General features: G+C 56.4%; 54 protein-coding genes and 1 tRNA gene (2 of these 55 only partly in view). 28 read left to right on the forward strand and 27 right to left on the reverse strand.

From position 1 onward, the window contains the following. Positions 1 to 256, forward strand: the end of a protein-coding gene (locus RB2501_RS06130; protein WP_015753895.1) for an NUDIX hydrolase. Its footprint begins 440 nt before the window's first position; 256 of the gene's 696 nt are visible here — the last part of the coding sequence; its start codon lies beyond the left edge, outside the window; it ends in the stop codon at positions 254 to 256. Between the two features lie 41 nt (positions 257 to 297). Here RB2501_RS06130 and RB2501_RS15760 read toward each other — a convergent pair whose 3' ends face one another. Then, positions 298 to 1,257: an amidohydrolase family protein gene (locus RB2501_RS15760; RefSeq protein ID WP_015753896.1), complete on the reverse strand. Its 960-nt coding sequence runs from the start codon at positions 1,255 to 1,257 to the stop codon at positions 298 to 300. A gap of 172 nt (positions 1,258 to 1,429) precedes the next feature. Between RB2501_RS15760 and RB2501_RS06140 the strand changes: the two genes are divergently transcribed. Next, positions 1,430 to 2,164, forward strand: a complete 735-nt coding sequence (locus tag RB2501_RS06140) for a slipin family protein (protein WP_041327029.1) — start codon at positions 1,430 to 1,432, stop codon at positions 2,162 to 2,164. Between the two features lie 63 nt (positions 2,165 to 2,227). Here RB2501_RS06140 and RB2501_RS06145 read toward each other — a convergent pair whose 3' ends face one another. After that, positions 2,228 to 3,115 (reverse strand): dienelactone hydrolase family protein, encoded by an 888-nt coding sequence (locus tag RB2501_RS06145; protein ID WP_015753898.1) that lies wholly within the window; start codon positions 3,113 to 3,115, stop codon positions 2,228 to 2,230. Between the two features lie 377 nt (positions 3,116 to 3,492). On the opposite strand from RB2501_RS06145, the gene RB2501_RS06150 reads away from it, so the two are divergent. Further along, positions 3,493 to 4,095, forward strand: a complete 603-nt coding sequence (locus RB2501_RS06150) for an HD domain-containing protein (RefSeq protein WP_015753899.1) — start codon at positions 3,493 to 3,495, stop codon at positions 4,093 to 4,095. 7 nt (positions 4,096 to 4,102) lie between these two features. Here RB2501_RS06150 and RB2501_RS06155 read toward each other — a convergent pair whose 3' ends face one another. After that, complete coding sequence (locus RB2501_RS06155) at positions 4,103 to 4,639, reverse strand: Pycsar system effector family protein (protein ID WP_015753900.1); 537 nt, start codon at positions 4,637 to 4,639, stop codon at positions 4,103 to 4,105. 209 nt (positions 4,640 to 4,848) lie between these two features. On the opposite strand from RB2501_RS06155, the gene RB2501_RS06160 reads away from it, so the two are divergent. Further along, complete coding sequence (locus RB2501_RS06160; RefSeq protein ID WP_015753901.1) at positions 4,849 to 6,420, forward strand: glycoside hydrolase family 32 protein; 1,572 nt, start codon at positions 4,849 to 4,851, stop codon at positions 6,418 to 6,420. 3 nt (positions 6,421 to 6,423) lie between these two features. On the opposite strand, the gene RB2501_RS06165 is transcribed toward RB2501_RS06160, so the two are convergent. Beyond that, complete coding sequence (locus RB2501_RS06165) at positions 6,424 to 7,089, reverse strand: WG repeat-containing protein (protein ID WP_148214297.1); 666 nt, start codon at positions 7,087 to 7,089, stop codon at positions 6,424 to 6,426. Between the two features lie 113 nt (positions 7,090 to 7,202). Here RB2501_RS06165 and RB2501_RS06170 point away from each other — a divergent pair, with 113 nt between their 5' ends. The 3 genes from RB2501_RS06170 (at position 7,203) to RB2501_RS06180 (ending at position 11,494) form a co-directional block, all read left to right on the forward strand. Continuing rightward, positions 7,203 to 8,057: a universal stress protein gene (locus RB2501_RS06170; protein WP_015753903.1), complete on the forward strand. Its 855-nt coding sequence runs from the start codon at positions 7,203 to 7,205 to the stop codon at positions 8,055 to 8,057. Between the two features lie 129 nt (positions 8,058 to 8,186). Beyond that, positions 8,187 to 10,283: a phosphate acetyltransferase gene (gene pta / locus RB2501_RS06175; protein WP_015753904.1), complete on the forward strand. Its 2,097-nt coding sequence runs from the start codon at positions 8,187 to 8,189 to the stop codon at positions 10,281 to 10,283. After that, positions 10,280 to 11,494: an acetate/propionate family kinase gene (locus RB2501_RS06180; protein ID WP_015753905.1), complete on the forward strand. Its 1,215-nt coding sequence runs from the start codon at positions 10,280 to 10,282 to the stop codon at positions 11,492 to 11,494. Before pta ends, RB2501_RS06180 begins: the two co-directional genes overlap by 4 nt. A gap of 255 nt (positions 11,495 to 11,749) precedes the next feature. On the opposite strand, the gene RB2501_RS06185 is transcribed toward RB2501_RS06180, so the two are convergent. From RB2501_RS06185 to gldJ, 4 genes are all read right to left on the reverse strand, one after another. Next, positions 11,750 to 11,824: transfer RNA gene (locus RB2501_RS06185), tRNA-Val, on the reverse strand. Between the two features lie 77 nt (positions 11,825 to 11,901). Beyond that, positions 11,902 to 12,411: a hypothetical protein gene (locus RB2501_RS06190; protein WP_148214298.1), complete on the reverse strand. Its 510-nt coding sequence runs from the start codon at positions 12,409 to 12,411 to the stop codon at positions 11,902 to 11,904. A gap of 93 nt (positions 12,412 to 12,504) precedes the next feature. Beyond that, the gene (locus RB2501_RS06195; protein WP_015753907.1) at positions 12,505 to 13,782 is read right to left on the reverse strand and encodes a UDP-N-acetylmuramoyl-tripeptide--D-alanyl-D-alanine ligase; all 1,278 of its coding nucleotides are present in this window, start codon (positions 13,780 to 13,782) and stop codon (positions 12,505 to 12,507) included. A 67-nt stretch (positions 13,783 to 13,849) separates the two neighbouring features. After that, a complete protein-coding gene (gene gldJ, locus RB2501_RS06200) occupies positions 13,850 to 15,511 on the reverse strand; it encodes a gliding motility lipoprotein GldJ (protein WP_015753908.1) in 1,662 nt (553 codons plus the stop codon). A 413-nt stretch (positions 15,512 to 15,924) separates the two neighbouring features. Here gldJ and porV point away from each other — a divergent pair, with 413 nt between their 5' ends. From porV to RB2501_RS06230, 6 genes are all read left to right on the forward strand, one after another. Next, complete coding sequence (gene porV, locus RB2501_RS06205) at positions 15,925 to 17,082, forward strand: type IX secretion system outer membrane channel protein PorV (protein ID WP_015753909.1); 1,158 nt, start codon at positions 15,925 to 15,927, stop codon at positions 17,080 to 17,082. A gap of 81 nt (positions 17,083 to 17,163) precedes the next feature. Continuing rightward, positions 17,164 to 17,649, forward strand: coding sequence for a cytidine deaminase (locus RB2501_RS06210; RefSeq protein ID WP_015753910.1), 486 nt, complete (start codon positions 17,164 to 17,166; stop codon positions 17,647 to 17,649). A 145-nt stretch (positions 17,650 to 17,794) separates the two neighbouring features. Continuing rightward, on the forward strand, positions 17,795 to 18,793 hold the full coding sequence (gene pdhA, locus RB2501_RS06215; RefSeq protein ID WP_041327555.1) for a pyruvate dehydrogenase (acetyl-transferring) E1 component subunit alpha: 999 nt from the start codon (positions 17,795 to 17,797) through the stop codon (positions 18,791 to 18,793). Positions 18,794 to 18,803: 10 nt separating this feature from the next. Then, positions 18,804 to 20,522: a pyruvate dehydrogenase complex dihydrolipoamide acetyltransferase gene (locus RB2501_RS06220; protein WP_015753912.1), complete on the forward strand. Its 1,719-nt coding sequence runs from the start codon at positions 18,804 to 18,806 to the stop codon at positions 20,520 to 20,522. Further along, positions 20,523 to 21,536: a M28 family metallopeptidase gene (locus RB2501_RS06225; RefSeq protein WP_015753913.1), complete on the forward strand. Its 1,014-nt coding sequence runs from the start codon at positions 20,523 to 20,525 to the stop codon at positions 21,534 to 21,536. Then, positions 21,518 to 22,198 (forward strand): SDR family NAD(P)-dependent oxidoreductase, encoded by a 681-nt coding sequence (locus RB2501_RS06230; protein ID WP_015753914.1) that lies wholly within the window; start codon positions 21,518 to 21,520, stop codon positions 22,196 to 22,198. The genes RB2501_RS06225 and RB2501_RS06230 overlap by 19 nt, the downstream gene beginning before the upstream one ends. Here the strand turns inward: RB2501_RS06230 and RB2501_RS06235 are convergent. Beyond that, positions 22,188 to 22,604: a hypothetical protein gene (locus tag RB2501_RS06235; protein WP_148214299.1), complete on the reverse strand. Its 417-nt coding sequence runs from the start codon at positions 22,602 to 22,604 to the stop codon at positions 22,188 to 22,190. The two genes, RB2501_RS06230 and RB2501_RS06235, sit on opposite strands and share 11 nt — an antisense overlap. Before the next feature lie 96 nt (positions 22,605 to 22,700). Here RB2501_RS06235 and RB2501_RS06240 point away from each other — a divergent pair, with 96 nt between their 5' ends. From RB2501_RS06240 to RB2501_RS06250, 3 genes are read left to right on the forward strand one after another with little or no spacing between them, the layout of a single operon-like run. Further along, the gene (locus tag RB2501_RS06240; RefSeq protein ID WP_015753916.1) at positions 22,701 to 23,306 is read left to right on the forward strand and encodes a SprT-like domain-containing protein; all 606 of its coding nucleotides are present in this window, start codon (positions 22,701 to 22,703) and stop codon (positions 23,304 to 23,306) included. Continuing rightward, complete coding sequence (locus tag RB2501_RS06245) at positions 23,307 to 24,395, forward strand: mannose-1-phosphate guanylyltransferase (RefSeq protein WP_015753917.1); 1,089 nt, start codon at positions 23,307 to 23,309, stop codon at positions 24,393 to 24,395. 5 nt (positions 24,396 to 24,400) lie between these two features. Next, positions 24,401 to 25,864 (forward strand): DUF389 domain-containing protein, encoded by a 1,464-nt coding sequence (locus tag RB2501_RS06250; RefSeq protein WP_015753918.1) that lies wholly within the window; start codon positions 24,401 to 24,403, stop codon positions 25,862 to 25,864. 78 nt (positions 25,865 to 25,942) lie between these two features. Here RB2501_RS06250 and RB2501_RS06255 read toward each other — a convergent pair whose 3' ends face one another. Together RB2501_RS06255 and RB2501_RS06260 are read right to left on the reverse strand one after the other, a co-directional pair. Then, a complete protein-coding gene (locus RB2501_RS06255; RefSeq protein WP_015753919.1) occupies positions 25,943 to 26,710 on the reverse strand; it encodes an ABC transporter ATP-binding protein in 768 nt (255 codons plus the stop codon). Continuing rightward, on the reverse strand, positions 26,710 to 27,447 hold the full coding sequence (locus tag RB2501_RS06260; protein WP_015753920.1) for an MlaE family ABC transporter permease: 738 nt from the start codon (positions 27,445 to 27,447) through the stop codon (positions 26,710 to 26,712). Before RB2501_RS06260 ends, RB2501_RS06255 begins: the two co-directional genes overlap by 1 nt. A gap of 111 nt (positions 27,448 to 27,558) precedes the next feature. On the opposite strand from RB2501_RS06260, the gene pafA reads away from it, so the two are divergent. Further along, the gene (pafA, locus tag RB2501_RS06265) at positions 27,559 to 29,244 is read left to right on the forward strand and encodes an alkaline phosphatase PafA (RefSeq protein ID WP_015753921.1); all 1,686 of its coding nucleotides are present in this window, start codon (positions 27,559 to 27,561) and stop codon (positions 29,242 to 29,244) included. On the opposite strand, the gene RB2501_RS06270 is transcribed toward pafA, so the two are convergent. From RB2501_RS06270 to gcvP, 3 genes are read right to left on the reverse strand one after another with little or no spacing between them, the layout of a single operon-like run. Next, the gene (locus tag RB2501_RS06270; RefSeq protein ID WP_148214300.1) at positions 29,236 to 30,102 is read right to left on the reverse strand and encodes a glycosyltransferase; all 867 of its coding nucleotides are present in this window, start codon (positions 30,100 to 30,102) and stop codon (positions 29,236 to 29,238) included. The genes pafA and RB2501_RS06270 overlap by 9 nt on opposite strands. An 11-nt stretch (positions 30,103 to 30,113) precedes the next feature. Next, positions 30,114 to 30,656: a class I SAM-dependent methyltransferase gene (locus tag RB2501_RS06275; protein ID WP_015753923.1), complete on the reverse strand. Its 543-nt coding sequence runs from the start codon at positions 30,654 to 30,656 to the stop codon at positions 30,114 to 30,116. 2 nt (positions 30,657 to 30,658) lie between these two features. Beyond that, a complete protein-coding gene (gene gcvP, locus RB2501_RS06280) occupies positions 30,659 to 33,508 on the reverse strand; it encodes an aminomethyl-transferring glycine dehydrogenase (protein WP_015753924.1) in 2,850 nt (949 codons plus the stop codon). A gap of 136 nt (positions 33,509 to 33,644) precedes the next feature. Here gcvP and RB2501_RS06285 point away from each other — a divergent pair, with 136 nt between their 5' ends. Further along, positions 33,645 to 34,475: a UbiA prenyltransferase family protein gene (locus RB2501_RS06285; RefSeq protein ID WP_015753925.1), complete on the forward strand. Its 831-nt coding sequence runs from the start codon at positions 33,645 to 33,647 to the stop codon at positions 34,473 to 34,475. Here the strand turns inward: RB2501_RS06285 and RB2501_RS06290 are convergent. Both RB2501_RS06290 and RB2501_RS06295 read right to left on the reverse strand, forming a co-directional pair. Then, positions 34,457 to 34,702, reverse strand: a complete 246-nt coding sequence (locus RB2501_RS06290; RefSeq protein WP_015753926.1) for a hypothetical protein — start codon at positions 34,700 to 34,702, stop codon at positions 34,457 to 34,459. The two genes, RB2501_RS06285 and RB2501_RS06290, sit on opposite strands and share 19 nt — an antisense overlap. Next, positions 34,699 to 35,265 (reverse strand): sigma-70 family RNA polymerase sigma factor, encoded by a 567-nt coding sequence (locus RB2501_RS06295; protein ID WP_015753927.1) that lies wholly within the window; start codon positions 35,263 to 35,265, stop codon positions 34,699 to 34,701. The genes RB2501_RS06290 and RB2501_RS06295 overlap by 4 nt, the downstream gene beginning before the upstream one ends. A 74-nt stretch (positions 35,266 to 35,339) precedes the next feature. On the opposite strand from RB2501_RS06295, the gene RB2501_RS06300 reads away from it, so the two are divergent. Beyond that, positions 35,340 to 35,696, forward strand: coding sequence for a rhodanese-like domain-containing protein (locus tag RB2501_RS06300; protein ID WP_041327030.1), 357 nt, complete (start codon positions 35,340 to 35,342; stop codon positions 35,694 to 35,696). A gap of 5 nt (positions 35,697 to 35,701) precedes the next feature. Here RB2501_RS06300 and RB2501_RS06305 read toward each other — a convergent pair whose 3' ends face one another. The 3 genes from RB2501_RS06305 to RB2501_RS06315 are packed head-to-tail and all read right to left on the reverse strand — an operon-like array spanning position 35,702 to position 39,462. Then, positions 35,702 to 37,732, reverse strand: a complete 2,031-nt coding sequence (locus RB2501_RS06305; protein WP_015753929.1) for a M3 family metallopeptidase — start codon at positions 37,730 to 37,732, stop codon at positions 35,702 to 35,704. 57 nt (positions 37,733 to 37,789) lie between these two features. Next, a complete protein-coding gene (gene purE / locus RB2501_RS06310) occupies positions 37,790 to 38,287 on the reverse strand; it encodes a 5-(carboxyamino)imidazole ribonucleotide mutase (RefSeq protein ID WP_015753930.1) in 498 nt (165 codons plus the stop codon). Continuing rightward, positions 38,284 to 39,462, reverse strand: a complete 1,179-nt coding sequence (locus RB2501_RS06315; RefSeq protein WP_015753931.1) for a 5-(carboxyamino)imidazole ribonucleotide synthase — start codon at positions 39,460 to 39,462, stop codon at positions 38,284 to 38,286. The genes purE and RB2501_RS06315 overlap by 4 nt, the downstream gene beginning before the upstream one ends. Positions 39,463 to 39,580: 118 nt before the next feature. Here RB2501_RS06315 and RB2501_RS15970 point away from each other — a divergent pair, with 118 nt between their 5' ends. The 3 genes from RB2501_RS15970 to RB2501_RS06330 all read left to right on the forward strand — a co-directional run bounded on the left by RB2501_RS15970 (position 39,581) and on the right by RB2501_RS06330 (position 42,402). Beyond that, a complete protein-coding gene (locus RB2501_RS15970) occupies positions 39,581 to 40,696 on the forward strand; it encodes an adenylate kinase (RefSeq protein WP_015753932.1) in 1,116 nt (371 codons plus the stop codon). Between the two features lie 48 nt (positions 40,697 to 40,744). After that, complete coding sequence (gene obgE, locus RB2501_RS06325) at positions 40,745 to 41,746, forward strand: GTPase ObgE (protein ID WP_015753933.1); 1,002 nt, start codon at positions 40,745 to 40,747, stop codon at positions 41,744 to 41,746. A 137-nt stretch (positions 41,747 to 41,883) separates the two neighbouring features. Continuing rightward, positions 41,884 to 42,402, forward strand: coding sequence for a DUF4136 domain-containing protein (locus RB2501_RS06330; RefSeq protein WP_015753934.1), 519 nt, complete (start codon positions 41,884 to 41,886; stop codon positions 42,400 to 42,402). A 61-nt stretch (positions 42,403 to 42,463) separates the two neighbouring features. Here the strand turns inward: RB2501_RS06330 and RB2501_RS06335 are convergent, their stop codons facing one another. Then, the gene (locus RB2501_RS06335) at positions 42,464 to 43,249 is read right to left on the reverse strand and encodes an SDR family oxidoreductase (RefSeq protein WP_015753935.1); all 786 of its coding nucleotides are present in this window, start codon (positions 43,247 to 43,249) and stop codon (positions 42,464 to 42,466) included. 10 nt (positions 43,250 to 43,259) lie between these two features. Beyond that, positions 43,260 to 43,577, reverse strand: coding sequence for a cupin domain-containing protein (locus RB2501_RS06340; RefSeq protein WP_015753936.1), 318 nt, complete (start codon positions 43,575 to 43,577; stop codon positions 43,260 to 43,262). Positions 43,578 to 43,724: 147 nt separating this feature from the next. On the opposite strand from RB2501_RS06340, the gene RB2501_RS06345 reads away from it, so the two are divergent. Beyond that, positions 43,725 to 45,080 (forward strand): UDP-N-acetylmuramate--L-alanine ligase, encoded by a 1,356-nt coding sequence (locus tag RB2501_RS06345; RefSeq protein ID WP_015753937.1) that lies wholly within the window; start codon positions 43,725 to 43,727, stop codon positions 45,078 to 45,080. A gap of 28 nt (positions 45,081 to 45,108) precedes the next feature. Here RB2501_RS06345 and RB2501_RS06350 read toward each other — a convergent pair whose 3' ends face one another. Continuing rightward, entirely contained in the window at positions 45,109 to 45,552 is a 444-nt protein-coding gene (locus tag RB2501_RS06350; RefSeq protein WP_015753938.1) for a DUF1569 domain-containing protein, read from the reverse strand. Positions 45,553 to 45,632: 80 nt separating this feature from the next. Between RB2501_RS06350 and radC the strand changes: the two genes are divergently transcribed. The 4 genes from radC to RB2501_RS06370 all read left to right on the forward strand — a co-directional run bounded on the left by radC (position 45,633) and on the right by RB2501_RS06370 (position 49,442). After that, positions 45,633 to 46,331: a RadC family protein gene (gene radC / locus RB2501_RS06355; RefSeq protein WP_041327562.1), complete on the forward strand. Its 699-nt coding sequence runs from the start codon at positions 45,633 to 45,635 to the stop codon at positions 46,329 to 46,331. 3 nt (positions 46,332 to 46,334) lie between these two features. Next, positions 46,335 to 47,636 carry a polysaccharide deacetylase family protein gene (locus tag RB2501_RS06360; protein ID WP_015753940.1) on the forward strand — a complete coding sequence of 434 codons (1,302 nt, stop codon included), beginning with the start codon at positions 46,335 to 46,337 and terminating at the stop codon, positions 47,634 to 47,636. Positions 47,637 to 47,689: 53 nt separating this feature from the next. Beyond that, complete coding sequence (locus RB2501_RS06365) at positions 47,690 to 48,379, forward strand: YjjG family noncanonical pyrimidine nucleotidase (RefSeq protein ID WP_015753941.1); 690 nt, start codon at positions 47,690 to 47,692, stop codon at positions 48,377 to 48,379. 115 nt (positions 48,380 to 48,494) lie between these two features. Continuing rightward, complete coding sequence (locus tag RB2501_RS06370; RefSeq protein WP_148214301.1) at positions 48,495 to 49,442, forward strand: hypothetical protein; 948 nt, start codon at positions 48,495 to 48,497, stop codon at positions 49,440 to 49,442. A gap of 74 nt (positions 49,443 to 49,516) precedes the next feature. Here RB2501_RS06370 and RB2501_RS06375 read toward each other — a convergent pair whose 3' ends face one another. Further along, positions 49,517 to 50,800 (reverse strand): replication-associated recombination protein A, encoded by a 1,284-nt coding sequence (locus RB2501_RS06375; RefSeq protein ID WP_015753943.1) that lies wholly within the window; start codon positions 50,798 to 50,800, stop codon positions 49,517 to 49,519. Between the two features lie 92 nt (positions 50,801 to 50,892). On the opposite strand from RB2501_RS06375, the gene RB2501_RS06380 reads away from it, so the two are divergent. After that, positions 50,893 to 51,867 carry a rhomboid family intramembrane serine protease gene (locus RB2501_RS06380; protein ID WP_015753944.1) on the forward strand — a complete coding sequence of 325 codons (975 nt, stop codon included), beginning with the start codon at positions 50,893 to 50,895 and terminating at the stop codon, positions 51,865 to 51,867. 107 nt (positions 51,868 to 51,974) lie between these two features. Here the strand turns inward: RB2501_RS06380 and rlmB are convergent, their stop codons facing one another. The 4 genes from rlmB to RB2501_RS06400 form a co-directional block, all read right to left on the reverse strand. Then, positions 51,975 to 52,709, reverse strand: a complete 735-nt coding sequence (gene rlmB, locus RB2501_RS06385; RefSeq protein WP_015753945.1) for a 23S rRNA (guanosine(2251)-2'-O)-methyltransferase RlmB — start codon at positions 52,707 to 52,709, stop codon at positions 51,975 to 51,977. Positions 52,710 to 52,772: 63 nt separating this feature from the next. Continuing rightward, positions 52,773 to 53,507 (reverse strand): hypothetical protein, encoded by a 735-nt coding sequence (locus tag RB2501_RS06390; RefSeq protein WP_148214302.1) that lies wholly within the window; start codon positions 53,505 to 53,507, stop codon positions 52,773 to 52,775. A gap of 207 nt (positions 53,508 to 53,714) precedes the next feature. Beyond that, positions 53,715 to 54,704, reverse strand: coding sequence for a hypothetical protein (locus RB2501_RS06395; protein WP_148214303.1), 990 nt, complete (start codon positions 54,702 to 54,704; stop codon positions 53,715 to 53,717). Between the two features lie 17 nt (positions 54,705 to 54,721). Further along, positions 54,722 to 56,278: the 3' portion of a SusD/RagB family nutrient-binding outer membrane lipoprotein gene (locus RB2501_RS06400; protein ID WP_015753948.1), read on the reverse strand. 90 nt of this gene lie beyond the right edge of the window; only the last 1,557 of its 1,647 coding nucleotides appear in the window; its start codon lies off the right edge, out of view — the gene reads right to left on this strand; the stop codon is at positions 54,722 to 54,724.

Raw genomic sequence — 56,278 nt, forward strand, 5'->3', positions numbered from 1 at the left:
GCTTACCATGCCCATCGGCTTTGAACTCCTGCCCGAGAAGTTTACCATGCGGCAGTTGCAGACGCTCTATGAGTCCATCCTGGATAAAAAGCTCGACAAACGGAATTTTGTCAACAAAATCAATTCCCTGGACATACTGATTAAATTGGACGAGAAGGATATGACGGTTGCCCGGAAAGGGGCTTACTTGTACACGTTTGACAAGGAAAAATACGATCGGAAAGTTGCCGAGGACGGGTTTAGCTTTAAGATCTGAATTGTTTTTGCCGGGGCCGCCTCCTGCCGGTCGCCCGGGTTTTACTTTCCATTTCCGCCTTCTTGTTTATGCGCCCGGACCTCCTCGGGGCTCAGACCCAGGAACTCGGCCGCATTGTTGTAAAAGATGTCCGCTTTTTGTTCCAGGCTCAGAAACCCGGCCGTATTGACATTCTCGATGGCCTGGTCAAAGGAGCCCTTGAAGGCCATCTGGTCTGTCCCGTACAGGATGCGCTTCCCGAACCCCGCATCCACCAGGGCTTTGAGATACGAGTGGAATTCGGCCCGGGGCAGGTTCCAACTGATCACCCCGATATCGACATAGAGCTGGGGATGGGCGTACATCAGGGCTTTCATATCCTCGAGATACGGCCAGCCGGCATGCATGATGTAGATTTTCAATTTCGGATGGGAAACCAGTACCCGTTCGATCTGCATCGGGTCGGCATTCGCCGCTCGAATCCCGGGGAAGCCCATGTACATGCCCCCGGGAGGACCTCCCGGGAAGATGTGGTACCCCACCGGGATCCCCAGGGATTCCGCCAGTTCAAAATACGGTTCCAATTCCGGGTCGTCGGCCTGGAGCCCATCGTAATAGGCAGTCATTTCGCCCATCACGTGCAATCGACCCGCCTCGTACATCCTCCTCAGGGTATCCGGCTCGGCGGTCCCCAACCCGATCAGGACACGGTCCGGGTCCTGGTCGTACCAGTCCGGGTGGTAATTGACCACGGCTTTGACGATTCGGTGTTCCTGCATTTTTTTAAATGTCCATTCCCTGTGCGCCTCAAGGTCCGGGGTAGTAGCGTAGGTTTTCCCGGTGATCGGATTTTGATAGGTAATCCCGAACATCCGGCTCGCCTGGCGGTAGGCGTGGACGTGCATATCGATAATAGGACCCGTGTAGGGCTCGCTCTGCGCATAGGCCGAAAACCCTGAAAACAGGAATACACAAGAGAGGATGGCTGTCTGTATGCAACCGGGGTTGCGGTTTTTTTTCATGGCAGGTCATTTTCTGGTAGTTCTCAAATCTAATGAAATCGTCCGTTACTCCCGTAAATCGGATACAAGTGCGTAAATTACAGATAAACAGGATGAAAGCCCGGGGAGTGAACGAAATGGAAGCTTGGCGCCGGCGCCGGGAGCCTGCTGTTAACCCTTAAAACCTATTGTTATGAACCCATTATTGTTTTTTGCAGTTTTGTTATTGGTTGTCGTCCTATCCGGGATTCGCATTGTCTATGAGTACAAGCGGGCCCTGAAATTCCGCTTTGGGAAATATGTAAAAACGCTTCAGCCCGGCTTTCGCTGGATCATCCCCCTGGTGGAAACCATCCAGAAGGTGGATATCCGGGTAATTACCATCAATATTGTTTCCCAGGAAGTCATGACCGAAGACAATGTCCCCTGCAGCATCGACGGGGTGGTATTCTTCCGGATCAGGGATCCTGAAAAGGCCGTACTGGAAGTAGAAGAGTACAATTTTGCTATTACCCAGTTGTCCCAGGCTGCCCTGCGGGATGTTTGCGGGAAGGTGGAACTCGATACGATCCTCTCAAAACGGGAGGAAATGGGAAATAATATCAAGATTACGGTGGAGCAGGAAACTGCCGGGTGGGGGATCGATATCCTCGATGTGAAGATTAAGGATATACAGTTACCCGAAAACATGCGGCGGATGATGGCCAACCAGGCCGAGGCGGAACGCTCACGCCGTGCCCGGGTGATTCTGGCACAGGCCGAGGAGCAGGCGGCCGGGACCTTGCTGGCCGCCGGCAAGATGATCGACCAATCCCCGTCGGCCATTAAATTGCGGCTCTACCAGACGCTTTCGAACATCGCGGCGGAAAAGAATTCGACCATCCTGTTCCCCTTTCCCGAAGAGGCAATCCACCGGAGTTCCAAATAGAGATAAGCCCCGGTTCCCCGGGGTGCCGATCCCCGGTTACCCGCTGGGTGTACGGGCCCCGGGTTACTTCAATTTTGAATTAAAGAAATTGATTGTCCGCTCCCAGGCCAGTTTGGCGGCTTCCGCGTCGTACCGCGGGGTGGTATCGTTGTGGAAACCGTGGTTGACTTCGGGATAGAAGTGGACGGCATAGTCTTTATCATGGGCCTGCAAGGCCGCTTCGTAAGCAGGCCATCCTGCGTTGACCCGCTCATCGAGCCCGGCGTATTGCAACATCAGGGGCGCCTGGATATCCGGGACGAATTCCGCATCCGGCTGGCCGCCGTAAAAGGGCACGGCGGCCCCGAGATCGGGCAGGCGAACGGCCATCATGTTGGAGATCCAGCCCCCGAAACAAAATCCCACGACTCCGACCTTCCCGGTGCTCTGTTCGTGCGACTTCAGATACCGGAAGCCCATGATAAAATCTTCCAGCATCTTATACCGGTCCCGTTGCCGTTGGAGGGCACGGCCGTCATCGTCATTTCCCGGGTAGCCGCCCAGAGGGGTCAGGGCATCGGGAGCCAGGGCGATATACCCCTCGAGCGCCGCCCGGCGGCAAACGTCTTCAATATGCGGGTTCAGCCCCCGGTTTTCATGGACCACAACAATTCCCGGGAGTTTGCCGGTGGCATCTGCAGGCCGGGCGAGGAGACCCCTGATGGTTCCGCCCCCCTCGGGCGACTCGTAGGTGATGTATTCCGTTTTCAGGCGGGCATCGTCCTGGGCAACCTGCAGCTTGTTCTTGTAATCCGGCATGATAAAACTAAGCAGGGACATGACCGTTATCCCCCCGACAGCATAGGTGGAGAGTTTGTCCATAAACTGCCGTCGGCTGAGCTGGTTGTGGGCATAGGCATCGTAGAGGTCAAAGACCTCCTGGCTGATATCTTCTTTTCGCAGATTTTTCATGGGATTCGTTTCGCGTTAATTCCTGACTAAAAGATACGCCTTAATTTTGACCGGACCCTGCGATTGTAGTTTTGGCGCCCTTTTACCCACTTCCAGTTGCCTGAATAACCTGTTGGCGATGGGTTCAATTGTTGTTTTTGAGTGAGTTGAGGCGCTTTTGATCCAGAAATTATGCAATTTAAATGTAAATCCGGCAGACATTTGGCAGTCCGGGGAATGGTCAGGTTCTGAAAGAAGCAGGAAAAGCGAAAGAAAGGGTTGGATTTTATTGTTTCGGTGGACAAAGTTGTGTACTTTTTAATTCACTTTAATAGGGATTTGCCAGGTAAAATGGCCAGATAAAATTTTATTTCCCGAACATCCCGAAGCCGCTATACATGGAACTGGTAAATCGTAGCGTATATCCCGACATCTGTCACCGCATCCTCGACGAACTTGACAAGAAACTCCCGGGTCACCTTACCTATCATTGTCTCGACCACACCATCGATGTTGCCAATGTATGCGACCATTATATTTCGTATTATTCAGTAGATGACCGTATATCCGAATTGATCCGGGTGGCGGCTGTTGCCCATGATTTCGGTTATATTTATGGGCCGGAGGATCACGAGGAACGGAGTATCCTTGAAGTGGGGCCGCTGCTCCGGAAGGGATACCTCAAAAAGGAAATCGATCTGATAGAAGGTATGATCCGCGCTACCAAAGTGCCACAGGATCCCAGCAACCTTTATGAAGAAATTCTCGCGGACGCGGACCTGGATTATTTGGGCCGGGACGACTACAATTCCCTGAGTGACGGGCTCTACAAGGAGTTTTTATATTTTGGCATAGTGAGCAGCGAGGCGGAGTGGATCAAACTTCAAATCCGATTTCTGGAAAATCACAACTACCATACGGACTGGGCAAACCGAAACCGGGTGGCCAACAAGCGGAAGGTTTTGGAAAAACTCAGGAAAAAGGCGTCTTCCGGCCTGTAGAAAGTACTCAATAAAGTATTGCCTCGGCTACGATGGTTACCACGCCCAATATCATCGGGATAAAACTGTAAACCAGGTTCCTCACCGATTTATTGACATCGCTGAATTTTTTGGTGGCAATAAGGGAATTCACGTAAATCTGTGCGCCTAATTGCCCGTAAAGGTTTTTTTCATCGTTCAGCAAGTCTGCAAAACGGTCTGAAAACGACGTTATATCCCCATAATGTGTAATGATGTCGTGAAAGAAGAACATGTTCTTGTCGAATTTTGTTTCAATCTGTGGCAAGAAACATCTGAAACTGTAAAAAATAGATCGGCAGACAAAAAAAGTAAAGCCAGCCAGGATGGCTATCAGGATGGCACTGGCGTTAAAACCCGTTTCCACGGATGTGGCGACTTCAAGGACCACCCCCAGCAGTAAGCCGTAGAAGGAAATAATAAGGCCGGCCTTGACTTCGGAGGTCCGGTTCAGCCCGTTTATGTATCCGATGGTTGCCCAGTAAACTTCGAGTTTGTCTTCTGGAAGCAGGCGGTCTGTCTTCATATGTTTGTCGGTCGGTTGCTGCCTAAAGTTAGCAATATTTGCCTTAGGCGTCATCAGTAGGAAATCGTCAGTGGAATACGCCCTGACATTCTAAAAAGGTCAACCAGCACGAATCCGGCAAATAGTGTATTTTTAAGTACATTTTACCGAATATGCCGCATTTTTTCTGTCGACACCTACGCTGCCTGTGGGGAGAATACCGTAATAGTATGGTATCCGGGAGCCGGATAGTTCCCCTGCTGTCACTCCTCGTATTAATAGCCTCCTGCGGAGGAGAACAAAAAGGGGTATCGCCCGGAAGCTCCTCCCCGACCAATGCCTATAACGAGCCCCACCGGCCGCAATTCCATTTTACCCCCCGGGAAGCCTGGATGAACGACCCGAACGGGATGTTCTACCTGGATGGGGAATACCACCTGAGTTATCAGTTTTACCCGGATAGCACGGTTTGGGGGCCGATGCACTGGGGGCACGCCGTCTCCACGGACCTGGTGCGCTGGAAGCACCTTCCCGTGGCGCTGGCTCCGGATTCCCTGGGCTATATCTTTTCCGGGAGCGCCGTGGTGGACCATAAAAACACCTCGGGGTTTGGGAACGGCTCCGAGCCGCCGGTCGTAGCCGTATATACCTACCACAACCCCATCCTTGAAGCGGCCGGGGGCGATGATTTCCAGTACCAGGGAATTGCCTACAGCCTGGACAAGGGCCGGACCTGGACAAAATATGCCGGGAATCCCGTACTGGCCAATGACACCGGCGTTCGCGACTTCCGGGACCCCAAGGTGTTTTGGCACGGGGAAAGCGAAAAGTGGATCATGGTCCTGGCCGTGTACGACCGGGTCAGGTTGTACGCTTCCTCCAATTTGAAAGAATGGGAATACCTGTCGGAATTCGGGATAGAGGGGGATACCCGCCTGTGGGAATGCCCGGATCTCTTTCGGCTCAGGGTGCCGGGTACCCGGGAGGCTAAATGGGTATTGCTCGTAAGCATCCAGCAGGAGGGGCCTTCCGGGGGGACAGGGACGTCTTACTTTGTCGGGGATTTCGACGGGACGGTGTTTACTGCTGACCCGGCGGGCCAGAAGTGGCTGGACCACGGAGCGGACAATTATGCCTTTGTCACCTGGGACAACGCCCCGACTGGTTGGGGCAGCCGGCTGGGGATCGGGTGGATGTCCAACTGGCAGTATGCCCAGCAAGTGCCGACGGTTGCGTGGCGATCCGCAATGACGGTACCCAGGATGCTGAGCCTGGCAGAGGACTCGGGGGAGCTTGTGTTGAGTGCATTGCCCGTCCCTGCCGTTACCGGGTTGCGCGGGGCCGAAGTGCAGTTGCCCATGGAATTGCGAGACAGCATACGGGTCGAAGGAGACTTCAGCCCGACCCAATGCGATATCTCCCTGCTGGTGGACCTGGAAAATACCACCGCCAGTTCATTCGGTCTGGTTTTGAAAAATGCCGGCGGTGACCGACTCACCGTTACCTTCGACCGATCTGAAGAAACCGTTACGGTAGATCGTACGGCCTCGGGGCCCCAGGGCTTTTCCGACGCGTTTTTTAAAGGGCCCCATAAAGCGACCGTGGACCTTTCCCAGGAGAGCCTGGACATCCGGGTCCTGCTGGATGCCGCGTCCATCGAAATTTTTGCCGATCGCGGCATCCTGAATTTCACCGATATCTTTTTTCCCGAATCCCCGTTTGACGAATTGTCGATCTGGGCCGAGGGAGGCACGCTAGTACTCTTTGACGGGACGGTCTATCCCATGGATTCCATCTGGTAGCCGTCAGAAGCCGTCTTCCAGCTCCACTTTGCGAATCTCCCAACGAGCGCGGTCCGACTTTACGGCGACCAGGCCGTTTTCGATTATGCGAGCTTGAATTTCAGGGGTTTGATACCTGCGCGCGTTCATCAGAATGTTTTGGCGTTCCTCAAGGGGCCAGACCATTTGCCCGGCTTTATTCAGCACAACTTCGGTGAACGTATGGTCGTAGATATTCAACTGGAAATTATTCTTGCCGCGGAAGGTTTTCTTGTAGTAGATTCCCACGGCATGGCCATTCTGAAACTCAGAGACATTCAGGAATTCGGGCTGTATGACCACTTGGCCCTCGGTATCGATAAACCCATAAAGCGGGATGCCGTCCTCCCCGGAAACCATTACCGGACACCGACCATTGCTGAAACGGGGGTAGGGGATACTGCCGACGCCCAAAGCCTCCGGATTCGGTTCCCGCTGCCATGCCAAATCGTCCCGAAAGTGGATGACGAGCAGTCCATTTTGGTCGATAAAGCCCCACTCAGATCCCTTCCTGACTGCTGCCAGGCCTTCGTGGAAACGGGTTACCTCGTCGAGGTCCCCGAGGGTGGGACGATTGATGTCCTGAATGGATTGGGCGCCGGCTAACAGGGGCAGCGCCGCGATGGCGAGTAACATTGCGAACTGTTTCATAATCATTGGGTTATTAGATAAAGATCCGGATAACATTCCGGAAGGGAAATGATCTTTATCATAGGTTGCCGGCGGGCTCGGAAATATCTTTACGGGAAGTAAATTCCGGTACGATGAAAAATATCCTGATACCCACTGACTTTTCGACAAATGCCTGGCGGGCTATTGAATATGCGCTGCTTTTTTTCAAGGATGAAACGTGCACCTTCTACCTCTTGCACGTCTATTCGCCTGCATTCTACCGCGTGGATTACATGACTGGCGGACCGGAAATGAGCGGTATCCCGGATGTAGGGGTGGATATATCCATACGCGGGCTGGAACAAACCCTGAAAGATATCAAAAAGGAGTACCAAAACCCGAGATACCGGTTTGAACTCGTGTCGTCTTTCAATACGCTTACCGACGAAATCCGGGAACTTTCCCAGCGCAAGCAGATGGACCTGATCGTAATGGGGACGCAGGGAGCCACCGGGGCCAGGCAGGTGTTTTTAGGTTCCAATACGGTCCACGTGATTCGCAAAACCCGGACGCCCCTGCTGGCCGTTCCCTCCCAGACAACCTACCGCCCCCCGCGGATGGCGCTCTTCCCGAGCGATTACCTGAGCCACTACAAAAGGGAAGACCTGAAACCGGCCCTGGACTTCATCCGGGCCCATGACTCGCGGGTGCTGATTTTGCATATCCTGGAAAAAGGCGGGCTCACAGATACGCAAAAAGATAACAAGCGCCACCTGGAACGCTGCATGGAGGAAATCGAGTACGAAATTGTCGAAGAACCCGCCGGGAAGCTCCCCGAAGCAATCCTCCAGTTCATAGCGGAGCACCCTATCGATCTGCTGGTGATGATGAACCGGGGCCATTCCTTTTTGGAGCGACTTCTCGTCCGCCAGAACATCGATCAGATTGGTTTCCATGTGAAAATTCCCTTCCTGGTAGCCCCGGACACCTGTGATCCGGCCGCGTGATTCCGATTTGCCCTCCCGGTGGGGGGCGCCTGCGGCGGGGAACCTCCCGGCCAAAAGAATTGGCCCTGGCATTTTCACGCCCCTGGCTTTAACCCTAAATTTGCAAATGACACTACCAGCCCTGAAATTATGAACAAAGGCATTTACGTGGCCACTATCGAGGCCAACAGCGGAAAATCCATCCTCTCCCTGGGGTTGATGCGGCTCTTGCTGGGGAAAATGGCACGGGTAGGGTATTTCCGCCCGATTATCGATGACTATCCCGACGGCAAACAGGACAACCATATAGCCACCATCCTGTCGCATTTCAACATTCCCCTCAATTATGAGGAAGCCTATGCATGCACGCGCAGCCAGGTGGTCCAAAAAACCAGCAGGAACCGGGAAGACGAGGTACTCGACACGATCATTCAGAAATACAAGGACCTGGAAAGCCGTTTTGACTTTATCCTCGTGGAGGGGACGGATTTTACGGGGGAGGGGGCCATCATCGAATGGGATTTCAACGTACTCCTGGCTAAAAACCTGGGGATCCCGACGGTCATCCTGTCTACGGGCGTGGGTAAAACCCTGGAGGAATTTGTCAATTCCCTGGCACTGGCCTGCGACTCCTTCCGCGATAAGGGAGTTGAGGTCCTCATGGTTGCGGCCAATAAAATCCAGCCGGAGAACCGGCAGCTCGTCCTGGATCAGATGCACTCCGACCTGCCGGAGGGGGTGTTGACGGCGGCCATACCTCTGAACCCGGTACTCGGCAACCCGAGTATGCGCGAAATAGCAGACGCCCTGGGCGGAGAGGTCCTGTTCGGAGCGCGGCACCTGGACAAACAGGTAGCGCATTTTGGGGTGGGGGCCATGCAACTCAGGAATTACCTGACGCACCTGGTGGAAGCCACCCTGGTAATTACCCCGGGGGACCGCGCCGATATCATCCTCGGGGCCCTGCAGGCCAACCTGTCGACGAACTACCCGTCCATTTCGGGGATCATCCTCACCGGCGGGCTTGTACCGGAGGAAACGATTATCCGCCTGATCGAAGGGTTGTCGGAAGTGGTGCCCATCGTTTCGGTCCAGGGGGGCACCTTTTCGGTCACCAACCGGATCGGGTCTATCCAGCCCCGGATTTACGCCGGGAATACCCTGAAAATCGAACAATCCCTCAAGGACTTTTCGGCCTATGTGCCAGAAGACGCATTGGCGGAGCGGTTGGTCACCTTCCGGGCTGAGGGCATCACCCCGCGGATGTTCCAGTACAACTTGCTCAAAAAAGCCCAGTCGGACGTAAAACACATCGTGTTGCCGGAGGGTGCGGACCAGCGGGTCCTCCGGGCTGCCGTGGAACTGGCCAGGTATCAGGCCGTCCGCCTCACCCTGCTGGGGCGGCCTGAAGAGATCCGGGAGAAGGCCCGGCAGCTCCAGCTGGAACTTCCCGGGGAGATCCAACTTCTGGACCCCCGGAATGCCCCGCAGTTTGAGGAGTATGCCAACACGCTGTATGAGCTGCGAAAGCACAAGAACATGGAACTGACCATGGCACAGGACCTGATGTCCGATGTGTCCTATTTCGGCACAATGATGGTCCATAAGGGACACGCCGACGGCATGGTGTCCGGGGCGGCCCATACCACCCAGCACACCATCCGTCCCGCCCTGCAGTTTATCAGGACACGACCCGGGGTGCACCTGGTTTCCTCCGTATTTTTTATGTGCCTCCCAGACCGGGTAACCGTTTTCGGCGACTGCGCCATCAACCCGAACCCGGACGCGGCGGAGCTCGCCGAAATCGCCATTTCCTCCGCGGATACCACAGCCTCCTTCGGGATTGAACCCCGGGTAGCCATGCTGTCCTATTCCTCGGGGAGTTCCGGCCAGGGCGCCGATGTGGACCGGGTGCGGGAAGCCACGCGCCTGGTGCGGGAACGCAGGCCCGACCTGAAGGTGGAGGGCCCGATCCAGTACGATGCCGCCGTAGACCTGAAAGTGGGACGCAGCAAACTGCCCGACTCCGAGGTTGCCGGGCGGGCAACGGTTTTTATATTTCCGGACCTGAACACCGGGAACAATACCTACAAGGCTGTGCAGCGGGAAACGGGCGCGCTGGCCATCGGCCCGGTCCTGCAGGGCCTGAACAAGCCGGTAAACGACCTGAGCCGCGGCTGTACCGAGGACGATATCTTCAATACTGTTGTCATTACCGCCATCCAGGCCCAGCAAATCCGAAAATGAAAAATCAAGCCGACATGAACCGCGTGATCCTCGTATTGAATTCCGGCAGTTCCTCCCTGAAGTTCCAGGTCCTGCGGATGCCCGGGGAAACCCGGATTTGCCAGGGGATGGTAGAACGAATCGGGGCAGGGGATGCCCGCTTAAAATTCGATTCGGGCAAAGCGAAATACGAGCGACAACTGGCCGTAACCGATCACAAGGAGGCCCTCAGGCATATTGTTTCGGCATTACTGGACCCGGACACCGGGGTGCTCCGGGATTCAAAGGATGTTGCTGCCGTCGGCCACCGTGTGGTCCATGGCGGGACGCGGTTTACCGGAACCACCCGGGTGGATGCAGCGGTTAAGGAAGCCATTGCCGACCTGTCCCGACTGGCCCCTTTGCACAACCCGGCCAACCTGGAAGGTATCCGGCAGGCCGAGTCGTTTTTTCCTGAAGCCATCCAGGTGGCCGTATTCGATACCGCCTTCCACCAGACCATCCCCATGAAGGCCCGGCGATATGCAATCCCGGAATCCCTGTACAGGGAACACGGGGTGCAGGTATACGGATTTCACGGCACGAGCCACAAGTACATCGCAGAGCAGTTAAGGCCGCATCTGCCCGAAGACGGAAAACTCGTTTGCCTGCACCTGGGAAGCGGGTGCAGCGCCACAGCCATCCGGGGAGGCATCAGCCTGGACCACAGCCTGGGGTTCACCCCCAGCAATGGATTGGTCATGGGTTCGCGAAGCGGGGATATCGACCACGGCGTTATTTTTTATATGGTGGAAAGCCTGGGGTATCCGCTCGAAGAAGTGAAACGCATCCTCAGCAGGGAAAGCGGGTTGAAGGGGCTTACCGGGAAAAGCGACTTGCGGGATATCGAGGCGGCGGCGGCAACCGGTGATCCGGATTGCCAGTTGGCGCTGGAAATGGCGGCGTACCGGATCCGGAAATATATCGGCGCGTACGCAGCTGCAATGAACGGCCTGGACGGAGTTGCCTTTACTGCCGGGATCGGGGAGCATTCCTCCCGTATGCGGGAGCTGGTTTGCCGGGATATGGAATTTCTCGGCATCCGGCTGGATGCCGATTGCAATGCCGCTCCCGGGCCGGGGTTACAGTCCATCCACGCGGAGGATTCCCGGGTGAAACTCTGGGTGGTGCCTACGGATGAGGAACTCGAAATTGCGCGGCAGACGTATCAGGTGCTGACGGGTTCGGCATAACCGGCCAGCCGGTGCGCTGGCCTTGTCTTGCTGGATTACTCGGCATTCGCCTCGTGATCCAGACCGTGAAACCACTCCTGCTGGATTACTCGCTTCACTCGTGATCCAGACCGTGCCCACTCCTGCAAATAGAAAACCCCCAATCCGCCAAGGCGGATTGAAGTCTTTTTTCGTCGTCTCCTTACAAAAGCGAGCTTTTGACGGAGCCGCCAAAAAAATACCCCGCAACTTTGTTGCGGGGTTTTCTGCTTGATGTGGGATATACTGGATTCGAACCAGTGACCTCTGCCCTGTCAAGGCAGCGCTCTAAACCAACTGAGCTAATATCCCAAAAGGCGGTGCAAGATCGTAAAAATATCGGAGAGCGTAAAGAGCAGGCGGAAAAATAATCCCGTACGCAGGGGAAGTCAGGATTCGGACAACTTGTTTTCAATAAAAGTGGAACACGGCCCGCACGTGCGGCTCAGATGCCGTCCGAGCGATTCGAAGCGGTTCTCCCTGAGCCCCGAAACCAGGACGTATTCCGACGGCATATACTGCAGAATCTGCGCAATCATCGGGCCGGATTGTGCCGTCAGCGTGTAGTTGATCCGGCAGTTACTGCAACGCAGTACGAGTAAATTGTCGCAGTGGTCCCAGAGTTCCAGGCGATGGCTGCCGCATTTGTTGCAGAAGCCCCGTTTTTCTTTCCACCGGTTGAGGCAATATTGTACGATCAGGTGCCCCCGGATGGCATCCGCGTGTGAGCGGAGCCATTTGCGCTTGTGGCGTTGCTGCCTGGGGATTTCCAAAAGGTGGTAGAGGCCTGTAAGGAATACCAGGGATCCGGAAACAGCGATCAGCAGGCTCGGACCTTCCTTGGTCAGGAAGGCGGTCAATAGTAAATAACCCATTGTGGTAGGGGGGAGAAACAACATAATGGGGGTATTTTATCGAGGTTGCGGAAGGTAATAAACCAAGCCGGGACAACCAAAACTGCAACCGGTTTAACAAAATTTTAAGAACTGCGGTCAGAGGAACTCCAGAACGCGTTCCAGGGCCATGCCCCGGGAGCCTTTGATCAGGACGGTGGCCGGCCCGGTTAACGGGTTGGCCTTTAATTCCCGGGAAAGGGCTGCAAAATCCGGAAACCGTGCGGCCGGCAGCGCAGTATCGTAAAAGTGCTGTCCCACCAGATAGAGTTTCTCCGGGTTTTTGGACAGTGCGAACCTCCCGACGGCTTCGTGTTCCGCAGCCGCCTCCGCACCCAGTTCAAACATGTCCCCCAGGATGGCAATTTTCCGGGGGCTATCCATTTCGGCGAGGTTTTCGAGTGCTGCCGCCATGCTCGTGGGATTTGCGTTGTAGGCGTCCAGGAGAATGCGCAGGTTGCCGCGTTCGATCAATTGCGACCGGTTGTTTGCCGGGATGTATGATTCCAGGGCTTCGGCAATCGCTTCAGCAGGTACCCCAAAGTGTTTACCGATACAGGCAGAAACTGCGCAATTCGAAAAGTTATATCTCCCCGTTAATTGGGTCTGCACCACCACGTCATCTACCTGCAATCGGACAGCCGGCCCGTCGGTCAGGTTTTTGATCTGCATATAGGCGGGGTTTCGGGTGCTAAAACCCACGCAATTTGCATACCCTGCCAGTTTTTCGAACTGCACCGGGTCGTCGGCGTTCATAAAAATGGTGGCGCCCCGTTCCATCAGGTTTTCATAGAGCTCGCTTTTTCCCCGGATGACGCCTTCCACCCCCCCGAATCCCTCCAGGTGGGCTTTTCCGAAATTCGTGATATATCCGAAATCGGGTTGTGCCATTTCACTGAGCAGGCGGATTTCCCCCTGGTGGTTTGCCCCCATTTCAACGATGGCCAATTCTGTCTCCGGCGCGATCCGGAGCAGGGTGAGGGGGACGCCGATGTGGTTGTTGAGGTTTCCCCGGGTAGCGAGTGTCCGATATTTCTTGCTCAGGACGGCGGCTATCAACTCCTTGGTCGTGGTCTTTCCATTACTCCCGGTAAGCCCGATGATCCGGGCCTTGCATTGAAGGCGATGGTGCATGGCCAGTTGTTGGAGGGCGGCGAGTGCATCCGGCACCCGGATGCAGCGGGGCTCGTCGGGAAAGTCCCCTTCGTCTACCACTGCGAGGGCCGCTCCCCGGGACAGGGCTTCTATCGCAAATTCATTCCCGTTGAAATTGGGTCCTTTCAGCGCAAAAAAAATGCCGTTTTCCGGGATGGTTCGGCTATCCGTACTGACCTTCGGGTGTTTCAGGAAGAACTCGTACAGGCTTTTCGTATCCATGGGGTAAAGATAAAAAGCCCCGGCGATTGGCCGGGGCTTTTGGAGTGCTTTTAAGTATTCCGGTTTATTAGCGGACTTTTTTGCCGCGTACGGTTTTGTTCTTGGTTTTGGATTTCGAACCCACCCGCGACATTGCACAGCGGAAGCCGATATAGTCGGTGGCCATATACTGGGGCAGGTAGCGGCGCTGGGCCGGGTCCAGCCAGTAGGCGCGATCCCTCCAGGATCCTCCCTTGTACACCCGAACCTCGTCGTTGATCAGGCTTGTCCGGTAATTGCTCTCATCGTACTGGCGCACGAGTTCCCCATCTTCATCCCTTTCCACTTTATGCTTCGGGGAATTGTACATGGCAGGCTTTTCCTCATCTTCCCCGTAGAAATCGGCGAAACGCGAGGAGCTCGGATCCCCGTCCCGGTAACCCCGGTTGTCCGATTTGGAAAAGTTGGTGCGGAGGTAGGTCTCCTGTTCGCCGACAGGTACCATTTTCACTTCCCCCGGAAGGTTGACAGCCACCACTTTGCCTGTTGGCAGCGTGTCGTAAACGATGCTGTCGCGCAGTACCTGGACTTTGCCATCCTCGCCGATAGCGGCCTTCATAAAGATGTTGCCCCGGAAATAGTTGAAATCGCTAATCTCGTCATCTACGATCGGACGGTAGACATCTGCTACCCACTCGGCTACGTTGCCGGCCATATCATAGAGACCCAGGTCGTTGGGTTTGTAGGACTTGACTTCTGCCGTGATATCGGCGCCATCGTCAGACCAACCGGCAATCCCGCCGTAGTCCCCTTTGCCCTGCTTGAAGTTGGCGAGCTGGTCGCCCCGGCCGACCCGCTGGCCGTTCCGGGTGTAGTCGCCATCCCAGGGATATTTTTTACGCCCGCGGTAATTGTTGTATTCCCGGGAACCCTGGAGCGCCTGGGCGGCATACTCCCATTCGGTTTCCGTAGGCAGGCGGTATTCCGGCATGATGATTCCGCTGCTGCGCTTGGCAAAGCTCGGTACGGAATCCTTTTGATTTTTCCCGGTGAGGGAATCGATTTGTCCGCCGTACACGGATCCCGGTCGGTTCAGGTAGGCCTCGGTGGAGAAGGTACCCCCGATTTCCCCGTTCATTGCCCGGTATTTCACGTCTTCGGCCAGGTAGCCCTCCCGCTCGAGCATCGCTTCGTTTACCCGGTCTGTACGCCATTCCGCAAACTGGACGGCCTGCACCCAGTTGACCCCCACCACGGGGTATTCCGCATAGGCGGGGTGGCGCAGGTAGTTGTTGGTCATCGTCTCATTGAAGCCCAGACGGTTCCTCCAGACAAGCGTGTCCGGCAAGGCACCCTCGTAGATGGCTGTGTATTGTGGGTTTTCGGGCGGATATACGCTTTTCAGGTAATCGAGATATTCCAGGTACATGACGTTGGTTACCTCGGTTTCGTCCATATAGAAAGACTGCACGTGCTGCGTAGTCGGCGTGTTGTTCCAATCGTGCATCACATCGTCCTGCAGTTTCCCCTTGGTGAAGGTTCCCCCTTCCACAAAGACCAGGCCCGGTGCGGTTTCCTGCTCCTTGAAGTCGGTATTGTACTGGAAGCCGCCTTCCTTGGCGTTGATCTTCCAGCCTGTGGCCCGGGAAGTATTCTTGGACCCTCCTCCGGAGTTCTTGCAACTCTGCAAGCTCAGGGAACCGGCGATAACGGCTGCCGACAGTAGTGCGCTGATTCGTGTTCGTTTCATCTGTATTTAGGACTTAAGTTCATATCTGGCCGAACGAAGCGGCCGGATGGTTGCTGACAATTCGTAAAAATTGATATCTCGGCTAATACAACGGGCAAAACCCTATTATATTTTACCAGTTGTTAAAATTTGCGGCCCGGGTGGCCAACGGCTCCGCGGTCCTGCACTCTTTCCAATGATAACGGGTAAAATGAGGTTCTAGTATGCTGTTGAATTTACTTTTTGGTTTGTGCGGGAACCGCTACATTGCAGGCCCCGGAGCGAGGTGCCGGGGTGTGGGTGCGCCGGGGAGTTCGGGATGCCCGCAAACCGATTCCGGGGCACGATTTTGTCGAATATCCCGTTTTAGAACAATACATCGTATAAATTTCAGTTATACACATTTTAGTAGCAAGTTTGCGAATTCTAATCGTATGAACAGTATAATGAAGAAAATCAGCCTATTGCTCCTCCTGGCAATCAGCGTAAAATCCATGGCCCAGGACGGGGAACGCGTCATCACCACAGCCGTACCATTTTTGACCATCGCTTCCGACGCCCGGGCGTCGGGGATGGGCGATGTGGGCGTGGCCACCAGCACGGATGCTTTTTCCCAGCAATGGAATCCGGCCAAATTTGCCTTTGCAGAACGGAAAATGGGTGTGGGCATCAGCTATACGCCCTACCTGGAGAGCATAATCACCGATATTGCACTTCTCAATGGTAGTTTCTACAACAAAATCAATGACCGGAGCGCATTTGCCGTTTCCATCCGCTATTTTACCCTGGGGGAAATTGAATTGCGGAATACCTTCCAGGAAAACGGCACCACGGTCAAACCAAACGAACTGGCTATTGACGGTTCCTATTCGCTGAAACTCAGCGAGACCTTTGCCATGGCTGTTGGCGGACGCTTTATCAACTCCAACCTGGAAATCCCCCAGCTGGACAATGCCGTCCAGGCCGGAAGCACCTTTGCGGTGGATGTGGCGGGGTATTACCGGGGTCCTGAAAAGGCCTATGACAGTTTTGACGGCCGCTGGCGCGCCGGGTTCAATATTTCCAACCTGGGGGGCAAGATCAAGTACGACGACGGAGGACAGGAAAACTTCCTGCCCACCAACCTCGGGCTCGGGGGTGGTTTCGATTTTATTTTCGACTTCGACAACGAGCTTTCACTTACGGCGGAAATCAACAAGCTCCTGGTTCCGACGCCCCAGGATTTTGACGGGGACGGGGACCTGGATGCAGACGACAATCAGGAATACCAGAGTATTGGATTCTTCGAAGGGGTATTCACCTCCCTGGGGGATGCACCGGACGGTTTCGGAGAAGAGCTCAAGGAAATGACCTGGGCCCTCGGCGCCGAGTACAAATACCGCGACCAGTTTATGCTGCGCGGGGGCTATTTCAACGAATCGGAGGAAAAAGGTTTCCGGAAGTTCTTCAGCCTGGGAGCCGGTTTCCGGTACAACAACGTACAGATTGACCTGTCCTACCTGTTTTCCACGGCACAGGTTCGCAACCCGCTGGAGAATACGCTGCGCTTTTCGCTCAGCTTCGCCCTGGGGGAAGAATTCTATAACGACTGATCGGTTCCAAACCGAAAATCCAACCTGCCCCACGGGCAGGTTTTTTTATGTCCGGCCCGTCCAATTCCGTATCTTTTGCCCATGCAGAAAAAACATATCGGTTTTGACCTGAACATCTACCCGGATCCCGCGGAACTTTCCGGGGATGACCGGGCTTTGCTGGCCGCTGCCCGGGAGGCGACCTCGGGCTCCTATTCCCCGTATTCCAAATTCCCCGTTGGGGCGGCGATTGAATTGGCGACCGGGGAGGTGGTTATCGGCAGCAATCAGGAGAATGCCTCTTATCCATCCGGGCTTTGCGCGGAGCGGGTGGCCGTTTTCCAGGCCGGTGCCCGGTTTCCGGGGACCCCGGTCCGGACCCTGGCCGTATATGTGGGGAACCCCGGGGGAAGCCTCCACAAGCCCGCGGCGCCCTGTGGGAATTGCAGGCAATCCCTGCTGGAGTACGAACACCGGCAGGAAGGCCCGATCCGAATCCTGTTGCAGGCCGGGGGAGGAGCCGTCTACGAATGCCCGTCCATCCGCGCTTTGCTACCCCTGGGATTCGACCCGGAATTCCTCTCCTGACCCCATCCGGAACCCGGTTATACGCAATCGGGATTCCCATTTTTTCATGAATGATTTAATATGTATTTTTGCTTCCCTACCCCGGGGGAATCGACGGCATGCCGGGATTTCCGAAGCACCGGGAAGCGAGATAAAACCAATCTGGATGAAAAAAGTTACCAAGGAAGTATATCTGAAGTGGTATGAGGATATGCTGTTCTGGCGGAAGTTTGAGGACAAGCTGGCCGCAGTATATATACAACAAAAGGTCCGCGGGTTTCTGCACCTTTACAATGGACAGGAAGCGGTGCTTGCCGGTTCCCTCCACGCCATGGACCTGGAAAAAGACCGGATGATTACGGCTTACAGGAACCACGTACAGCCCATTGGCCTGGGTGTCGATCCGAAACGCGTCATGGCCGAGTTGTACGGGAAGGTCACCGGCACCTCCAAGGGCATGGGGGGATCCATGCACATCTTCTCAAAAGAACACCGTTTCTATGGCGGACACGGCATCGTGGGCGGGCAGATCCCGCTGGGGGCCGGGCTCGCCTTTGCCGATAAGTATTTTGAGCGGGACGCCGTGACCCTTTGTTACATGGGGGACGGGGCGGTTCGCCAGGGAAGCCTGCACGAAACGTTCAACCTGGCCATGCTCTGGCAACTACCGGTAGTTTTTATCTGTGAAAACAATGGCTATGCCATGGGGACCTCTGTAGCACGGACGGCCCATTCCACGGAGATCTGGAAACTCGGGCTGGGGTATGAAATGCCCTGCGGCCCGGTAGACGGTATGGACCCGGTTACCGTAGCGGAAGAAGTTTACAAGGCCGTGGACCGCGCGCGTACCGGCGGCGGACCCACCTTCCTGGAAATGAAAACCTACCGCTATCGGGGGCATTCCATGTCCGATGCCCAGCATTACCGGACCAAGGAAGAAGTGGAGGAATACAAGAAAATCGACCCGATTACCCAGGTACTCGATGTGATCAAAGACAAGCGCTATGCCACGGACGAGGAAATTTCGGAAATCGACAAACGGGTGAAGCAGCGGGTGAAGGAGTGCGAGAAATTTGCGGAAGAATCCGATTTCCCGCCGGTGGAACAACTTTACGATACGGTATACGAACAGGAAGACTACCCGTTCCTGGCCCACAAATTATAAGATTCAGCAGATGGCAGAAATCATAAAAATGCCCCGACTCAGCGATACCATGGAGGAAGGAACCGTGGCGAAATGGCTGAAACAGGTTGGAGATAAGATCGAAGAAGGCGACATCCTTGCGGAAATCGAAACGGACAAAGCGACCATGGAATTCGAATCGTTCTATGAGGGTACGCTGCTCCATATCGGGATAGAAGAAGGGGACGGCGCTCCGGTGGATGCCCTCCTGGCTATAGTCGGGGAAGAAGGCGAAGACATATCGGGCCTGATCGACGGCGCAGGTTCGGGTGATGCCGGCGCCGGCGAGGACACAAAAGAAACTGTCGCGGAGGAGGCTGCAACCGGGGATGGCTCGGAGGATGCAGAAACTGCCTCCGGGGATGATGCCGGAGGGCAGGCCGAGGTCCCCGAGGGTGTGGAAATAATCCGCATGCCCCGCCTGAGCGATACGATGGAAGAAGGCACGGTTGCCTCCTGGATCAAGAAGAAAGGGGACGCGGTGGAAGAAGGAGATATCCTGGCCGAAATCGAAACGGATAAGGCCACCATGGAATTCGAGTCCTTCTATTCCGGGACCCTGTTGCATATCGGGATTGAAGAAGGCGAATCCGCCCCGGTAGATGCCGTACTTGCGGTGATCGGACCCGAGGGAACGGATGTTGAGGCTGTATTGTCTGCCGGTAGCGGATCCGGCAAACCGGCTGCCACGGAAGAGAAAGGGGCTGAGGCCAAAAAGGAAAGCTCCGAGGAAAAGGCAGCATCCACCGACGGTGCGGCTGCGGGCAGGGAAGAAGCCAGGTCCGGCGGGTCATCGTCTGGTGACGGTCGGATCTTCATTTCGCCCCTGGCCAGGAAAATGGCAGAGGAAAAGGGTATCGACCTGAGTGACGTGGAAGGCACCGGCGACAACGGGCGGATCGTCAAGCGGGATATTGAGAATTACACCCCGTCTGCCAAACCGGCGGCAAGTGTGGGGGAAGGCGCCGCAAAGGCTCCTGCCGAGCAGGCCGTTCCCGCATCTGCGGCCTCCATGGCCCCTGCCGGGGAGGAATCTGTGGAAGAGGTCAAGAACTCACAGATGCGCAAGGTCATTGCCAAACGCCTGAGCGAATCGAAATTTACCGCCCCCCACTACTACCTGACCATCGAGGTGGATATGAGCCAGGCCATGGCTTCCCGGGCGCGGATCAACGAATTGCCGGACACCAAGGTGTCCTTTAACGATATGGTCGTCAAGGCCTGTGCGATGGCACTGCGGAAACACCCCCAGGTCAACACCACCTGGAACGGGGATACCACAAAGTACAACGGCCACGTGCATATCGGAGTTGCAGTAGCGGTTGAAGAAGGACTGGTGGTGCCCGTCCTGAAATTCACCGACCAGATGAGCCTGACCGCCATCGGGGCATCCGTGAAGGACCTCGCCGGCCGCGCGCGCAACAAGAAACTCACCCCTGCGGAGATGGAGGGGAGTACCTTTACCGTCTCCAACCTGGGGATGTTTGGTATCCGGGAATTTACATCCATCATCAACCAGCCCAACTCGGCGATCCTGTCTGTAGGGGCCATTGTGGAGAAACCGGTGGTCCGGGACGGCCAGATCGTCGTCGGCCATACGATGACCATCACCCTGGCCTGCGACCACCGCACGGTGGACGGCGCCACAGGGGCGCAATTCCTGCAAACCCTGCGGGCTTACCTGGAGCATCCCGTAACGATGCTGGCCTAAATGGAATGCCCGCGAATTCCGGCGAACGGCCAACAGCTGCTGGCCGGGGCGCTTGCCGTACTCCTGCTGCTGGCGCTGGCTTCCTGCGGAGCCGGACGGAAAGTGGCATGCGGGCCGGAAAACTACCGCGAATTCAGCGATTCCGTTGCCATGCAACGTATTGTGGGATTCCTTGCTTCGGATGCCCTGGGGGGGCGGGATACCGGATCCGAAGGGTTGGAACAGGCGGCCACTTACCTGGAGGGCAGGCTCAAAGATTTTGGAATCCAGCCTTATTTTGACGCCTACCGGGACACCCTGACGAACATCGAAGACACCGGATACAATATTGTAGGCTATTTGCAGGGCTCGGAACCCGGGCTTTCCGGGGAATATGTGCTGATCGGGGCCCATTACGACCATATTGGCCGGGTAGCCCCCCGGGAAGGGGACAGCATTGCCAACGGGGCAAACGACAATGCCACGGGTACGGCCATGGTGTTGGAGCTGGCCCGATTTTTTGCCCGCTGTAAACCGCCGGCGCGCAGCCTGGTTTTTGCTTTTTTCTCCGCGGAGGAACGCGGCCTGATGGGAAGCGCCCACCTGGCGAAAAGGCTTAAGGCACAGGGCGCCGATTTATACGCCATGCTCAACTTTGAAATGACCGGCGTCCCCATGGCCGGGAAGGACTACCGGGTCTACCTCACCGGGTATGAAAGGAGTAACCTGGCAGAGGTGGCCAACGAGCTGGCCGGCTCCAAATTGGTGGGGTTGTTGCCCCAGGCCCAGGAGTTCAATTTGTTCCAGCGGTCGGATAACCTGCCGTTCTATCAGGAATTCCAGGTGCCGGCCCATACCTTCTCCACATTTGACTTTACGAACTTTGATTATTACCACCTTCCGGGCGATGAGCCGTCGGGCATGGACTTTGGCCATATGGCAGAGTTGCTGAACGATTTGATCCCCGTGGTAAAAGGTATTGCCGACTCTCCTCCCGCAACCCTGAAAATGTATCCATGGCCCGAATCGCAGTAACCGGAACAAGTCGCGGGATCGGGTATGAACTCGTAAAGTACTGGGCCGGCCAAGGGCACCAGGTCCTTGCGCTATCCCGCAATGAGGCCCCGGTGCTGGACCTCGGATTGCCGGGGGTTACGGCACTTCCCTTTGATATCACGGATGAAAAGGCCTGCGACCGGGTGCGCGACTGGATTGGGGAAAACTGGACCCGTGCGGACATCCTGGTCCACAATGCGGGCAGTCTGGTCAACAAGCCATTCGGGCAAACCGGTACCGCCGATTTCGAAATGGTATACCGGGTTAATGTTTTTGGCGTAGCGGCACTTACCCGGTCCCTGCTGCCGGTGCTGGAGCCCTCCGGGCACGTGCTGGCGATCAGTTCCATGGGGGGGATACAGGGCAGTGCAAAATTTCCCGGCCTGGCAGCCTACAGTTCCAGCAAGGGTGCGGTGATAACCCTCACCGAGTTGTTGGCCGAGGAGTACAAAGAAACCGGGCCCGCCTTCAATGCCCTGGCCCTGGGTGCCGTCCAGACCGAGATGCTCGAAGCGGCTTTTCCCGGATACCAGGCTCCGGTATCTGCCGCCGAAATGGCGAAGTATATCGGGGATTTTGCCCTGACGGGCCATCATTACTACAACGGGAAGGTGCTCCAGGTCAGCAAGACTACCCCGTAGGGTCGGCTACTTTGATGAATTTATACACGCAGGGCTCGATACACGGATAGTAAAAGATCAGGTTTCCCTCTTCCAACCGGCCCTGAATGCCGTTGACAACACTCTCACTACAGGCAATCAGGATTTCACTTACGGCAATGCGCGTGAAGGAACCCGTGAGGCGTTCTCCTTCTTCGAAGACCCGGCAGACGTGGAAATTGGCTTCGAAGGAATTATCCGAATTGAGGGTGATTTGGAAGCCGGCGTCGCTCGGTTCAAATTCTCCGCTGCCGTCCCCCGGGTCGAATAAGACCTCGGTGAGCAACCAGGTGCCTTCCAGTTGGTTGGGCGTTACCCGATCGTCCCGGTCATTCTGGCAAGCCAGGAGCAGCAGGGCTACAGGCAACAATAGTATCAGCTTTTTCATATCCATAAGATACGGGAATACCGGATGGGTTGGCCGGTAATACGGAAAATTTTTATAGCCTGCCTGCTGCCCCATTAAAATACTACATTTGTAGCCATGGACGACGTGTTGAAGCGATACCTGCCGGAACGAAGCGTGGCACCGTGTCTGGCCCTGATCCGCACCAACGGGGTGCACCTGAAAATCGTCAGCAGGAGGCACACGCGCCACGGCGACTACCGGCCGCTGCCAGGGGGGGGACACCAGATCACCGTAAACGCTTCCCAAAATCCCTATCGGTTCCTGTTGACCCTTATCCACGAGATTGCCCATTTAATTGCCTTTGAACGCTTCGGCAGGCAGATCAAACCCCATGGGTCTGAGTGGAAGGCCACCTTCCGGGACCTGATGCTGCCGTTCCTGCGGCCGGATATCTTCCCGGAACGCCTCCTGCCGTATCTCGCCCGTCACTTTAAAAACCCGAAGGCCAGCAGCAGTACGGATTCCGCCCTGGCCCTGGCCCTGAAATCCTACGACCCGGATGCGGAAGAGCAACAATATGTTTACCAATTGCCGGAAGGGGCCGTTTTCCGCCTCTATAACGGCAAGGTATTTCGCAAGGGGCCGAGACAAATTAAGCGATACCGTTGCATGGAGGTTGCCACCGGAAAATTGTATCTTTTCCAGCCGCATGCAGAAGTTGAATTAGTAAGCGAAGCCTGAATGAACTCATCCAACTATTACGCCGTACTGATGGCCGGGGGCGTCGGCTCCCGGTTCTGGCCGGTAAGTACCCGGCAATTCCCCAAACAATTCCACGATATGCTGGGTACCGGGCAATCCCTCCTGCAACGGACGTTTTCCCGACTTGCCAGGTTTATCCCGGAAGAGCAAATATTGATTCTGACCAACACCCGATACAACGACCTGGTATTGGAGCAATTGCCCGGACTCTCCCCGGAGCAGATCATCGGGGAGCCCGCCATGAGGAACACGGCGCCCTGTATCCTGTACGCCGCCATGAAAATCCGTAAAATGAACCCGGAGGCCCTGATGCTTGTGGCGCCCAGCGACCACTGGATTGAGGACGAAGCGGCATTTGAACGGGACGTAACCGCTTGCTTTTCTCAGTGTGCTGACCACCAGACGCTGTGTACCCTGGGTATTCAGCCCACTTTTCCAAATACCGGTTTTGGCTATATCGAATTCGATGCCGGGGGGAATGCCCCCAGGGAGCTGCGGGACGTGGTGCAGTTTCGGGAGAAACCGGATTACCAAACGGCAAAAGGGTTCCTGCAGCAGGGCAACTTCCTGTGGAACGCCGGGATATTTGCCTGGAGTGCAAAAGGGATCCTGGAAGCTTTCAGGCACTACCAACCGGGGCTTTTTGAGTTGTTTGAAAAGGGGTTGGAAAGCTTCAATACGGAGGGGGAATCAGAATTTATCGAACGCTATTACCCGACGGCGGAAAATATTTCCATCGACTACGCCATTATGGAGCGCTCGGATTCCGTAAAAGTGTTGCCGGCGAGTTTCGACTGGAACGATTTGGGGACCTGGGGCTCGCTTTACGATAAAATGGAAAAGGACCGGCAGGATAATGCGGTGGCACAGGGACGGGTGCTTTCCCGGGACAGTTCGGGCAATATGGTCCGCCTGCCCGGGGAGAAGGTGGCCGTGCTGGAAGGGTTGAAGGATTATATCGTTATCGATAAACCGGAAGTACTGATGATTATCCCCAGGGACCGGGAGCAGGAAATTAAACAATGGGTTGCCGAAGTGGGAGACACCTTCGGCGATGAATATATCTAGCATTCATGAAGGAAAATTTAAACCAGGATCACATTTCCCCCACCCAGGACCCGGACAGCGGGGAGGAGGTTAAGAAAGATTTTCAGGGGCTGGTGGGCAGCGTCCGCAAGTTCCTGACCGAATTGCTCAACATCCGGCGGAACACCGACCAGGACGCTGCCAGGGAGGCGATCGTGGCGGATATTTCCTTTAAGGGGCACACCGCCTGGATCCTGGTGTGTTCCATTTTTATCGCATCGGTGGGCCTGAATGCAAATTCCACCGCCGTGGTAATCGGGGCGATGCTTATTTCCCCGCTGATGGGCCCCATCCTCGGCATCGGGATGTCCCTTGCGATCAACGATATCGATACGCTCCGGCGTTCCCTGAAGAATTTTGCCGTCATGGTCGTGCTCAGCGTGTTGACGGCTTACCTGTTTTTTGAATTCTTCCCGCTCCGGGACGAGTCGTCCGAGTTGCTCGCGCGGACCGAGCCGGATATCCGGGATGTACTCATCGCGTTCTTCGGCGGTCTGGCCCTGGTGATTGCCCGGGCCAAGAAAGGGACCATTGCGAGCGTGATCTTCGGGGTCGCCATCGCCACAGCGCTGATGCCGCCCTTGTGTACCGTAGGGTTTGGCCTGGCCATCGGCAACTGGGACTACGCGGCAGGGGCCATGTACCTCTTTACGATCAACACGATATTTATCGCGTTGGCCACCTTCCTGATCCTGAAGATCCTCCGGTTCCCCATGGTGCGCTACGCCAATTCAAAGAAGCGCCGCTTTATTGCCCGGATGGCCTCCCTGATTGCGATCCTGGTCATGGTGCCGGCGGGGTATACCTTCTACAAGGTGTTCCAGGAGTCTCGGTTCCGCGGGCAGGCCCGGGAATTTATCAGCGAGACCATTGGCATCTACCAGTTCCCGGGCAATGGGCGCTATATGGAAAACCTCACCCAGATTGAATACCGGGAAGACGGTACTTCGGTGATTGAGCTGGTTTGCATGGGGGATGACGTGATCCCGGAAAATGTGATACAGACCTGGCGTGCCCGGAAGAACAGCTACGCAAAACTCGCCGATGCGGAACTCAAGATTGTCCAGGGCGGACGTGACGACGGGGAGGAAAAATTCCGCTATGTCAACGAGCTCTATGAAGCCAAAAAGGCGGAACTACTGAACAAGGATGAACGCATCCGGCTGCTCGAGGAGGAGCTCACCAGTATGCGGAGCCTGGCCGACGGCATGGTGCCCTTCGGGGAGATATCCGCCGAGGCCCGGGCCAGTTACGAAAACCTCGTCGGGTTGGGGTTTGCCTATACGCTGCAAACCGATTTCAACAAGACGGATACCATCCCGCTTTTTGAGGCCCGGTGGCGGGAAGATATTCCGCAGGCGGTGCGGCAGGAAGACCAGAGGCGCCTTTCCAACTGGCTCCGGACGCGGCTGAAAAACCAGAAGATCCAGGTGCGGGAGGCCGGGAGCTGAGACCCGGGTTTTGGTAGTTGTGGTCAGGTTGGTTGCGGCTGTGGCTGTGCCAGCTGTGGCTGTGCGGTCCGGGGCGTATTAGTTTTTACCCTCCAGATACATCTGGCGCACCTTCTTGAAGAGTTCCGAGGAATAGACAAAATTGGTGACGGCCTCATTGTCCGTGCGGAAGATTTCCTTTTTGGTCCCTTCCCATTCTTTGATCCCGTTTTTCAAAAAGATGATTTTTTCCCCGATTTCCATGACGGAATTCATGTCGTGGGTATTGATCACCGTGGTGATGTTGTATTCCTCGGTGATTTCCTGGATCAGGTTGTCGATAAGCATGGCCGTTTTCGGGTCGAGTCCGGAATTCGGCTCGTCGCAAAACAGGTACTTCGGGTTCATGACGATGGCGCGGGCGATGGCGACGCGTTTCTGCATTCCCCCGGAAATTTCCGCAGGGTACTTTTTGTGGGCATCCACCAGGTTCACCCGATGGAGCACGAAATCCACCCGCTCCTGCATTTCCGCCCGGGACTGTTTGGTAAACATATCCAGGGGGAACATCACATTCCCCTCCACTGTCATGGAGTCGAAAAGGGCGCTGCCCTGGAAGACCATCCCCATTTCCTGCCGCAGGTCCCGACGGACCTCCCGCGTCATTTCCGAATAGGCCTTGCCCTCGTACAGGATATTGCCCGCCGTCGGGGTTAGCAAGCCGAGGAGGCACTTCATGAATACGGTTTTCCCCGAGCCGCTTTGGCCGATAATCAGGTTGGTCTTCCCCTTCTCGAAGGTGGTGGAGATTCCCTTGAGGACTTCGGTGTCGCCGAACGACTTTCGCAGGTTTTCTACTTCTATCATCAGCCGAGCAGCAATTGTGTTAGGATATAATTCATGACGATGATCACCACGCTGGTCCACACAAAGGAGACCGTGGAGGCCTTGCCGACTTCCAGGGCGCCCCCCTTCATATAGAAGCCGTGGTAGGAAGGGACCGTGGCAATGATAAAGGCAAACACCACCGATTTGATAAACGAATACATCACGTGGAACGGGATGAAATCCAGTTGCAGGCCCTCGATAAAGTCGGCACTCGAACTGAAACCGCCGAACACCCCGGCTATCCAACCCCCCAGAATTCCCACATACATGGCAATTGCCACCACAAACGGGTAGAGCAACATGGCGATGATCTTCGGGAATACCAGGTAATTAAGCGCATTGACCCCCATGACTTCGAGGGCGTCGATCTGTTCCGTTACCCGCATGGTGCCGATGCTCGAGGTAATATACGAGCCCACTTTTCCGGCCATGATAATGGAGGTGAATGTGGGGGCGAACTCCAGGATCACCGATTGGCGGGTGGCAAAACCAATCAGGTTCTTGGGTATCAACGGGTTGCTGATATTCAAAGCGGTCTGTATCGCTACAACCCCCCCGATAAAGAAGGAAATAAAGATGATGATGCCCATGGACCCGTAGATCAGTTCATCGATTTCCTTGAGGATCAGGGATCGCATGATTGGCCACTTGGTGGGCTTTTTGAAAGTTTCGACAATCATGATTGCGTAACTCCCTATAGATGCCAGGTAGTTCATAGGTCGCGCCGGGCTTAGGTTCGTAAAAATAACAATATTCACATTGATTTAAATCCAGTTCCGGGGGATAAACAGGACGAATCCCTATTTTTGATACCAAAATCAACTCCCATGACGCGAAATCCGATCATAAGGCACTGGCTGACGACAATCGCCCTGCTGGCCCCCATTGTACTCCTCACCGCCCAGGTCTCTATCCGGGAACGACGCGGGGATTCCCGGGCCGAGGTGTTTGAGCGCCCCCCGAAACTCATTGTCGGCATCGTGGTAGACCAGATGCGCTTCGATTACCTGTCCCGGTTCTGGAACCACTACGGGGAAGGCGGTTTCAGGCGGCTGGCCGGCGATGGCTTCCTCTGCCGGAACCACCATTTCAACTATGCCCCTACCAGCACGGGCCCCGGCCATGCCTCTGTATATACGGGTACGACCCCCGCGGTCCATGGGATTATCGGCAATAGCTGGTTCGACAAAGTGACCGGGGAAAATGTCTACTGCGCCGGGGACGACCAGGTGGAATCCGTGGGGACCACCAGTGACGCCGGGAAGATGTCTCCCCACCGCCTGATGGTAACCACCATTACCGACCAGCTGAGGCTCCACCATCAAATGCGATCCAAGGTGATAGCCGTTGCCCTGAAAGACCGGGGCGCTGCCCTGCCGGGCGGCTTTACCGCGAACGCGGCCTATTGGTTTGAAGGGGGGGCTGCAGGTAACTGGATCAGCAGCTCGTATTATATGGAAACGCTGCCGGAATGGGTCCGCGCCTTCAATGCGTCGGACGCCGCTGAAAAGTATAAGCGGATTTGGGAACCGGCCAAACCCCTGAACACCTATGCCGAGAGCGGCCTGGACAACGTGGTGTACGAAAGTGCGTTTAACGGGCAGGCGGCCCCGGTTTTCCCCTACGACCTGCCGGCTCTCTGGGAGGACAACGGGCAATTCGGCCTCCTGCGGGTAACGCCCTTCGGCAACAGCCTCACCCTGGATTTTGCCCTGGCTGCCCTGGAGGCGGAAGGGCTCGGGGACGACCTGATCACCGACTTTTTAGCCATCAGCTTTTCGAGTACCGACTACGTGGGCCATAAATTCGGCGTGGATTCCAAGGAAGTCCAGGACACCTATATCCGGCTCGACCAGGACCTGGAACGGATGCTGGATGCCCTGGATAAAAAGGTGGGCGAAGGGGAGTATACGGTATTTCTGACCGCCGACCACGGGGCGGTGCAGGTACCGGCCTTCCTGGCCGACCAGCGGGTGCGTGCGGGATATCCCGACTCCGGTGAAATGCACCGGCGTTTCGGGGAATTCCTGCAATACACCTACGGCACCACGGACATTGTCCGCGCCACTTCGAATTCCCAGATATTCCTGGACCACGATGTGCTCCGCAACCTGGAATTGGAACCCGCCCAGGTACAGGCGCAGATGGCCGGGGAGCTCCTGGGATACGACGGGATCAACCGGGTCTATACGGCCACCCAGATGCAGGGTTCAACATACCAGGACGGAATTCCGGCCATCCTGCAACAGGGGTACAACCAGAAACGCTCCGGAGACTTGTTGCTGGTTTATGACCCGGGCTTTGCCGAGTATTCCCGGACGGGATCTACCCACGGCACAGTGCACAATTACGATACGCATATCCCGCTGATTTTCTATGGGCACGGCGTGCGGCCCGGCCAGTCGTTCCGCAGGACGGAAATCCCGGATATCGCGCCAACGTTGGCGGCCATGTTGGGGATTGCATTTCCAAATGGCACCACGGGGGAACCTATTGTGGAAATCCTACGATAGCTTCCGGCGAATTTCCCGCCAGCGCCAGTTGCGGGCAAATGCCCCTTCCTGACGGGTCAGTAACCTCCCGGAACCCGAAAAGAACGCGCGGAGGTACCCGGAGAGGTGCTGGAAAGGGAGGAGTGGATTCCGACGTTTCCAGGCCATTTTCAACGAAGAGAGCAGGCTGATGCCAACCCCGTAGCGGAGCTGATAGAGCGCCTGTCCCTGCAGCCTGGCATTTCTGGCTGAATAGGCAAAGCCGGTAGGCCGCATATGGATCACCTTCAACTCCGGCAGCGTGCGGACGCCAAACCCGTGGTAGCGGGCCAACAGGGCGTCGGCCATATCCCACCCAATGGAAGGCCGCAGCCCGCCAATGGTCCGGAAACAGGCTTTACTGTAGAGTTTCACGGGGCCGCGGACATGCCCGGGCCCGGCGATGGGCTCATAGACGGTTTTTCCGTTTCGTTCCACATAGAGGTGGCCCCCGCAGAGGCCCAGGCCCGGATGCGCTTCAAAGGCTTCCAGGACTTTTCGGAAGTAGTCGGGGGGAAGGAGGATATCCGCGTCGAATTTCCCGATGAAATCGTAGGGTTGTTCGGTCTGGCTGAGCCCGTACTCAAAACACTCCACAACTTTGGGCCCCGGTTGGTGGCCCGAACCGGAAGTCCGGCCGGCCAATCGGATCCAGTCGTGTGCCCGGGCAAACTCCCCGGCGATTTGGGCGGTGCGGTCCGTGCTGTTGTCATCTACGATGAGCAGCTCGTCCGGCTGCCGCTCCTGGCTGGCGAACGATTCCAAACAGGCGCGCAGGTACTTCCCCTCGTTGTGGGCGGGCATGATAATTACGAGCCGTTTGCTGTTTTCAGTTGCCAAATTCCGGAGGGTTAATTGCCGTCGGTGGGCGACAGGCCGGGGCGTTCCGCATAAACCAGGTAATACCTGGGGGTAAAACGCCTCAACAGTGGCCGGAAGCCGATTTTTTGAACCGGGTGGGCCCACTGGAGCCGGTCCTTGATAACCCACCCGGATTTTTCGAGCAACCAGTCAAACTGCCAGGCTTCGAATTCGTGGAAATGCCGGTCGCGGTCATCGGTTTTGGAGCGGTACGCACTGGCAAACCACAGCCTGAGCGGGACGCTGGCCAGGAGTTTGTCGCCCGGTATGGCCCGCAGGACGTTATAGGGGGCCACCAGGTGCTCGAGGATCTCAAAGGCAGTGACTACCCCGGCCCCGGTGTTTTTGATGGCTTCCAGGTCTTCGTCCAGGTCCTCTCCCTGCGTATTGCTGACGGTATATCCATGCTCCCGCATAATCTCCGCAAAGGGGTTATCCACCCCCAGATCCAGGATGGTCTCTTCCGGACGGATATGCTTCCGGAGGAATTCCAGGGTGAGTCTGTAGCGTTTTTCGGGATAATGGGTGTACATGGCTATTCGACAGTTTCGGCATACGCCTCGAGCGGGGCGCAGGTACACATCAGGTTGCGGTCGCCAAAGGCGTCGTCCACGCGCCGGACGCTGGGCCAGAATTTATTCTCCCGCACATGGGGCAGGGGAAAGGCCGCCTCGGCCCGGCTATACGGGTAATCCCAGGTATCGGCGGTAACCATGTCCGCGGTATGGGGGGCGTTTTTCAGGATCGGGTTGGGCTGCTCCCCGGAAAGATCAATTTCCCGGCGGATGGACAGGAGCGCATCGCAAAAGCGGTCGAGTTCTTCCAGGCTTTCGCTCTCCGTGGGTTCGATCATCATGGTCCCGGCTACCGGGAAAGAGACCGTCGGCGAATGAAAGCCGTAATCGATCAGGCGCTTGGCGATATCTGTAACCTCGATTCCCATTTTTTTAAACGGACGGCAATCGATGATCATTTCGTGGGCAGCCCGCCCGAGTTCCCCGGTATACAGGATGGGATAGGCTTCCCGCAGGCGCTCCTTGATATAATTGGCGTTCAGGATGGCGATTTTGGTGGCCTGCGTCAGGCCCTCCGCACCGAGCATCCGGATATAGGCATAGGAAATCAGGCAGACCAGGGCGCTCCCCCAGGGGGCTGCCGAAATGGCCGGGATGCCGTGTTTGCCGCCCGTTTCCACGAGCGGGTTTTTCGGCAGGAATTCCGCCAGCTGGGGTGCCACGCAGATGGGGCCCACCCCCGGGCCGCCCCCGCCGTGGGGGATGGCAAAGGTCTTGTGGAGGTTCAGGTGGCAGACGTCGGCCCCGATGGTGGCCGGGTTGGTGAGGCCTACCTGGGCGTTCATGTTGGCGCCGTCCATATAGACCTGGCCCCCGTTATCGTGGATGAGCTGGGTTACCTGCCGGATGGAGGATTCGAAGACCCCGTGCGTGGACGGGTAAGTCACCATCAGTGCGGCCAGGGAATCGCTGTGGGCGGCTACTTTCTCCTCCAGGTCGGCCACGTCGATATTCCCCTTGTCGTCGGTTTTGGTTACCACCACCTTCATGCCCGCCATCACGGCCGAAGCCGGGTTGGTCCCGTGGGCCGAAGCCGGGATCAGGCAGACATTGCGGTGGCCTTCTCCCCGGGACTCGTGGTAGGCCCGGATGACCATCAACCCCGCGTATTCGCCCTGGGCGCCGGAATTCGGCTGGAGGGAAGTGGCCGCAAAACCCGTGATTTCGGTTAGGTAGGCCTCGAGTTTTCTGAGCATCTTCTGGTACCCTGTTGCCTGGCTTACCGGCACAAACGGGTGGAGGTTGCCCCATTCCGCCATGCTCAGCGGCAGCATCTGGGTGGCGGCATTCAGTTTCATCGTACAGGATCCCAGCGAGATCATCGAATGGTTCAGCGCCAGGTCTTTTCGCTCGAGTTTTTTCAGGTAGCGCATCATCTCGGTTTCCGAGTGGTAGCGATTGAAGACATCCTGCCCGAGAAAGTCAGTGGCCCTGCGGAGTCCTGCCGGGATTCGGGATTCCGCGGAGAAGTCGGTGCAGCCCGGACTGTCCGTGCCCAGGGCGCGGGCAAAAACTTCCAGGATGTCCGCGATATCCCAGGGCCCGGTGGTTTCGTTCAGGGAGACGGATACGCCATCCCCGAAGTAATTCAGGTTGATACCGGCTGCTTCCGCTTCCTTCCGGACGGCCCCGGCGGGCACCTCCGCGGTCACCGTATCGAAAAAGCTGGAATGCCGGAGGGATACGCCCATTTTTTCCAGGCCTTCGGCAAGGGATGCCGCCGCTGCGTGGATGTTGCCTGCAATCCTCCGCAAGCCGTCCGGCCCGTGGTATACCGCATAGGCGCCTGCCATCACGGCCAGCAATACCTGGGCGGTACAAATATTCGAAGTGGCCTTGTCCCGTTTGATATGTTGTTCCCGGGTCTGTAGGGCCATCCGCAGGGCCGGTTTACCGTCCACATCCTTGCTCAGGCCGATGATCCGCCCCGGGATTTGCCGCTTATAGGCCTCCCGGGTGGCAAAAAAGGCTGCGTGCGGCCCGCCATACCCCATCGGTATGCCAAAGCGCTGCGTACTGCCAACCACCACATCGGCCCCGAATTCCCCCGGGGGTACCAACAGGCAGAGACTCATCAGGTCTGCTGCAACTGCTACTTTGATATCCAGGCTGTGGGCCTGCGCCACAAAATCCCCGAATTCGCCTACGGAGCCGTCGGCTGCGGGGTATTGGAGGAGGGCGCCAAAGAAGTCCCCGTCGAGGCGGGCCGTTTCGGGAGCGCCCGGGACGAGTTCAATCCCCAGGGGCGCCGACCGGGTTTCCAGCAGGGCAAGCGTTTGCGGGAGCACACCCTCAGAGACAAAAAATTTGACACACCCGGTTTTCTTTTGTTCCCTGCTTCGCAGTTCAAAGATCATGGCCATGGCTTCTGCCGCTGCCGTGCTTTCGTCCAGGAGGGAGGCGTTGGCCAGTTCCATGCCTGTGAGGTCGCTGACGACGGTCTGAAAATTGAGCAGGGCTTCCAGGCGCCCCTGGGCGATTTCCGCCTGGTAAGGGGTATAGGCCGTATACCATCCGGGATTCTCCAGGATGTTGCGCTTGATAACGGAGGGCGTAATCGTAGGATGGTATCCGAGACCGATATAAGATTTCATCAGGTCGTTCTCCCGTCCCAGTTCGTGTATGTGCTGCAGGAATTCATGTTCGGCCATGGGCGGGTCCAGTTGCATGGGCCCTTTCAGGCGAATGCCGTCCGGCAGGGTTTCATAGATGAGTTGTTCGAGGTTTTCCACCCCGATCCGCCCTGTCATGGCCGGCAGGTCGCCGGGGCGAATGCCCAGGTGGCGGGAAGCAAATTGCGCAGTTTTCATAGCAATCCGGATTGACTTTTTAGAGGTCACAAAATTAGGTATAAATTACTGGATAACCGCGGATAGGCGCACAGTGTCAGGTGAAAGTTTTTAACCGGAATCCCGGCTTATGAACACTTTGGCATACCTTTGCCCCATGCGCCTTTACCACGCAGTTTTCCGCATGTATGTCGGTGGAAGTATCCACGTTGCGGCTGTATTGCTGGCGCTGCTCTATTATACGGAGCGGCTATCCGGGGCTACCGTGCAGCCGGAGTATTACGGCGCCCTGTTCTTTGGGAGTATTGCGGGTTACAATTGCCTGAAATACGGGGCGGAGCCCTGGAAGTACCGACCGAAAAAGGGATCGCGCATCCGGCTGTTATTTGCCCTGAGCCTCGTCTGCCTGTTGGTGGGCCTGTATTTCCTGTTTCTGCTGGATATACCCTACTGGTGGATGAGTGCGGCATGCGCCGTACTGGCTGCCCTGTATTCGCTGCCCCTGTTTCCGGGCTTTCGGAACCTGCGCAGTTTTGGCTTGCTGAAGGTGCCTCTGGTAGCCCTGGTCTGGGTGGCAGCCACGGTCTGGATACCGGTATGGGGCAGTGGAAGTACTCTTGGCTGGGACCTTTGGGTGGAGAGTGTCCAGCGATTCCTATGGGTGGGATTGCTGATGCTGCCTTTCGAAATACGGGATATGGATTCGGATCCGCCGGCCATCCGTACGCTGCCGAGGCGGCTGGGGATGGCCGGAACCCGCCGGCTGGGGTGGATCGGGGCCTTCTTGCTTATGGTGACGGTGGCGCTTAAGGATCTGCCAACAGGCGCAGAGTGGGTGAGTAAGGGGCTCGCGGCTGTTTTAACCGGGCTCGCCATCCAGTTCAGCAGCAGGGATCAACCCCCTTATTACGCTTCCTTCTGGGTGGAGGGCATTCCCATGGTATGCCTGGCGGCATTCGTAGCCTGGGATCAGCTGGCCGGGCCCTGACCCCGTTCCTTTTCCAGCCGTTGTTTTAATTTTTCCTTTTCCTCCTCCGGCAGGACGTGGAGTGAAGCCTGGTTGCACAAGTCGGTGAGCCGGCTGTTTTTCCTGGAAAAGCGCGCACATTGCCGGCAGACAATCAGGTGGGCCCACAGCCGGAGCCGCTCCGCCAGGGAGGCTTCCCTGTACTGGTTCTTATGGCAGATCGTTACCGCTTCGTCACAACTGATCATGTCGCTTGTTTAAACCATATTTCGTTCAGGCACCCCATCAGGGCCGTTCGGGCCCTGTGTACGATTACCCAGAGATTAGACGGGTTAATATCCAATTCTTTACAAACATCTTCCGTACGCATCCCGCGTATGGTTTTCATGGTGAATACCTGCGCCTGCTTTTCGGGTAAACGTCCGATGCATTCCCGGATGGCCATCCCGAGTTCCTCGTTTTCGACCGTGTCGTTTTCCTTTGTGGATTCCGGGTCTGCGGCCATCTCTTCCAGCCAGTCGCCTTCCTGCCCGGATTGGGAAGAATAATGCATCCGGACCTCTGCCTTGCCCTTGAAGGTGTTCGATTTGCGGTAATGATCGATGACTTTGCGTTTGAGGATGGCTATGAGCCAGGTCTTTTCGGCGGCATTCCCTTTAAAGTTGGGAGCCGACTGTAAGCCGGCGACGAAGGTTTCCTGAACGAGGTCCCTGGCGAGTTCCTCGTCGTTTACCCGTACCACGGCGTAATTATAGAGGTAATCCGCATAGCGGTCTACCCATTTTTCTGGATGTAATTCTTGTTTGGGCATCCGGGTAAAACTAGGATCAAAAATAACTGAAATTTAAGGAATAATGCTACCTTGCTCTAAAGAGTCGTTCGTATATGAAACCATTGATCGCGTTATTTTTGGCCATGTGTTCCCTGCAGGTTGCGGCACAGGCGGAACAATTGCCCATGGAGGCATTCAATCCGTCCTCCCTGTCCGAAGGGGCGGTACTGCTGGATGTCCGGACCCCTGCGGAATTCAATGAGGGTCATCTGCCGGGGGCCGTCAATATCGACTGGTTTGCCGACGATTTCAACTCGCGGTTGGAAGATATCCCGAAAGATGCCGAAATCTACCTGTATTGCAAAAAAGGGGGGCGGAGCGCCCGTGCCTCCGAAAGGCTTCTCACCCTGGGCTATACCCGTGTGGTCGACCTGACCGGCGGGTACGACGCTTACCAACCCGGACAGTAAACGAACTAGTTTACGGCAGGCACCAGGCCGGCCCGTTTGAGCAGGGCGTCGATTTCTGGCTCGCGGCCCCGGAAACGGACATAGAGTTCCATCGGGTCCTCGGTACCCCCCCGCGACAGGATGTGATCCCGGAAACGACGGGCTGTTTCCCGGTCAAATATCCCGGATTCCCTGAATGAGGCAAAGGCATCCGCGTCGAGGACCTCGGCCCATTTGTAGCTGTAGTAGCCCGAGGCGTACCCGCCCTGGAAAATATGCGCAAAAGCCGTGCTCATGCAGGTTTCCGGATGTTCGGGGAAGAGCCGGGTAGGTGCAAATGCTTCGGATTCATGCGCTTTGACATCCGTGATATCCGACGGGTTGCCCCCGTGCCAGGCCATGTCGAGGAATCCGAAGCTGAGCTGGCGCACCGTGGCGATCCCCTCCTGGAAATTCGCGCTGGCCTTGATTTTTTCAATCAATGTATCCGGCAAAATTTCCCCGGTTTTGTAATGTCTGGCAAAAAGTGCCAGGGCGTCGGGCTCGTAACACCAGTTTTCCATGAGCTGGCTGGGCAGTTCCACAAAATCCCAGTATACCGATGTTCCGGATAGCCCCGGGTAGGTGGTATCTGCCAGCATCCCGTGGAGGGCGTGCCCGAATTCGTGGAAGAGGGTGGTCACCTCGTCAAAGGTCAGCAAGGCGGGTTGGCTGGAGGTCGGCCGCGTAAAGTTGCAGACGATGGCGATATGCGGGCGCTCCACCGTACCGCCTTTGCGGTATTGGGGTTTATACGAAGTCATCCAGGCGCCACCCCGTTTTCCGGGGCGCGGGTGGAAATCCGCGTAGAACAGGGCTACCAGCTTCCCATCCGCATCCACAACCCGGTAGGTGCGGACTTCCTCGTGATAGGTGGGGAGGGAATCCTCAGGCTGGAAGGACAGGCCGTAGAGCCGGCCGGCTATTTCAAAAACGCCGTCAATGACGTTCTCGAGCTGGAAGTACGGTTTGAGGATTTCATCGTCCAGCGCAAATTTCTCCTGTTTTAGTTTTTCCGAATAATAGGCCTTGTCCCAGGGCTCCAATTGGGTCAGCCCGTCCCGTTTTTCCGCGTAGGCTGCCAGTTCCCCTAGTTCTCGTTTTGCTGCAGGCAGCGCCTTCTCCAAGAGTTCCTCCAGGAATTCCCGGACGGTTTCCGGGGATTTTGCCATGCGCTGCTCCAGCACGAAATCGGCGTGGCTCGCGTAGCCCAGCAACCGGGCCCGTTCAAAGCGGAGGTTGGCAATCCTGAGCACAATTTCCCGGTTGTCCCGGGCATCGCCGTGAAACCCCTTGCTGCCGAAGGCCAGGTAGAGTTCTTTTCGCAGGTTCCGGTTAGCGGCGTACTTCATAAACGGGAGGTAAGACGGGTAGTCCAGCGTAATGATCCACCCTTCCTTGCCGCCCGACCCGGCGCGTATGCGGGCCGCTTCGCGCTGGGACTCCGGCAGGCCTTCCAGGTCTTCTTCCCGGGTGATGTGTAATTCGTAGGAGTTGGTTTCCTCCAGGATGTGCTCCCCGAAGGTGAGTTTCAATCGGGACAATTCCGAATCGATTTCCCGCAGCCGTTTTTTGCCCGCGGCATCCAGCAGGGCGCCGTTCCGCCTGAAGTGCAGGAATTTCTTTTCCACTAAGGTCCGGGATTCGGCATCCAGGTCCATCGTTTCCCGGGCCTCGTAGACTTGCCGGACACGGTCAAAGAGGGACTCGTTCAGTGTAATGTCGTTGCTGAATTCGCTGAGCAGGGGGGAGACTTCCTGGGCCAGCGCCTGGATTTCCGCATTGGTCTCGGCGGCATTCAGGTTGAAGAAGATACTGCTGATGCGGTCCAGCCTGGAGCCGGCATAATCCAGGGCTGCAATCGTATTCTCAAAATCCGGCGGGGCCGGATGGTCCGCAATAGCGTCGATTTCCGCCCGGGCTTCGGCCAGTGCTGCGTCAAAGGCGGGCTTGAAATGTTCGGTTCGGATCGATGAAAAAGGGGCAGCGTCAAAGGGCTGCAGCAGCGGGTTCTCCATGTTTTTGGATTTGGAATGCGAGAGGTTTCTATTTCCGGCCGGGCAGTGGCTCTGGCCTCAGCTATTGAATTTGCGGCGCACTTCGCTGGCGCCATCGAGCACTTTCTCCTTGAGGGATTCCTTAAAGGCGATAATTTTTTTAAGTAGTGCGGGGTCGGAACTGCCCAGGATCTGTGCTGCCAGGATACCGGCATTCCGGGCCCCGTTCAGGGCTACGGTGGCTACCGGCACCCCTCCCGGCATTTGCAGGATGGAGAGGACCGAATCCCATCCGTCGATGGAGTTGGAACTCCTGACCGGTACTCCGATAACCGGCAGGGGCGAATACGCGGCTACCATCCCCGGCAGGTGGGCAGCGCCACCGGCCCCGGCAATAATGACGGAAATGCCTTTTTTATGCGCCTCGCTGGCAAATTCAGCGAGCTTTTCCGGCGTCCGGTGGGCCGAAACGATGTCGACTTCCACGGTTATTTCCAACTTTTGCAACAGGTCGATAGCTTCCTGCATGACAGGCAGGTCGCTTGTACTGCCCATGACAACGGCTACTTTACTCATGCTTCCTTCGTTTTGGATTGGACCCGGATCCGGGCCTTGACTTTTGCGGCGGTTTCCCGGGCTTTTTCCAGGGAGGCGTCCGCGATGGTTACGTGCCCCATTTTCCGGAATGGCCGCGTTTCCTTTTTCCCGTAAATATGCGGGCTGACTCCGGGCATTGCCAGGATGTCCCCGATTCCTTCATAGCTCACAGGCCCCCGGTGGTCTGCTTCGCCTACCAGGTTGACCATGACCGTGGCCACCTTGTTATCCGTACTGCCCAGGGGCAGGTTGAGGATGGCCCGGAGATGTTGTTCGAACTGGTCCGTATAACTGCCTTCCAGGCTGAAATGCCCGCTGTTGTGGGGCCGGGGCGCCACCTCGTTAACCAGGATGTCCCCGCCGGGCGTGAGGAAAAGCTCAACGGCCAGCAGGCCGACGGCGCCATATGCCGAAGCGGCCTTTAACGCTATTTCACGGGCTTTGCCGGCCAGCTTGTCCGGGATACGGGCCGGGCAGAGCACATATTCCACCTGGTTGGCTTCCGGGTGGAACTCCATTTCCACTACCGGGTAGGTGACGACTTCCCCGTCCGGGTTCCTGGCTACGATAACTGCGAGTTCCGTGGCAAAATCCACCAGGTTTTCCGCAATGCATTCCACGTTGGGAAGTCCCTGCAGGTCGGCGGCTTCCCGGACGATCTTCACGCCCTGCCCATCGTAACCGAACCGGGCGCTTTTCCAGACAAACGGCAGGGAGAGCCCTCCGTTTTTCAGGCTGTCGGTTATCTCACTGGTGTAGGCAAACCGGGTGAACGGCGCGGTGGGAATACCCTTATCCGTATAGAATAATTTCTGGCTCGCCTTGTTCTGTATGGTCCGGAGCATGGCCGGCGGCGGATAGACGCGCACGCCCTGGTCTTCCAGGTCCTCCAGGGCGGAAACATTGACGTTTTCGATCTCGATGGTCAGGACATCCACGTCCCGGCCAAAGTCCATCACCGTGTCGTAGTCCATCAGGTCGCCTTGCTGAAATTGGTTGCAGGCCAGCCGTGCCGGCGCTGCACCGGACGGGTCCAGCACCTTGGTGGCAATATCCCATTGGCGCGTTTTGTAAAGGAGCATTTTCCCCAGTTGGCCGCCTCCCAGGATCCCCAGGGTAAAATCGGTAGAAAAATATGGCTTGGTGCCCGGCATATTCGGGTGTTTTCGTTTTTTGAACGGTCCCACAAAAATACAGCTTAATCTCAGAAAGCCGGGGGCCCCCGGTCAAAAAAGAAAAATCAAAACACTATCTTCGCGTTTCTAACAAGGCATGGAACAGTCGGTAACAATTTACGGCAAACGATTTAACCATTTTATCCCGGAATCCGAGATCCTCAGGGCAGTGGAGAAGGTGGCTGCTGAAATCGCGGAGGATTACAGGGACGCCGTACCCGTTTTTGTGGGCGTCCTCAACGGGGCCTACATGTTTGTCTCCGATTTTATGAAACACTACCCGCATCCCTGCGAGCTCACCTTTGTTAAGCTGAGTTCCTACAGGGGGCTGACCTCTACGGGGATTGTGGAAACCCTGCTGGACCTTCCCGAACAGGTAGAGGGGCGGCACGTTATCATCCTGGAAGACATCGTGGATACGGGGCGCACCCTCCAGGAACTCGTGCATTTGTTTGCCAACAAGAATGTTAAAGACTTCAGGATAGCCACCTTGTTCTACAAATCGGAAATCTACAACGGGGAGTACCCGATCGACTATTTCGGCCTGGAAATCCCCGACAAATTTATTGTGGGTTACGGCCTGGATTACAAAGAGCAGGGCCGGAACCTGCGCGATATTTACCAACTAAACAAACCACCCATGATCAACCTGGTCTTATTTGGGAAACCCGGGGCCGGAAAAGGTACCCAGGCGGCTTTCCTGAAAGAGAAGTACGACCTGAAGCACATCTCCACCGGCGATGTGTTCCGATACAACATCAAGAACGGCACGGAACTCGGCAACCTGGCGAAATCCTATATCGATAAAGGGGACCTGGTGCCCGATGAGGTTACCATCCGGATGCTGCAGGAGGAGGTCGAGAAAAACCCGGAAGCCGCAGGCTTTATTTTTGACGGTTTCCCCCGGACTGTGGCGCAGGCCGAAGCCCTGGACGATTTCCTCCGGACCAAGGACATGCAAATCGACGCTACCATTGCCCTGGAGGCTTCGGACGACGTCCTGCTGGAGCGACTCCTGGAGCGCGGCAAGGTCAGCGGCCGTTCGGACGACCAGGACCCGGAGAAAATCAAGAACCGTTTCCGGGAATACAACGAGAAAACGGCACCCCTTAAATCCTACTACGAGGAACAGGATAAATTCTACAGCGTAAACGGGATCGGCGAGATCCAGGAGATTACCGACCGCCTGGCCGGGGTCATCGAATCGTTGTAGGACCAATCAGCGGCTGCAACAGGCCGCAGTAACTAACACCTGCACCCCATGACGGAAGGCAACTTTGTCGATTATGTTAAGATCCACCTCCGGTCCGGGAAGGGGGGGCAGGGTTCTGCGCACCTCAGGCGCGAAAAATACGTCGCCAAGGGCGGTCCGGACGGCGGGGACGGCGGCCGGGGCGGCCATGTGATCGTCCGGGGAAACAAGGATCTCTGGACCTTGCTGGGCTTTAAGTTCAAACGCCACTTCCAGGCGGGCCACGGGGAACACGGAGGACGCCAGCGCAGCACCGGGGCGGACGGGGAAGACGTCGTTCTGGAGGTTCCGTTGGGCACGGTGGTAAAGGATACCGATTCCGGGGAGCAACTCTTTGAGATTACCGAAGACGGGCAGGAGGAGATCGTGGCCGAAGGCGGGAAGGGGGGCCGGGGCAACTGGCACTTCAAGAGCTCCACAAACCAGACGCCGCGCTATGCCCAGCCGGGGTTGCCCGGGGAGGAGAAAAACCTGCTGTTGGAGCTTAAAGTGCTCGCGGATGTTGGGCTAGTGGGCTTTCCGAATGCCGGAAAATCCACGCTTTTAGCCGCCTTGACTTCCGCCAAGCCAAAAATTGCCGACTACGAGTTTACCACTCTCAAACCCAACCTGGGGATTGTCAAATACCGGGATTTTAAGAGCTTTGTCATCGCGGATATCCCGGGGATTATCGAAGGCGCCTCCGAGGGGAAGGGCCTGGGGCATTATTTCCTGAGGCATATCGAGCGAAATGCCTTGTTGTTGTTCCTGGTGCCGGCAGACAGCCAGGACATTGCCTCCGACTACCAGGTCCTGCTGGGGGAACTCCGCAAATACAACCCGGAACTGCTGGACAAGCGTCGGTTGCTCGCCGTTTCCAAGTCCGACCTGCTCGACGCGGAGCTCACCCGGGAACTCGACGCTGAATTGCAGAATAGTTTGCCCGGGGTGCCTTACCTGTTTATCTCCTCGGTTTCCGGCCAGGGCCTGACGCAGCTGAAGGATCAGCTCTGGAAGCTGTTGAACGAATAAGCCCGGAACCATTGAACGAATAAGGCGGGAGCCGTTCAACGAATAAGGCGGGAGCCGTTCAACGAATAGGCCGGACAACGCTTTACCACTAGCGCCAATTTGCGTAATTTAGGGAGGAAGACCCAAGTACCTCTGCTATGAATCACCTTCGGATACTGATCTGCCTCCTATTGGTTTCAGCATGCGGAACCGTCCGGGTTCAAACCGATTATGAGCGGGAACAGGACTGGTCCGCTTACGGCACCTATAACTTCTACCCCGAAATGCAAACCGGGCTGAGCGACCTGGACGCGCGCCGTTTGCTCGACGCCGTGGAAACAGTCCTTCGGCAGCGCGGGTTCCAGCAATCCGAGGAACCGGACTTTTTGGTAAATATTTACAGCGATACCTACGACCGGCCGTCGGGCAGCAGCGTGGGCTTTGGCATGGGGGGTACGGGCCGGCAGGTGGGCGGCGGGGTATCCGTTGGCATCCCGGTCAACGGCAACGGGCTGGAGCGGCGGATTACCTTTGACGTGATAGACCGCACCAGGGAAACCCTGGTATGGCAGGCAATCACTACCGATCGGTTCCGGGAGCAGGCCGACCCGGCGGAACGCGAGGCCCGGCTATTGCAGGTGGCCCAAAAAGCGTTTTCATCCTTTCCTCCCCGGTAGCGGGCTGCCGGGTTGCCGGCCTTCCGACCGGATGCGGGAATCCCCCTTTCGTTCGGGCGGGTTAATAGGAACGTAGCAGCCCGCCGTCCAGCGGGATCACCGCCCCGGTGATATACGCAGCCCTGTCGGATGCCAGGAAGGTGGCCAGGTACCCGTACTCTTCGGGCTTACCAAACCGGCGCAAGGGGACATTATCCAGGAGTTTCCCGGTGACTTCGGACGTGTCAACGCCCATTTGCTCCGCTTTTTTATTGTTCAGGGAGGCGAGTCGCTCCGTGTCGAAATAGCCCGTAAGCACCGAATTTACCGTAATCCCATGGGGCCCGGCATCGGAGGCAAGCGTTTTGCCCCAACTCACCACAGCCGCGCGGATACTATTGGAAAGCGCCAGGTAGCCCAGCGGCTCGCGGACGGAAACCGAGGCGACATTGATGATGCGCCCCCAACCCTGTTGCCGCATGTGGGGCAGGGCGCAGTGCGTCGTATGCACCACGGATTTAAACAACAGGTCAAACGCCTGTTGGTAGTCGTCCACGGTCTGCTCCAGGCTGGTGCCTGCCGGCGGCCCCTGCGTGTTGTTGACCAGGATATCGACCGGGTCGTTTTCAAGAAACTCTGCGATTTGCGTTTTATACGTTGCAAGGTCCGTATAGTCTACCTGGATAAACCCGTGCCCGCGCCCGGTTTCATCCGCCAACTCCCCGACGAGTTGCCGGAGTTTGTCCCCGCTCCGGGCTGCGAGGGTTACCCGTGCACCGCTGGCTGCGAGTTCCCGGGCAACCCCCAGGCCGATACCCCGGCTGCTGCCGCCTACCAGGGCGTGTTTCCCTTCTAATGAGATTTCCATATCCTTCGGTTTATCGGTATTCTTCGCGAACGGGGGCAAAGGCGTCCAGTAACCGGCAGGGGGTCAGGGCCTTCCCGCTGTGCATCGCCCCCGACGGGATCAGGACGATATCCCCCGGGCCATAGGTGCCCGTATGCCCGTCCAGCGTAAATTCAAAACGCCCCTCCAGGACGTGCATGATTTGTTCGTGTTCGTGTTGGTGCGGGGGCACCTCGGCCCCTTCCCGGACCTCCCAGAAGGCCAGGCTCATTTTTTCTCCGTGTACCATCCGCCCGTTGAATCCGGGCATGATTTCCCTTGGGGCCATCGTGTTGAGCGAGTATTCCATAAACGAAATATTTCCTTGGGAAAAGTTCCCGTGTTCGCGGTGTAAATTACGCCTTTCGTCCCCAAAAGACAAGGTCGTTGCCGGAGGGCACCCGGGCTGGCCAACCCATGTGCATTGCGTATCTTTGGCGGCAGCTATCCAATAGGTATGAACATCCATTTTATCGCCATAGGCGGAAGTGCCATGCACAACCTGGCGCTCGCGCTCCACGACAAGGGACACCGAATCAGCGGGAGCGACGACGTCATTTTTGAACCTTCCAAGACCCGGTTGCAAAAAGCCGGGTTGCTCCCGGACACCTTTGGGTGGTTCCCGGATAAAATCCACAGCGGCCTGGACGCGGTGATCCTCGGGATGCATGCGCGGGCCGACAACCCGGAACTGGCCCGGGCCCGGGAACTCGGGGTGCCCATCTACTCCTATCCGGAATTCCTGTACGAACAGGCCAGGGACAAGACCCGCGTGGTTATCGGGGGCAGCCACGGGAAGACGACGATCACTTCCATGATCCTGCACGTGCTCAGCTACTGGGACAAACCCGCGGATTATATGGTGGGAGCACAACTCGACGGTTTCGACCGGATGGTCCACCTCACCGGGGAGAATGAGTTTATGGTCCTGGAAGGGGATGAGTATCTCTCGTCCGCCATCGACCGGAGGCCGAAATTCCATTTGTATCAACCGAACATTGCGCTGCTAAGCGGGATTGCCTGGGACCATATCAACGTGTTCCCCACCTTTGAAAACTACTTGGAGCAGTTCCGGATATTCCTGGAGGGGATTGTCCCCGGCGGCAGCATTACCTACAACACGGAAGACCCCGAGGTGAAGGCGCTTGTGGAGGGCCTTCAGGCGCCGATCCGCAAGTTCCCTTATGCCACGCCGGATTATGAAATCCGGGACGGGGTAACCTACCTGGACACCCCGGAAGGTATGATGCCGCTGAAGGTGTTTGGCCGGCACAACCTGAACAATATGGCAGGTGCCCAGTGGATCTGCCAGCAAATGGGGGTGGATGCCACGGAGTTCTACGAAGCCATGGCAACCTTTAAGGGGGCTGCGCGACGCCTCGAATTACTGGCGGGGAATGATGCGGGATACCTGTTCAAGGATTTTGCGCATTCGCCCAGTAAGGCGCAAGCCACTACCCGGGCGGTCCGGGAGCAATACCCGGGGAAAAAGCTCGTCGCCTGCCTGGAATTGCACACCTACAGCAGCCTGAACGCGGACTTCCTGTCCGACTACAGGGGAAGCCTGGATGCCGCGGACCGCGCCCTGGTGTTCTACACCCCCGAAGCGCTAAAGATCAAGGGTTTGGAGGAAATCAGCCCGGAGGATATCCAACGTGCTTTTAATCTGCAGCATCTGGAGGTATATACAGAAACGGCCGCGCTACGGGAGGCGCTGGAGGACCTGGAGGTTTCCGATACCGTCCTGCTCATGATGAGCAGCGGGAATTACGGGGGGCTGGATCTGGAGGCGCTTGCCGGAAAATTCAGGTAAGGGGCCGCACCGGCTTTTCCGTGCGGGCTTATTTCCCAAATTGGCGGAGGTGGTGGTCCAGGTGCTTGTATTGCATTTTCCCCCATTGTTCCGGGGTTAGTTCGCCGAACATGGGGTGGGGGTTCCACACTTTGCGGTCCTTCAGGGCGTGGCAGGCATCCACCAGGTCTATCAGTACCGGAAATTCCGCGTCGAAATCCCTGGGTTCGGTAGCTTTAGCGCCGGGGGCAGTTGGCAGGTTTTTACGCCATAACCGGTCGTTGTAGAGGCTTTTTTTGAAGAACCAAAGGAGTAGGGGGTTCGTGCGCATCCGGACGTCCTTGTTTTTGATGGCTATTTTGAGGGGGAATTGGCAATGCCATACCATCTGCCCTGCGCTCATACGACCCCAGGCCGGCTTGTCGTCGGCCCTGAGCTGTTTCAGGCGGGATTTGATTTCCCTGTGGGCTTCCGGGTCAAAGAGGGATTTCACAATTCGAGTTTTACGGAAAGTTACAAAATTCAGCGGCTGCTGCTGGAGGATTGCGTTTTCAAATTGTTATCTATTTTTATATGCCGGAACTGAAACCCAATGAATCCATTCCCTGCTGGTCGCCCGGGGAACGCCCCAGGGAGCGCCTTCTGGACGCCGGGGTAACCGCCCTGTCGGACGCGGAATTGCTGGCCGTGCTGTTGGGTTCCGGGACGCGGGGGGAAACAGCCCTCGCACTTGCGCGCCGTATTCTGGGAAACGCCGGGGGCAGTCTGAGCGGCCTGGAACGCATATCTGTGGAAGGGCTGCGCTCCTTTTCCGGGGTGGGGCCGGCGAAAGCCGCCGCGATTGCCGCTGCCCTGGAGGTGGCCAGGAGGTTGGCAAACGGCCCGGGGCTCAAGCGTATCCGGATCCGCGAAAGCGCGGATGCATTCCGGATGCTCCAGCCGGTGCTTGCCCGCCTGGACCACGAAGAATTCTGGGTGCTTTACCTGAACAATGCAAACGGGGTCCTCAGCCGGTTCCAGTTGAGCAAAGGCGGGCTGACGGGGACCCTCGTAGACGTTCGGCTGTTGCTGCGTAAAGCCCTGGAGTTACACGCCGTGTCCCTGGTTCTGGCCCATAACCACCCATCGGGGAACCTGCAGCCGAGTAAAGCGGACCGGCAGATTACCCGTAAAATTGAAAAAGCGGCCCGTTCCATGGATATCCGGGTGCTCGATCACCTGATACTCGGAGGAACGGCGTATTTTAGCTTTGCAGACGAACAATTACTTTAGGCATTGACAGAACTTCTGATCTATACCCATAAGATAAGCCCGCGTTTTACGTATACGGCCCGGCAGCTCTTTACCAGGATCCTCGGGATTGAAGTACGCTTTAGCAGTAAGGTGGAAGATTTTATCGGTCACAAGGGCCCTAAAATCACCTATACGCGCCAGCCGCTGCAAAATGAATTTTTTATCCGCAGCCACGACCTGCTCTTTCAGCAGGGGGTGGATACCATCCCCGTCCAGATGGGCCAGTGGGACGGGTTGCCCTGTTTTTTCCGCACCGGGGACCGATCCAACATCCCCTATGACATCCTGGCGGCTTCGTTCTACCTGATCAGCCGGTATGAGGAATACCTGCCGCACGTCCGGGATATGCACGGCCGTTTCCCACCCAGGGAGAGCCTGGCGTTTGAACACGATTTCCTCCACCTGCCCCTGATCGACCTTTGGGCGTACAAACTCCTCGGCCTCCTGAAGGACCGGTTCCCGGAACTCCAGGCAGCTCCACCGGTCTATACATTCCGGCCCGTCATCGACGTGACCACGTCTCACTGCTACGCGCGACGGGGGTTCTTCAGGAGCCTGGGCGGGTTCCTGCTAGACCTTTCCCGGCTGAAATTCCGCAGGACCTGGGACCGCGTCCGGGTTTGGTTCGACCCTTCCCGGGACCCGTACGACAACTACGATGCGCTGATAGATATTCATAAGAAGTTTCCGGTGGCGGCCAAATTCTTCTTCCAGTTTGCCGAGTATTCCACCTATGATAAGAATGTATCCCCTTACAACAACCGGTTCCGGCACCTGATCAAATCGGTGGCGGACTACTCGGTGGTATCCCTGGCAGCCTCCTATACGGCCTCGGGGAACCTGGAGGTGCTCAAGGAGGAAAAAAGGCGGTTGTCCGACGTGCTGAACCGCCCGGTGAACTATTCGCGCCTGCGCTACAACCGGGTGGACATCCCCCAGACGTACCGCGACCTGATCGAAGCCGAATTCACCGAAGACTACACCATGGGGTACACGCACCGGATCGGGTTCAGGGCCAGCACCTGTACCCCCTTCTATTTCTACGACATCAACCTGGAAACACAGCAGCCCATCAAGATCTTCCCCTTTGCCTTTCACGATTATTCCCTATTGGCCTTTGCCAACAGGAAGGCGCTCTGGGAGGCTTTGGACGAGCTTTACGCTACTTTGAAAGAGGTCAACGGGTATTTTGGCTGTATCTTTTCCAATGAACTCCTGGGCGGATACCAGACCAAGGGCTGGCTGGAACTCTACGAACAGGTAGTTGCCAAGTATCACAAGTAACCTTCAACAGCCTGATAACCTTTAACAGCCTGATAGAATCCCCAATCCCAACCATGATCGATCACCCCGTCACCGATATCTTTTTTGACCTGGACCACACCCTCTGGGACTTTGAGCGGAATTCGGAAGTCACCTACCGCAATATTTTCCGGGAAGCCGGCCTGCCGGTGGATGTTTCCCGGTTCCTGCAGGTTTATATTCCGCTGAACCTGCAACTCTGGAAGGAATATCGGGAAGGCAGGATTCAGGCGGAAGAATTGCGGTACCGGCGCCTCCGCATCGTTTTCGACCGGCTGGATCTCCGCCTGGACGACCGGCAGATTAACCAGTTGGCCCAGGCGTACATCGACCAGCTGAGTTTACAGACGCACCTGGTCCCGGGTGCTGCGGACATCCTGGGCTACCTGTCCGGAAAATACCGGTTGCATATCATCACGAACGGTTTCGGGGAGGTGCAGTATCGCAAGTTGCGCAATAGCCGGATTGACAGTTATTTCTCCGAAATTGTCCATTCGGAACAGGCCGGGGTCAAAAAGCCCGATCCCCGGATCTTCCAACTTGCCACGGAATTGGCGGGCGTCCCAGCCAGTCGGTCGGTGATGGTAGGGGATAGCCTGGAGGCGGATGTCCTGGGTGCCCGCTCTGCAGGTCTGCAGACGGTTCATTTCCATGTCCACCCGGAGCCGGCGGATACCGCAGGCCCGGTGATTTACGGCCTGGAGGAACTAAAATCCCTCCTGTAACCGCCAGGTCCCCCAAAGGGGGGCGTGTGGGTAAGGACCCGGTGCCCGGACCCCCTGCTACCTTTCCAGTTCGGATTAAAAATCCTATCTTGGAGTTCTAAGAGATTTATCTACTATGTTACTGAGGATTAGTGTGTTGCTGTTTTTTAGCTGCTGTGTTTTTAGCGGCCGTGCCCAGTTGAACCCCTACAAATACATCGTGGTGCCCACGCACTTTGAAGCGTTTAAAAAGGTGAACCAGCACCAGACCAGCACGATTGTTAAGTATTACCTGACAGAAAACGGTTTCCCGGCCGTATACGATACGCAACAGCCGACGGAGCTCCGGATAGACCCCTGCCAGGCTGCCTATGTGAAGCTTCGGGACGATTCGGGTATGTTTATGACCCGCGTCGCATTGCAGTTTGTGGACTGCCAGGGCGAGGTGGTTTTTGAAACCATGGAGGGAACCAGCAAGGAGAAGGATTATGCGGACGCCTACAAAGGGGCAATAGCCGAAGCCTTTCAGTCCCTGGCGGGGATGGGCTACTCCTATACCCCGGGGGCAGGGACCGCTGTATCGGACGCGGTTTCCGGTAGTGCAGAAGCGGCCCCTGTAAGCGAACCTCCTGCCGGGCAGGTGAGGGAGGAGGAATCCGCCACAGCAATGGAATCCGCCAGGGCCCTTGAAGCCGCCCGGGAGGCGATCCCCCAGCGCCCGGAGAGCCCGGTTTCCGGCAATGTGCCCGCCGCTTCCCGGCCGGATACAGCGGACCCCGGTGGCAGCGGGGCTGATACCGAACCCCGTGTATCGGGTGCCAGCTCCCATGCTACGGATTCCGGCTCCCCTGCCCCGGATTCCGGCGAATTGTTATATGCCCAGGAAATCGAAAATGGCTTCCAGTTGGTAGACAGTACCCCTAAGATTCGAATGAAACTGATGAAAACCTCCCAGGCCGACCGGTACATCGTTGTGGTGGACGGCGAAACCCGGGGGATGTTGTACCAACAGGACGATTTCTGGATCCACGAGTTTTACGACGCGGGCAAACTGCGGACGGAGCGGATTCGGATTAAATTTTAATGCAGGTCCGCAGACAGATGCAGGTGCCGTAAAATTCCAGGCGGGGACAATTGGGCGAAATCCCCCGGGGGGTATCACCCTTCAAAATCGTATTTATCCTTCCAGCGGGATTTTAAAAATTCCACCAGGGCAGCTTCCCGTGCATTCTTACCCGGAGTATAGAATCCCGTGCCTGACAGGGCCTCCGGGAGGAATTCCATATCGGCAAAATTCCCGGGTTGGTCGTGGGCGTACTGGTAGTTGGTCCCGTAGCCGAGTTCTTTCATCAGCTTGGTGGGGGCGTTTCGCAGCGGCAGGGGCACCGGCAGGTCCCCGCTTTTTTCAACCGCGCCCATGGCCTTGTTGATGGCGGCATACGTGCTGTTGCTCTTGGGGGAGGTGGCCAGGTAAACGGCACACTGGCTCAGGATAATCCGGGCTTCCGGATACCCGATTGCCTGCACCGCCTGGAAGGTGGTATTGGCCATGACCAGTGCTGTGGGATTGGCCAGGCCGATGTCCTCGGAAGCGGCAATGACCATGCGCCTGGCAATGAACTTTACGTCCTCGCCACCGGCAACCATACGGGCCAGCCAATACACAGCTGCATTCGGGTCGCTGCCCCGGATGGACTTGATAAATGCCGAGATGATATCGTAGTGCTGCTCGCCTGTTTTATCGTATCGCGCGGGCTGGTTCTGCACCAGGTCGGTCACCATTTTGTCTGTAATGCGCACCGGGTCTTCCGGGGAAGCCGAAACGACGAGTTCAAAAATATTCAGGAGCTTACGGCCATCTCCCCCGGAAAGCCTGAGGAGCGCATCGGTTTCCTCCAATTTAATTTCCCGGGACTGTAGCTGGCTATCACTTGCCATGGCCCGCTCCAGGAGTTTTAAAAGGTCCTCCTTCCCAAACGATTCCAGCGTATATACCTGGCAGCGGGAGAGCAGTGCGGGGATTACCTCGAAGCTCGGGTTTTCCGTGGTAGCGCCGATTAACGTGACCCAGCCTTTTTCCACAGCGGCCAGGAGGGAATCCTGCTGGGATTTGCTGAAGCGATGAATTTCATCAATAAAGAGGATCGGGTTGCGCGTGGTAAACAAGCCACCCCCCTGGCGGGCTTTTTCGATGACTTCCCGGACATCCTTTACCCCGCTGTTGATAGCGGACAGGGTGAAGAAGGGCCGGCCGCTTTCCTCGGCAATGATATGGGCCAGCGTGGTTTTGCCCGTACCGGGCGGGCCCCAGAAGATCATCGAGGGCACCGTACCGTTTGCGATTTGCCGGGTGAGGGCGCCCTGGGGCCCCACCAGGTGGGTTTGGCTCAGGTATTCGGAGAGTTTTCGCGGCCGGACGCGTTCGGCAAGGGGTTCGTTCATAATTCAAAAATACTATAATTAACAGGAAAGCCTCGTGGGATGATCCTGCTGTTTTCCTGCCGGGGCCGGGGATTTTAGTAACTTGGCAGCCTATGTCCGACGAGCAACATTTCCGGTACTCCACCTGGGTCCTGGCCGTGCCCATGGTCCTGGTTCTGGCTATCTGGAGCGTATACCTGCTGGAACTGCGCCTGGGGCTAAACCTGAACACCTGGGGAATATACCCGAGGACCCTGACGGGTTTGCGGGGCGTCCTGGCAAGCCCCTGGATCCACGGATCCCTGGACCACCTGTACAACAACACGCTCCCCCTGGGCATCCTGACAGCGACCCTGTTTTATTTTTACCGTCCCATCGCCTGGCGGACGCTCATCCTCGGCGCGTTACTGACCGGGTTGCTCACCTGGTGCATCGGCAGGCCGTCCTATCACATCGGGGCCAGTGGCATTATCTACTTGTTGGCGAGCTTTATTTTCTTCAAGGGGGTTTTTACCCGGCATTACCGGTTGGTGGCCCTGTCGCTTGGGGTCGTTTTCCTGTATGGCAGCTTGTTGTGGTACGTCTTCCCTATCAAGGAGGGGATATCCTGGGAAGGGCACTTAAGCGGGGCCCTGGTGGGGTTCCTTCTGGCTGCATTCTTCCGGGTCCGGGTGCCTGTGCCGCCCAAATACGATTGGGAACGGGAGGACTACCGGGAGGAGGACGACCCGTTTATGCGGCAATTCGACCAGGAGGGAAATTTTATTGGATCCCCGGAGAGCCCCGACCCGGGCTCCCCAAGTTCAGACATCGCCGGCCCGGATGCCTCAGGCCCGTACGCCTCAGGCCCGGATGCCTCAGGTCCGTACGCCTCAGGCCCGGATACTTCAGGCCCGGATACTTCAGGCCCGGATACCCCCAATGTCCCCGCACCCCCTGCAAATCCCGGAAGCCGTCGATCCCCGGGACGGGCAACCGTCACCTACCGATACCACTATAAACCGGATGGCCCGGATAAACGGGATGGCCAGGATAAACCGGATGGACAGGATAGACCGGATGGTGCGGAAAATCCGAAAAGCAAATAAAATCCGGAAATCAAAGAAATGCCGTAAAGTCGGGATGAATCATTGGTGCCGGCTCCCGGTGCCCGGCTTGCCGGTTTCGCAAAAAAACCTGGCTAAATGCTGATTGCCTAAGCGCGTTGTCGCTGGGCTTCGAAGAGGAAAACCCCGCAGGCCACCGAGACGTTCAGGGACTCAATGCTTCCCTGCATGGGCAATTGGGCCTGGATGTCGCAGAGCTTCAGGAGCGAAGGGTGGATGCCCCGGTCCTCAGATCCCATGATCAAGGCCAGGGGCCCGGTAAGGTCCGCCTCGTAGAGTGTGCTTTCTGCTTTTTCGGTGGCAGCCACCAGGCGCACCCCGGAGGCCTGGAGGTAGTATACAACGTCTTTCAGGTGCGGGCTTCTCGCTATGGGCAGGTTAAACGCAGCCCCAGCGGAAGTTTTGATCGTATCGGCGGAAACGGGAGCACTGCCGCTGGCGGGGAGGAAAAGCCCGCTGACGCCGGCACATTCAGCCGTACGGATGATTGCGCCGAGGTTACGCACATCGGATACACCGTCCAACAGGAGGAAGAGAGGAGCCTTGTCCCGGGCCAGTGTTTCATCGATCAGGGCCGTATGTTCCCGGTACGTGATCGGGGAGAGCACGGCCACCACCCCCTGGTGGTTGCGCGATTCAAAGCGCCGGAACCGCTCTGGCGGAACCACCGTAAGGCTCATATTATGCTTTTTGGCCGCTTCCTGCAACTGCCGGAACAGGTTGCCCGTAAGATCTTTGCGCACCAGGATTTTTTCCGGGGTCTTCCCTGCTTCAAGCGCTTCCAGGACCGCGCGTATGCCAAAGATGTGGAGTTCCTCTTTCATGGATTGAAGGTAAAAAAAAACCACCTGCCCGGGCAGATGGTTTTTGGGAATATTTAATTGGGATCAGGCCTGCTGGTCCAGGAACTTGAAAACCCGTACAAGGTCTTCCTCCCGATTCAGGTTGATGTCCTCCTCCTTGATAAATTCCTTGAGTTTTTCCTGAATCTCCTTATCGGAGAAGGAGCGTAGGAATTTGCCCTTGCGCGTCGGCACATAATGGGCAACCTTGCTGTCGTCTGTGAAGTAGTAGTACTCCACAAACTTCGAAAACTTGTTCGGGGTGGGGCGGAGCAGCGGGTTGGCCGGTTTGGTCCCCTCGGTGAACTTAACGTTCTTTTTGAAAAGCAGGTGGTATTTTTCCCCATCCTTCAGTTCGTAGAGATACCCGTTCCGCATTTGTTCATCCTTATTCTCATAGGTCATCAGGGAGAGCTCATTGCCGCTTACCAAATCCACCAGCCGAAGCTCCCGCATAGTTGCTAGAGAAGTAACCTCTTCCCCGGGAACCTGGGAGTCCTTAATCTCGATTTCGTCATTGAAAGCATTGTGGCGGTAGAAAAACTTTCCTACCAGTTCGTCCCCGTAATACACCTCGCAGGGTTTGAAACTCTCTTCGATATACGGGGTGCCCACGGTTTCCGTAATGGAAGACTGCGCATCTTTCTTCTTGCGCATTTCAGAGAAGAAATTCCCGGTTGCGGCACTCATGCCATTGTTGCGCAATTGCCGGTTGGCCTGGGCGGAAAGGGTGCCGGACGCGGCCACGGACAAAAGGACTATCATTATATTTTTAAACATCTCAAAAATTTTGCGAAATATAACAAAATTAAAGGGCTTCCTGAGTTTCATTCGACATATTAACAAAACCTTTAGACACCCGGTAATTCAAAGCGATACTCATATGATTTTATGAAATTTGAACGCCTGTTTTTTGAGGAAATACAAAAAAAAAGACCGCCCCGAGAGGCGGTCTTGATTTAAAGAAATTATTAGCTATGCAAGTGGTTACAACTTGGTAAGCTGTACACGGGTTGTATAGCTTCCTGTATCGCAACCTCCATCAGGTTGAAAATCTTCGATAAACAGGATGATTTCATCGCTGGTGAAATCCACATTATCAAATAAGATGGTATTGGCGGGGTCTTCTTGGTAGCCAATGTTGCCACCGCCACAAGAAAGGCCGACAGAACCGTTCAAAGCAACCCGGTCACAAATAAAGTTCAGGGTCATCGTGCTGGCTATCGCAAAACTCGCAGGGTAATAATTGAATACGAGTTCACGACTTGTACCGCTTCCGGTGATCTCAACGGTTTGTGTGCCGAATACATCTCCAAAGGAACCAAAGAATGGGTTGCCACCCGTCTCAAGTTCTGTCATGAGATAGGTTCCCGTAAAGAAGTCAGGTTGCTCGAAATTACAAACCAGAGAGGAGATTAATTGGTATTGGGATGAGTAATATCCCCCAACAGCTGCAACGTCCCCGCTCACATCATCCGGGCCGATTACATCTCCATCCGTGGTGGTCAATTCCCAGGTTACCAGGAAATTGTCGCCACCTGAAAGATCGGCGAATTCTACGCCTACGGCATCCATGGCTTCCTGCAGGGAATAGCTGAATGAAGCCTTCATGTTGCCATAATCCCCTTCCGTATCAAAGTCTGCCGGCCCCAGGGAGCCAAAAGCAGCGGGCCCCGCAGAGCGGTCCACCCCGTCTTCGTCATTATTATCGATAAAAGATACCTGGAAATCCACGCTTTGCAGTTTATCCAGGGACGGGTCGTTGGGAACGAGTTGGTATTCCAGTTCCCAGGTGTGCATCGAACTGGTATTGAATATATCCAGATTCGAACCCGACTGGTTTAGGATCCGGAGGAATGGAGTTTCGGTATCCACTCCGTCGAAAACTTGATCGATCACCTTATCATCGCTCTCGCAACTAAAGAAAGCGAGAGTCAACGCCAAGGCTAAGTATTTGATATTTAAAATCTTTTTCATCTTACTTCGGAGTTTTATTAGTTAGAGAACGGGAAGCTCGGTCCTGCCGGGTTGTTGTCCCAGAAGACTTGCTGCGTGTGATCTCCTTTTTGAGTGATAGACGAGTTGTTGTTGGCCTCTGTAGACGGATAGAAGAACGAGCGAACCAGGTTCCCCGGGCTCGGGTCGATATTCGGCTGGAGGTTATCCGGATATCCGGTCCTCCGGTAGAAGTTAAAGGCATCCATTCCGTTACCGTACTGGGCTACGTAGAATTCCTGAGCCAGGACATTCCACCCGCCTTCGCTGTCAGCGTCAAAAGCGTCCCCAACCGCTGTTGCGTGGGAGGCGATATCCGCATCGCTGGGCTCGAATGAAAGGTCGGCGGTCGGATCGACAGATCCGAAGCTGCTCACTTTCTCTACGCTCTTGGCAAGGCCGTCCAGCAGATGCTGGCGGGCTGCGGGCGTGTTGCCGCTAGTCAGGGCGATTTCGGCTTCCCAGAAATCTACAGTAGACGCGAGGAGTACAGGAGTGATACCGGCTCCGCCGCCACCATCTCCGAGTACCTGGCCTTCGAAGGTGTCGTCGTCAAACTTCCCTCCGGCAGGATACACTCCGATGATAGACCGCAGGAAACCATCCGGCGGAATCCCTTCGTCGCTACCGTGGTCGCGGCCCCAGTAGCCGTTCTCCAGGCTACAGAACGGAAAGCCGTTGTAGTGTACGGGAGGTGATTGCAGGGAACACTCAATGGTCTCAAGGTTCGGTGGAACACCGGGAGCACCCGGGGTTTCAGCATTCTGGCGGTAAAAGTAGTAACGCATCCGCGGGTCGTCCATATCCATCATGTACTGCATGAGGTGGTTGGAACGATAATCATTGGCCCCGGAAGGCGTATAGTCCCCGGCGTACTGCGGGTGCCGTGTATCCGGCTGTACCTCCTGCGTGCCCCACTGGAACTGCATGTCGTCTTCGATAGAGGAAATGTAGTTGCCGCTGCTGATGATGCTGTTAAACTGGCTCACTGCGCTGGCATCTACCAGGCGGGTGTTGACCAGTAACTTCAGCTTTAAGGTGTTACAGGCCTTTACCCAGGCATCGGCATCCCCGTTAAAGAAGTAATCCGTGCCGGGGGCAACTCCACCTGCGTTGAAATTGGCAATCGCCTCATCCAACAGGTCCAGCATGGCCGCGTAAATGGCCGCGCCTGAATCGGCGCTAGGGTTGAAATTATCCGCGCCCTGGTTAGCCTCGGAATAGGGAACATCCCCGAAGTTGTCGACCAGCATGGTCATGGAGAAAGCCTCCATGAACTGCCCCATTCCTTTATGGAAGGGCAGGTCGTCCGTATCGGCAATGCCGTACAGGGCATAGGTATCTGTCAATTGTTCGGTATATACGTCGGTCCACTGGACGTTGAAGTCGCCCGGGTCGTAAACGGTCCGGTACTGGCGGCCAAACATATATTCGATTCGTGCAAACTCAGCGTTTCGGGTCCCTACGGTCTGTACCGTACGGATAAATTCCCGCTGGATGCTGTTCAATAGGAAATCTGGAGAGGCACTTTCCGGGGAGAGTGCATTCGGATTGTT

Origin of the sequence: Robiginitalea biformata HTCC2501, from assembly GCF_000024125.1 — a bacterium.
GTDB lineage: Bacteria > Bacteroidota > Bacteroidia > Flavobacteriales > Flavobacteriaceae > Robiginitalea > Robiginitalea biformata.

Bases quoted from the DNA above. Each gene is read 5' to 3' on its own strand.
- RB2501_RS15760 (WP_015753896.1), bottom strand. From the start codon at position 1,257: ATGAAAAAAAACCGCAACCCCGGTTGCATACAGACAGCCATCCTCTCT.
- RB2501_RS06140 (WP_041327029.1), top strand. From the start codon at position 1,430: ATGAACCCATTATTGTTTTTTGCAGTTTTGTTATTGGTTGTCGTCCTA.
- RB2501_RS06145 (WP_015753898.1), bottom strand. From the start codon at position 3,115: ATGAAAAATCTGCGAAAAGAAGATATCAGCCAGGAGGTCTTTGACCTC.
- RB2501_RS06150 (WP_015753899.1), top strand. From the start codon at position 3,493: ATGGAACTGGTAAATCGTAGCGTATATCCCGACATCTGTCACCGCATC.
- RB2501_RS06155 (WP_015753900.1), bottom strand. From the start codon at position 4,639: ATGAAGACAGACCGCCTGCTTCCAGAAGACAAACTCGAAGTTTACTGG.
- RB2501_RS06160 (WP_015753901.1), top strand. From the start codon at position 4,849: ATGGTATCCGGGAGCCGGATAGTTCCCCTGCTGTCACTCCTCGTATTA.
- RB2501_RS06165 (WP_148214297.1), bottom strand. From the start codon at position 7,089: ATGAAACAGTTCGCAATGTTACTCGCCATCGCGGCGCTGCCCCTGTTA.
- RB2501_RS06170 (WP_015753903.1), top strand. From the start codon at position 7,203: ATGAAAAATATCCTGATACCCACTGACTTTTCGACAAATGCCTGGCGG.
- pta (WP_015753904.1), top strand. From the start codon at position 8,187: ATGAACAAAGGCATTTACGTGGCCACTATCGAGGCCAACAGCGGAAAA.
- RB2501_RS06180 (WP_015753905.1), top strand. From the start codon at position 10,280: ATGAAAAATCAAGCCGACATGAACCGCGTGATCCTCGTATTGAATTCC.
- RB2501_RS06190 (WP_148214298.1), bottom strand. From the start codon at position 12,411: ATGTTGTTTCTCCCCCCTACCACAATGGGTTATTTACTATTGACCGCC.
- RB2501_RS06195 (WP_015753907.1), bottom strand. From the start codon at position 13,782: ATGGATACGAAAAGCCTGTACGAGTTCTTCCTGAAACACCCGAAGGTC.
- gldJ (WP_015753908.1), bottom strand. From the start codon at position 15,511: ATGAAACGAACACGAATCAGCGCACTACTGTCGGCAGCCGTTATCGCC.
- porV (WP_015753909.1), top strand. From the start codon at position 15,925: ATGAACAGTATAATGAAGAAAATCAGCCTATTGCTCCTCCTGGCAATC.
- RB2501_RS06210 (WP_015753910.1), top strand. From the start codon at position 17,164: ATGCAGAAAAAACATATCGGTTTTGACCTGAACATCTACCCGGATCCC.
- pdhA (WP_041327555.1), top strand. From the start codon at position 17,795: ATGAAAAAAGTTACCAAGGAAGTATATCTGAAGTGGTATGAGGATATG.
- RB2501_RS06220 (WP_015753912.1), top strand. From the start codon at position 18,804: ATGGCAGAAATCATAAAAATGCCCCGACTCAGCGATACCATGGAGGAA.
- RB2501_RS06225 (WP_015753913.1), top strand. From the start codon at position 20,523: ATGGAATGCCCGCGAATTCCGGCGAACGGCCAACAGCTGCTGGCCGGG.
- RB2501_RS06230 (WP_015753914.1), top strand. From the start codon at position 21,518: ATGGCCCGAATCGCAGTAACCGGAACAAGTCGCGGGATCGGGTATGAA.
- RB2501_RS06235 (WP_148214299.1), bottom strand. From the start codon at position 22,604: ATGAAAAAGCTGATACTATTGTTGCCTGTAGCCCTGCTGCTCCTGGCT.
- RB2501_RS06240 (WP_015753916.1), top strand. From the start codon at position 22,701: ATGGACGACGTGTTGAAGCGATACCTGCCGGAACGAAGCGTGGCACCG.
- RB2501_RS06245 (WP_015753917.1), top strand. From the start codon at position 23,307: ATGAACTCATCCAACTATTACGCCGTACTGATGGCCGGGGGCGTCGGC.
- RB2501_RS06250 (WP_015753918.1), top strand. From the start codon at position 24,401: ATGAAGGAAAATTTAAACCAGGATCACATTTCCCCCACCCAGGACCCG.
- RB2501_RS06255 (WP_015753919.1), bottom strand. From the start codon at position 26,710: ATGATAGAAGTAGAAAACCTGCGAAAGTCGTTCGGCGACACCGAAGTC.
- RB2501_RS06260 (WP_015753920.1), bottom strand. From the start codon at position 27,447: ATGAACTACCTGGCATCTATAGGGAGTTACGCAATCATGATTGTCGAA.
- pafA (WP_015753921.1), top strand. From the start codon at position 27,559: ATGACGCGAAATCCGATCATAAGGCACTGGCTGACGACAATCGCCCTG.
- RB2501_RS06275 (WP_015753923.1), bottom strand. From the start codon at position 30,656: ATGTACACCCATTATCCCGAAAAACGCTACAGACTCACCCTGGAATTC.
- gcvP (WP_015753924.1), bottom strand. From the start codon at position 33,508: ATGAAAACTGCGCAATTTGCTTCCCGCCACCTGGGCATTCGCCCCGGC.
- RB2501_RS06285 (WP_015753925.1), top strand. From the start codon at position 33,645: ATGCGCCTTTACCACGCAGTTTTCCGCATGTATGTCGGTGGAAGTATC.
- RB2501_RS06290 (WP_015753926.1), bottom strand. From the start codon at position 34,702: ATGATCAGTTGTGACGAAGCGGTAACGATCTGCCATAAGAACCAGTAC.
- RB2501_RS06295 (WP_015753927.1), bottom strand. From the start codon at position 35,265: ATGCCCAAACAAGAATTACATCCAGAAAAATGGGTAGACCGCTATGCG.
- RB2501_RS06300 (WP_041327030.1), top strand. From the start codon at position 35,340: ATGAAACCATTGATCGCGTTATTTTTGGCCATGTGTTCCCTGCAGGTT.
- RB2501_RS06305 (WP_015753929.1), bottom strand. From the start codon at position 37,732: ATGGAGAACCCGCTGCTGCAGCCCTTTGACGCTGCCCCTTTTTCATCG.
- purE (WP_015753930.1), bottom strand. From the start codon at position 38,287: ATGAGTAAAGTAGCCGTTGTCATGGGCAGTACAAGCGACCTGCCTGTC.
- RB2501_RS06315 (WP_015753931.1), bottom strand. From the start codon at position 39,462: ATGCCGGGCACCAAGCCATATTTTTCTACCGATTTTACCCTGGGGATC.
- RB2501_RS15970 (WP_015753932.1), top strand. From the start codon at position 39,581: ATGGAACAGTCGGTAACAATTTACGGCAAACGATTTAACCATTTTATC.
- obgE (WP_015753933.1), top strand. From the start codon at position 40,745: ATGACGGAAGGCAACTTTGTCGATTATGTTAAGATCCACCTCCGGTCC.
- RB2501_RS06330 (WP_015753934.1), top strand. From the start codon at position 41,884: ATGAATCACCTTCGGATACTGATCTGCCTCCTATTGGTTTCAGCATGC.
- RB2501_RS06335 (WP_015753935.1), bottom strand. From the start codon at position 43,249: ATGGAAATCTCATTAGAAGGGAAACACGCCCTGGTAGGCGGCAGCAGC.
- RB2501_RS06340 (WP_015753936.1), bottom strand. From the start codon at position 43,577: ATGGAATACTCGCTCAACACGATGGCCCCAAGGGAAATCATGCCCGGA.
- RB2501_RS06345 (WP_015753937.1), top strand. From the start codon at position 43,725: ATGAACATCCATTTTATCGCCATAGGCGGAAGTGCCATGCACAACCTG.
- radC (WP_041327562.1), top strand. From the start codon at position 45,633: ATGCCGGAACTGAAACCCAATGAATCCATTCCCTGCTGGTCGCCCGGG.
- RB2501_RS06365 (WP_015753941.1), top strand. From the start codon at position 47,690: ATGATCGATCACCCCGTCACCGATATCTTTTTTGACCTGGACCACACC.
- RB2501_RS06370 (WP_148214301.1), top strand. From the start codon at position 48,495: ATGTTACTGAGGATTAGTGTGTTGCTGTTTTTTAGCTGCTGTGTTTTT.
- RB2501_RS06375 (WP_015753943.1), bottom strand. From the start codon at position 50,800: ATGAACGAACCCCTTGCCGAACGCGTCCGGCCGCGAAAACTCTCCGAA.
- RB2501_RS06380 (WP_015753944.1), top strand. From the start codon at position 50,893: ATGTCCGACGAGCAACATTTCCGGTACTCCACCTGGGTCCTGGCCGTG.
- rlmB (WP_015753945.1), bottom strand. From the start codon at position 52,709: ATGAAAGAGGAACTCCACATCTTTGGCATACGCGCGGTCCTGGAAGCG.
- RB2501_RS06390 (WP_148214302.1), bottom strand. From the start codon at position 53,507: ATGTTTAAAAATATAATGATAGTCCTTTTGTCCGTGGCCGCGTCCGGC.
- RB2501_RS06395 (WP_148214303.1), bottom strand. From the start codon at position 54,704: ATGAAAAAGATTTTAAATATCAAATACTTAGCCTTGGCGTTGACTCTC.